The organism is Streptacidiphilus sp. PAMC 29251 (genome assembly GCF_054208735.2).
In genome coordinates, this window is the sequence record NZ_CM135725.2 from 9,112,700 (window position 1) to 9,170,080 (window position 57,381).

Below are 57,381 nucleotides of genomic sequence, written 5' to 3' on the forward strand. Positions count from 1 at the left end.
CGGTGTGGGGCCAGGCGGTTCCGGACAAGAAGGGCGGCTACAGCGGCCCGTCCTCGCTGGGCGTGAAGGTGCTGGCCCACGGCGCGGCCGCTGCTGCCGGTGTCAGCGGGGTCCTTGCCCAGGTGACGCCGGCCGGTACGGGGCGTGGTGCGGTGCGGGTGGGGGTGGACTACTCCTCCTTCGCCCAGGCCTACGGCGGTGACTACGCCTCCCGGCTGCACCTGGTCAGCCTCCCGGCCTGCTCCCTGACGACCCCACAGCTCGCGGCCTGCCGGGTGCAGACACCGCTGGTGACGGCGAACGACGCGTCGGCGAAGTCCCTGTCCGCGACGGTGACCCTCGGCGCGTCCGCCGGGGCAGCCGTGAGGCCGCTGTCCGCGACGCCGAACCTCGCCGCCTCCGCCGCGCAGAGCGGTGCGATGGTGATCGCGGCGACGGCGTCGGTGTCCTCCGGTGACGGAGGTGGCGCCGGCGGCCAGTTCGGTACGACCTCGCTCAAGCCGTCCGGTTCCTGGAGTTCAGGCGGCTCGTCCGGCTCCTTCGACTACTCCTACCCGATCACGGTTCCGCCGGCGGTCTCGGCGCTGGCGCCCAGCCTGGGCCTGTCCTACGACTCGGGCAGTGTGGACGGACAGACCGCCTCCACCCAGTCCCAGTCCTCGTGGATCGGCGACGGCTGGTCGATGGCGGACTCCTTCATCGAAGAGTCCTTCGTGACCTGCGGTGACGATCCGGAGGGCGTGACCCTGCCGGCCGCCGACAAGACCGGCGACATGTGCTACGACGGGCCGCTGCTGACCCTGTCCCTGAACGGGTCCAGCACCCAGCTGATCTGGGACGCGACCAAGGGAACCAGCGGCACATGGAAGCCGGCGAACGACAACGGCGACGTGGTCAAGCACGTGACCAACAGCAGCAACGGCTCGGGGACCTACAACACCGACTACTGGACCGTCACCGACCGCTCAGGCACCGTCTACTCCTTCGGTCGCAACGAACTGCCGGGCTGGACCTCGGGCAAGCCGACGACGAAATCGGTCGACTCCGAACCGGTGTACTCCGCCAAACCCGGTGACCCGTGCAACTCCGCCTCCGGGTTCACCTCCTCGGTGTGCACGATGGCCTACCGGTGGCACCTGGACTACGTCACCGACCTGCGCGGCAGCGCAATGGCGTACTACTACGGGCAGGACACCAACTACTACGCCGAGGACAACGGCGCCCACAACGTCCCCTACGTCCGCGACTCGCACCTGGACCACATCGACTACGGCTTCGCCGCCGGCAACGCCTACGGCACCGTGCCCGAGAAGGTGGTCCTGACCCCGGGTGAGCGGTGTGTGACAGGCACCTGCGACCCGCTGAACGCGACCAACGCCCCGAACTGGCCCGACGTCCCGTTCGACCTGGTCTGCGCGCAGGGCGCGACCTGCAAAAGCTACGGGCCCGCCTTCTTCTCCACGCTGCGGCTGACGAAGATCGAGACGGAGCAGTGGAACGGCACCAAGTACAACACGGTCGACTCGTGGGCCCTGGGCCAGTTGATCCCGACGACGGGGACGTTCAACACCTCGACGCTGTGGCTGAACACGATCACCCACACCGGTGCGGACACCACCGCGGGCGGGCCGGCGGTGACGCTGCCGCAGGTCAGTTTCACACCGACGATGCTGGCCAACCGGGTCAACTACACCACCGGTGTCGGGGCCGGGCTCGGGCCGCTGAACCGCAACCGGATCGGGGCCATCACCACCGAGACCGGCAGCGTGATCAGCGTCAAGTACGAGCTGAACAACCCCTGCACCCCGGCCGGCCTTGCGTCGCTGACCCCGTCGACGAATACGCTGTCGTGCTTCCCCGTGGTGTGGGCGACCAACGGGGCCCCGTACACGGACTGGTTCAACAAGTACGTGGTGCAGTCCGTGGCGCAGTCCGACCCCTCGGGCGGGTCGGCGGGCCTGTTCACCGGGTACAAGTACATCGGTGCGGGGGCGTGGCACTACGACGACAACGAGTTGGTGCAGGCGAAGTACCGCACCTACGGGCAGTGGCGCGGCTTCGGGGACGTGCAGACCCGTACCGGTCAGGGCACCGACCCGCTGACGGAGTCGGAGAGCTGGTACTACCGGGGCATGGACGGGGACTGGCTCTCATCCTCCTCCACCCGTGCGGTCACCCTGACCGACTCGCAGGGCGGCAAGCACACCGACAGCGACCAACTCGCCGGAAACCCGCTGGAGTCCGCGACCTACACCTACGACGGTGGGCCGGTCGACCATTCGAGTATCAACTCGTACTGGGTCTCCCCGGCCACGCTGAGCCGGACCCGGAGCGGACTGCCACCCCTGACCGCCAACGCGATCGGCCAGGTCGAGAGCTGGAACCGCCAGGCGCTGACCGACACCTCACCCACGACGTGGCGTACCACCGAGTCCGACAGCAGCTTCGACACCGACCCCGCTTCGCTCACCTTCGGAATGGAGCTCTACTCCTACTCCCACGGCGACCTGGCTCTAGCTGGCACCGCATCCTCGCAGGCGACCTGCACCCGGACGGTGTACGCCCCGGCGAACACCGCGTTGAACCTGGTCGGGCTGGTCGCCGAGACCGAGACCGACGACAAGCCCTGCGGCGGTAGTTCGGCCGCCGGCGCCAGCGTCCCCACCGCTGCGCAGACCAACGCCCTGACCGCGCCGACAGGTCTGAACAAGGCCACCGACGTGGTCTCGGACACCCGCACGTTCTACGACAACCCGACCCTGGCCGCCACCTGGCCCCAGCCCACCTCCTTCACCTGGCCGCAGGCCGCACCGACGCTGGGCGACGACTCGGTCGAGCAGGACGCGACCGGTTACAGCGGCGGCGCGTTCACGTACAAGACCAAGACCGCCACCGTCTACGACGCCTACGGCCGCCCCACCGCGGCGTTCGACGCCAACGGGAACGAGACCGACACCTCGTACACCACCACCACCTGGCTGACCACGACCGGGATCCAGGCCACCAACGCCCTGCACCAGAGCAGCAGCACCGTCCTTGACCCCGAACGCTCCCTGACCCTGTCCGCGCTCGATGTCAACGGCGTCACCAGCACGGTCCACTCCGACGGGTTGGGCCGCACCCTGGCGGTGTGGAAGAACTCGCGCGCCACCAGCCTGCCCGCCAACCAGACCTACAGCTACTCCTACCCGGCCTCCGGCGTGACCGCCCCGGTCGTGGTGACCACCCAGACGATGAACGAGGAGTCGGGCTACTCCACCACGACCACCTTGTACGACGCGCTGCTGCGGGTGCGCCAGACCCAGAACCAGGCGGTCACTGCAAGCGCTACCGGGCGCATCATCAGCGACACCTTCTACGACACCCACGGCTGGACCTACAAGACCAACACCAACTACTGGGACCCCACCGCCAATCCGGGATCCACGCTGGTGACGGTGGCGGACAACAAGGCCGACCAGCAGACCCTGACCTCCTACGACGGCCAGGGCCGGCCCACCGTGGTCGCCGGCCTGGACGACTCCCAGGTCAAAGAACAGGCCTACACCCAGTACCTGGGCGACCGCACCGTCTCCGTGCCCCCGACCGGTGCCCCGGCGGGAGCCACTGTCGTGGACGCCCTGGGCCGCACCACCGAGCAGGACCAGTACGCCACCGCACCCACCGTCAGCACCGCAGTGGCCGGCGGGTTCACCACGGCGAGCATCACCGGCGGGACCACCCAGGCCACCAAGTACACCTTCAACGCCCAGGGCCTGGCCTATCAGACCATCGACGCCAACAACGACACCTGGAGCACCGGGTACGACTTCGAGGGCGACCCGGTCAGCAAGTCCGACCCCGACGCCGGCTCCACCCCGGCCAACTCGCCCACGCTCTACGACCCGGTCGGCAACGTCCTGCAGTCCACCGACTCGGCCGGACACACCCTGTCGTTCACCTACGACGCGTTGAACCGGAAGACCGCCGAGTACGACGCCAGCGTCGCGAACCAGTCCACCGGCAACCAGGTCGCCTCCTGGACCTACGACAACAGCAACAACGCGGTCGCAGGGATGACATACCCGATCGGGCACCTCACCACCCAGACCTCCACCACCCCCGACGGCACGTTCACCACCCAGGCCCAGGGCTTCAACATCTTCGGCGAGTCCCTCGGCGAGGCCTACACCGTCCCCGGCAGCACCGCGCTGGCCGGCACCTACACCTACAAGCACTCCTACACCCCCACCACCGGCCTGCCCAAGGCCACCCTGGTCCCGGCCGCCGGCGGCATGCCCCAGGAGATCCTGACCACCGGGTACTCCACGGCCCGCGGCCTGGATGTACCCTCCACCCTGGGCGGGACCAACGGCTACGTCCAGAACATCTCCTACACCGCCCTCGGGCAGGTCGCCCAGGAGGTCGTCGGATCAGCCACCAACAAGGCCTCCGTCTCCAACACCTACGACCCGCACACCGGGCGGCTGACCGACCAGAACGTGGTCAACACCGCGGTCTCCAGCACCCCGCTGGACGACACCAGCGACACCTACGACCCCTCCGGCAACGTCACCTCGCAGACCGACGTCCGCAACGGCACCACCACCGAAACCCAGTGCTACGGCTACGACGGCCTCGACCGCCTGGCCCAGGCCTGGACCACCTCCAGCACCGCCACCAGCTGCAGCACCCAGCCCACCAGCGCGAACGTCACCACCACCGTCACCGACGGGATCACCGGCAGCGCCTACTGGACCAGCTGGAACTACGACAAGCTGGGCCAGACCAAAACCCAGACCCAGCACTCCCTGACCGGTGGCACCGACACCACCACCACCGACACCTACGGCGGCAGCGCCACCGGATGCCCCACCAGCACCGCCGCACACACCCTGACCACCTCCACCGTCACCGGCGCCAGCACCACCAGCAACACCTACTGCTACGACGGACTCGGCAACACCACCTCCCGCACCACCCCCTCCGGCCAGCAGACCCTGACCTGGAACGACGAAGGCAAACTGCAGAGCGCCACCACCGGAACCAACACCACCACCTACGACTACGACGCCGACGGCAACGTCATCGAACGCGTCGACCCCACCACCACCACACTCTTCCTACCCGCACAACAAATCACCTTCATCCCCGGCAACAACGCCCTCAACGCCGTCCGCAGCTACGCCCTGCCAGGCGGCGGACAGGCACTCCTGAACAACAGCAGCTACGGCTTCACCCTCTCCGACCAGCACGGCACCGCCACCGTCAGCCTCGACAGCACCGCGAAGAACCCGACCTGGCAGCAGTACACCCCCTACGGCGCCCCCCGCGGCAGCGCCCCCGGCGGCAGCTGGCTCGACCCCAACGGCTTCCTCGACAAACCCCAGGACACCAGCGACGACCTCACCACCGTCGGCGCCCGCCAGTACGACACCACCCAGGGCCGCTTCATCAGCCTGGACCCGGTCCTGGAAGCCGACCCCCAGGAACTCAACGGCTACACCTACGCCGGCAGCAACCCCGTCACCGGATCCGACCCCAGCGGACTCTTCTGCGACGGCTGCGGCCCAGCTACTACAGCGGCGCCGGATGCAGCATCGACGCGGGCGGCATGTCCAACGGAAGCTGCGACGGGCAGGGCACCGACTCCGCCGGATGCCAGCAGAGCGCCAGCTGCAAAAAGACCCTCGACCAGCAGGTCGCCGCAAAGAAGAAGTCGGACGACGCCGAACGCGCCGCCCAGGCCGCCGAGGAAAAAGCCAGAGCCGAAGCCGCAGCCAAAGCCAAAGCAGAAGCAGCCGCAGCCCACCGCCACTGCTCCTGGTACGACGTCGTCTGCCAAGCCGAAGTCCACACGGCAGCAGCCCTGGAGATAGCACTCGCCGTCGTTGTCGTCGCCGCCGTCATCGCTGTCTGCGTCGCCGCGACCGCGGTCTGCATCGCAGGAGCTGTGGCATTCGGTGAAGCCACGGCGACCACTGGTTCACTCGCGCTGGGTGCCGTAGCCGGCGTCTCAGCCGGTGTCAGTACTGCAGCCACAGCTGCCGGCCTGACAGGACTCGCCGTGGTCTCGGGGGTAGTTGCCAACGTCGCCGGTGCAAGTAGCTTCGGCGTAGGCGGAGGTGGCGGAGACGGAGTCAGTCTGGCCCGCGCTCAGCGTGGTGGCACTGGGCCAAGGGTTCCAATGACCCATGAGAACGTGAATTCCGTTGCAGACAAATATGGTCTCGACTACAGCGACATCAATGTAGAGTTGCGGAAGAGTACGGCTGGTCTTGGCGGGATCACGAAGCCTGACAAGACCGTACAGCTGGCTCGCGGTGCCTTCCAGAATGAAGAGACCCTCGCCAAGACCTTGGCCCACGAGCAATTCCACGTGAATGAGTTGAACGCGGGCATGCCTTACCCCACGAGTGCGGAGGAAGCGATACCGTTCGAGGATCGCGCATACGCATTTGAAGATACCTGGTGGGCGGCGCACCCGTTGAATCCGTTGAACCAGCAGTGATATGGCATTTCGAGGAGTTGCATGAGTGGCACCTGGGAGGACTGGCTTGATGCCTATGAAATTCGATATGAATCTCTCGGTGAGATTTCCTGCCCGCCCTGCCCGAATTGCGGCAGTCCTACCCTGATCTTGACCTACGTGGCCGATCGGGGTCGTGACTCGGGAACGGCCTGTTTTTGGTGCTCACATTGCCTCAACGGGATCGTTTTGTCTCGCTGCCCGATTCCCGACGGTGCCGATGTCCTATGGAGGACCGCCGGGGACCAGGGCCTACCGGATTCCATTCCGAATTTCAAACTTATTGTGCCTTGAGTAGCATATGAGGAATCTTGGCCGTGACGGCCTCGTGGTGGTCTTGTGTGGCTGCCTCGGCCCGGCGGAGACGGCGGAGCGGGCAGGTGCTTGATCGTGCTCGACTTCCCGCTCTTGTCGGCATGTTACTCGAGGTCGAAGGTCACGGTGACGGGTGCGTGGTCGGACCAGCGTTCCGGGTGGCTGGCGGCCCGCTCCACCACCGCTGAGGTGGCCTTTTCGGCGAGGCCTGGGGTGGCCATCTGGTAGTCGATCCGCCAGCCCGAGTCGTTGTCGAAGGCCTGACCACGGTAGGACCACCAGGAGTAGGGGCCGGTCACGTCTGGGTGCAGGCGGCGGACGACGTCGACGTAGCCGGCTTCGTCCAGGACGCGGGTGAGCCAGGCGCGTTCCTCGGGGAGGAAGCCGGCGTTCTTCTGGTTGGTCTTCCAGTTCTTCAGGTCGGCCTCGTGGTGCGCGATGTTCCAGTCGCCGCAGACCAGGACCTCGCGGCCGTCGCCTGCGGCGCGCTCGCGGAGGACTTTGAGGTGGTCCAGGAACTCGGTCAGGAAGCGCTCCTTCTCGTCCTGGCGCGGAGTGCCCACCTCGCCGGAGGGGAGGTAGAGGCTGGCGACGGTCAGGCCGGGCAGGTCGATCTCGGCGTAGCGGCCGGTGGCGTCGAACTCCTTGGAGCCGAAGCCGATCCGCTCCGCCTGGGGTTCGGCGCGGGAGAGGACGGCCACGCCCGCGCGGCCCTTGGCGACGGAGGGGGCCCACAGGGTGTGCCAGCCCTCGGGGTCGCGGACGTGGGCGGCGAGTTGGGCGGGTTCGGCCCGTACCTCCTGCAGGCAGACCACGTCGGCCAAAGTCGAGTTCAGCCACTCGACGTAGCCCTTGCCGGTGGCTGCGCGGAGACCGTTGACATTGGCGGTGGAGACGGTGAGCGTGCTCATGGATCTCTGTGGTTCCCTGCTGGGTCGGAGGCGTAGGTGCCCGGCCATTCTCCCCGATCGGTCGGCCATTCGGGCGCCGCACGCGCCCGGCGACCGTCCGAGGACGTCCGCGTCACTGGCGGACTTCCGTCCGGGGCGGCCCTTCGGCCATGCTGTGCACTGCAAGTACCTCAGTAGTTCGAGTACATGGAGGGAGTGGGCGGCATTGCTGACACGTACCCGTCTGTTCGGTGGACGGACCAGGGTGACGTTCCGGCTGGCTGACGAGCAGCTGGACGGGACGGTGAGTGTGGTGGGCGACTTCAACGGATGGCAGCCGGGCGCAGCCGAGTTGGTGCGCAGGCGCAACGGGACCAGGACGGTCACGCTGAGCTTCCCGCCGGGGGAGCACCGGTTCCGGTACCTCGCCACCGGCGGGCTGTGGTTCGACGACGACAGCGCCGACCGGATAGACCCGCAGGGGAGCCTCATCCGGGTGGGATGAGGCTCCGCTTCGGACATGGGATCCGGACATGGGATCCGGGTCCGCGCCTGGCCCGACCGGCACGGTCGGTCTCAGTCGCTGGCCTCGCCACCGGTCGCGGGACGCCGGCCGTGGCGCATCAGTACGGCCACCACCAGGCCGATGAACCCGGCGGCCGCCGCGAACAGCAGGCCGTTGCGGTAGCCGTCGTCGGTGTAGAGGCCGGGAAGGTTGTAGTAGCCGCCGGTCAGGGAGGCGGACACACCCGGGATGGTGACCTTGAACCGGGCCGGGTTGGCGGCGAGGAAGGCGGTCAGCGCGGCGGTGCCGACGGAGGTCGCGAGGCTGTTGACCACGCCCAGCATGCCGGAGCTGATGCCCTGTTGGCGGGCGGGCACCGCCTCGACGATGAGGTTGGGCGCGGCCGCGTAGAAGGAGCCGAAGCCGAGGCCGAAGACCACCGCGATCACCGCGTACTGCCAGGACGAGTGGGCGTAGAAGGCGTAGAGCAGGGTCGAGACGGTGAAGGTGGCCATCGCCAGGATCAGCGGGTAGCGCGGCCCCACCTTGCGCGCCCACTCGCCGGCCGCGCCGCCGGCCAGCATCCCGGTGCCGCCGGTGTAGACGGCGGAGTGCAGCCCGTACCCGAGCAGGCTGGCCCCGAGGCCGTACGCCATCAGGCCGTTGAAGTTGATGTGCAGCATCGGGATCAGGGCGGGAGTGAGCTGGCCCTTCGAGCCGGCCACGACCTGGGTGGTGACCAGGTGGGTCAGCTCGGCGTGGCTGGGTGTCTGCAGCATGTACGGGATGGAGTAGCCCTGGACGCCGATCACGATGCTGCCCAGCATCGCGGCCAGCAGCACCATGGTGACCTTGGGCGAGAACAGCAGCTGCAGGTCCATGATCGGCTGGCTGGTGCGGCGTTCGACCGCGACGAAGGCCAGCAGCAGCACGACGCCGCCCGCCATCCAGCCCCAGGCGGTCGGACGGCCCCAGCCCCAGGTCGCGCCGTTGGAGAGGTAGACCAGGGCGAAGCCGACCCCGGTGGCCAGCAGCAGCGCACCGGAGATGTCCAGCTTCTGGTGGGTGCGCAGCGGCGTCTCCGGTACCAGCAGCACCAGCAGCGGGACCACCACGGCGACGAAGATCAGCAGGAACCAGAACAGCGAGCGCCAGGAGTAGTGGTCCAGCAGCCAGCCGCCGAGCAGTGGCGCGACCAGCGCCGACATGCCGAGCCCGGTGGCGATCACGCCGATCGAGGCCGGGATGTAGCGCCGCGGCAGGATGTCGCGGAACAGCCCGTACGCGACGGTGGGCGCGCTGATGGCGACCGCCTCCAGGGCCCGGCCGACCAGGAACAGGGCCCAGGAGGAGGTGAGTGCGCAGATCAGGGTGCCGACCGCGAAGGAAGCGCCGGCGATCAGCATCATCAGCCGCTTGCCCCAGAGATCGGACATCTTGCCGAAGATCGGGGTGGTCGCCGCCCCGACCAGGCCGAAGATGATCACCATCCAGCTGATGTTCGCGCCCACGCCGGGGAAGGACGGCGCGATGTCGCGGGCGGCCGAGGCGACCATGGTGTACTGCAGCGCGGCGATCTCGGCGAAGAGCACGACGATGCCGATGACGGTGAAGATACGCAGGCGGGAAGCGCCTTCGAGGCGTGGCAGCGGCGGCTCGGGGTCGGGGGACGCAAGGTCGGGGACCTGGGCTTGGGTCACGGGGCGGCTCCTCGCAGAGTGTTGCGGAGGGCACCTGGTCGGTCGTCCGCACCAAGTATCTAACAGACCGTCAGAAAGAAGGGAAGGCAAAGGGCAGGGGCGGTGGCGACAAGGCGACAGCGGTGCCGCGGCGAGGGCGAGGCGGTGCGGCGGCGAGGGTGCGGCGAGGCGGCGGCAGGGTTACGGCGGAGGGCCGTCCGCAGCGATTGCGGGGTGGTGGTGTCCTGGCGCGACCAGGTCTGATTGAATAGGGGGTATGGAGACCTATGCCGCTGACGCGGTCCTGAGCGTGAGGACGAGGCGTCGAGCCCTCGACCTCGAACCGTTCTGGCCGTCACGGCAGCCGTTCCACTTCGACGAGACCTGTTGTTGCGCACTTCGCGCGCAGGTCCGCAGGGTCCGCACCGGCGGCTGAACAGGGTTTCGGCCCCGCTCGCCGCAGTACAGGCCCTTTCTCCCACTGCAGACCTCTTTCCTTTTGCGCGCAGACGACCGCCCATGTCGCTGTCCCTTCCTGCCTGCGCGAAAGCGAGTCCTGCCATGTCGAACGTCTCCCAGTTGGCCACCCCGCACCTCCGTACCGTCACCGCCGTCCTGCCGAGCCCGGTCCGCGCCGTGCCCACCGTTGCCGAGGGGGTGCTGCGGCTGCCGGCGGGGGCGATCGTGGCCCCGTGGCCACAGGCCGGGCTGCCCTCGGGGCTGCCCGCCGGACTGCCGCTGGAGCTGACCGGGGGCGATGTGCCGATGGTCGGCTACCTGGTCCTGGTCCCCGCCGAACGGCCGCCCGCAGAGCAGCTGCCGGGCGAACGGGCGGCAGCTGAGCGGGTGGCCGCCGAGCGGGCGACCGTCGAGCGCGGGGGCGTCGAGCGCGGGGCCGGTTCCGCGCCGATCGCCGCAGTCCCGCCGCTGCGGTCGGTCGGCGGGATCCAGCTGGACCTGGAGCGGCGCACCGTCCGGATCGACGGCGAGCTGCTCGAACTCACCTACCTGGAATTCGAGTTGCTGGCCCACCTGACCGCCAACCCGCACCGGGTGCACACCCGGGACCACCTGGTCACCGCGGTGTGGGGCTACGGCCACGTCGGCGACGGACGCACCGTGGACGTCCATGTCGCCCGGCTGCGCCGCAAGTTGGGCCCCCGCTACCGGGCCGGGATCGTGACGGTCCGTCGGGTCGGCTACAAGTACGCGCCGCCGAAGCAGGCCTGACGGAGCGTCACTTCAACTGCGGGGTCGGGCGGGTCAGCTCTCGCTGGCCTGCCCGGCGTCCACGGCGATCCGGCGGGTGGTCTCGACCGCGTCCAGCATCCGCCGGTCGTGGGTGACCAGCAGCAGCGTGCCGGTGTAGGAGGCGAGCGCGGACTCCAACTGCTCGATCGCGGCCAGGTCCAGGTGGTTCGTCGGCTCGTCCAGCACCAGCAGGTTGACGCCGCGGCCCTGCAGCAGCGCCAGCGCGGCCCGGGTGCGCTCGCCGGGGGAGAGGGTCGCCGCCGGGCGCAGCACATGCGCGGCGCGCAGCCCGAACTTGGCCAGCAGGGTGCGGACCTCGGCCGGGGGCAGGTCGGGGACGGCCTCGGCGAAGGCCTCCAGCAGCGGCTGACCGCCGAGGAACAACCCACGCGCCTGGTCGACCTCGCCGACCACCACACCCGGGCCGAGCGAGGCCTGGCCCGAGTCCAGCGGCAGCCGTCCGAGCAGGGCGGCCAGCAGGGTGGACTTGCCGGAGCCGTTGGCGCCGGTGATCGCGACCCGGTCGGCCCAGTCGATCTGCAGGTTCACCGGGCCGAAGGCGAAGTCGCCGAGCCGCACCCTGGCGTTGTTCAGGGTCGCCACCACCGCGCCGGAGCGGGGCGCGGCGGCGATCTCCATCCGCAGCTCCCACTCCTTGCGGGGCTCGTCCACGACGTCGAGGCGCTCGATCATGCGCTGGGTCTGCCGGGCCTTGGCGGCCTGCTTCTCCGAGGACTCGGTACGGAACGCCTTGCCGTGCTTGTCGTTGTCGGGGGACTTGCGGCGGGCGTTCTTGACGCCCTTCTCCATCCAGGCGCGCTGGGTGCGGGCCCGGGACTCCAGCGAGGACACCGTGTCGGCGTACTCGTCGAACTCGGCGCGGGCGTGCCGCCGGGCGGTCTCGCGCTCCTCCAGGTAGGCCGCGTAGCCGCCGCCGAAGTGGTTCACCTGCTGCTGGGTCAGGTCCAGTTCCAGCACCCTGGTCACCGTGCGGGTCAGGAACTCGCGGTCGTGGCTGATCAGCACGGTGCCGGCGCGGAGGCTGCCGACGAAGGCCTCCAGCCGGTCCAGGCCGTCCAGGTCCAGGTCGTTGGTGGGCTCGTCCAGCAGGAAGATGTCGTAGCGGCTGAGCAGCAGCGAGGCGAGGCCGGCCCGGGCGGCCTGGCCGCCGGAGAGGGCGGTCATCGGCAGGTCGAGACTGATCGTCAGACCGAGGTCGGCGGCGACCTCCTCGGCGCGCTCGTCCAGGTCGGCCCCGCCGAGGTCGAGCCAGCGGTCCAGCGCCACGGAGTACTCGTCGTCGGCCCCGGGGGTGCCATCGACCAGGCCCTGGGTGGCGGCGTCCAGCACGGCCTGGGCCTCGCTGACGCCGGTGCGGCGGCCCAGGAAGGCGCGGACCGACTCACCGGGGCGGCGCTCGGGCTCCTGCGGCAGGTGGCCGACGGTCGCGGTGGGCGGGCTGAGCCGGAGCGTCCCCGACTCGGCGGTGTCCAGGCCGGCCAGCAGGCGCAGCAGGGTGGACTTCCCGGCGCCGTTGACGCCGACCAGACCGATCACGTCGCCGGGGGCGACGACCAGGTCCAGGTCGGTGAACAGGGCGCGTTCGCCGTGGCCGGCGGCGAGGTCTTTGGCGACGAGAGTGGCAGTCATGAGGGGACTGATCCTATCGGGTGGGGGTTGACCGCCGCGTCGGACCGGTGCGGGATGATCGGAGGGGCAGGCTGGGCGCAGGCCGGTCGGCGGCGCGGGCCGGTCGGACGTGGATCGAGAGAGACGAGGGAAGCGTGGGCACGATGGCGGACGAGAGGGCCGAGAGGGCCGAGACCGAGGGTGGCTCGCTGCGGGGCGACGAGGCAGTGCGCTTCACCTCCGAGCTGATCCGGATCGACACCAGTAACCGGGGCGGCGGCGACTGCAAGGAGCGCCCCGCGGCCGAGTACGCCGCCGAGCGGCTCGCCGAGGGCGGCCTGTCGCCGCTGGTGCTGGAGTCCGCACCGGGACGCGCCAACGTCGTCGCCCGGATCCGCGGCAGCGAGCCCGACCTGCCGGCCCTGCTGGTCCACGGCCACCTGGACGTCGTCCCGGCCGAGGCCTCCGACTGGAGCGTCCACCCCTTCAGCGGCGAGATCCGCGACGGCGTGGTCTGGGGGCGCGGCGCGGTCGACATGAAGGGCATGGACGCGATGATGCTCGCGGTCGCCCGGGCCTGGGGGCGCGAGGGGCGCGGCCCGCGCCGGGACGTGGTGCTGTGCTTCACCGCCGACGAGGAGGACAGCGCGGAGGCGGGCTCCGACTGGCTGATCCGGAACCACGCCGACCTGTTCGAGGGCTGCACCGAGGCGATCGGCGAATCCGGCGCGTACACCGTGCACACCGCCGCCGGACAGCGGCTCTACCCGGTCGGCGCGGGCGAGCGCGGCACCGCCTGGCTCGGGCTGACCGCCAGGGGAACGGCAGGACACGGCTCCAAGCCCAACCGCGCCAACGCGGTGACCAGGCTCTCCGCGGCGATGGCCCGGATCGGCGAGCACGAGTGGCCGGTGCGGATCACGCCGACCGTACGGGCCGCGCTGCTCGCCCTCGGCGCGGCGACCGGCGTACCGCTGAGCGTGCGCGAGGTCGACGACCCGGCGTTCGACGTGGACGCGTATGTCGCGCGGCTCGACCCGGCGGCGGCCAGGCTGGTCGCCGCGACCCTCCGCAACAGCGCCAATCCGACGGTGCTGCAGGCCGGCTACAAGACCAATGTGATCCCGGGCCTGGCCACCGGACATGTCGACGGACGCACCCTGCCCGGGGAGGGCCCGGCCGCCGAGTTCGAGGCCACGCTCGACAAGCTGACCGGCGCCGACGTCGACTGGGACTATCTGCACCGCTCCGGGGCGCTCACCGCGCCGGTCGACGCGCCGATCTTCGCGGCGATGCGGGACGCCGTCCTGGCGCACGACCCGGGGGCGGCGGTGGTGCCCTTCTCGATGACCGGCGGGACGGACGCCAAGCAGTTCTCGCAGCTGGGCATCCACGGCTACGGCTTCTCGCCGCTGCGGCTGCCGCCCGGCTTCGACTTCCAGGGCCTGTTCCACGGCGTGGACGAGCGGGTGCCGGCCGACGCGCTGCGGTTCGGCGCGGCGGTGCTGGACGATTTCCTCAGTACCTTGGGATAGGGCCGGGGCGGGACGGTATGCGAGGTCGGCATGGGACAGGGCCGGGGCCTGAAGCCGTAGCCGGAACCATCGCTACCGCACGACCGTTTGCCGAGCAGCGGGGCCGTGATGACGCACGGCCCGTACGAGAGGTGGCAGGGCATGGGGCGGACTCGGGTGGGTACGACCGGGGCGATCGGGGTCGCGCTGGGCGCGGTCGCGGTCGGGGCGGTCGGAGCGCTGGCCTGGGCGGCGCGGGACATGCCGGCCGCGTTCGGCGGCGACCCCAAGCGGGGCGCGCGGGGGGACCGGCTGCGGATCTCGCCGCAGTTCCGGGACGGGGTGTTCCACAACGTCGCCGGCCCGGTGGCGGAACCGTCGCCGTTGGATCCGGAGGACGGTGCTGCGGTCGGAGCCCAGGTCGGAGCCGGCGGCGGCGAGGAGGGCGCCGAGGAGGGCGCCGAGCACGGGCCGCAGGTGACCGACGGGCGGCAGATCCTCAAGGAGATGCTGTTCGGCAAGCAGTTGCGCCGCCCGCTGCTGCCGGTCCCGCTGGTCCGCGACAGCCTGGTCGGGGACGACGCCACCGGGGCCTCGCTCGGGAACGAGCTGGCCGTCAGCTGGTTCGGGCACTCGACCGCGCTGATCGAGATCGAGGGCAGGCGGATCCTGGTCGACCCGGTGTGGAGCGACCGCTGCTCCCCGTCCCAGTCGGTGGGCCCGCGCCGGATCCACGAGCCGCCGGTCCCGCTGGAGGAACTGCCGAGGATCGACGCCGTGGTGATCTCGCACGACCACTACGACCACCTGGACATGCGCAGCGTCCGCACCCTGGCCCGGACCCGTCCCGAGCTGCGGTTCGTGGTGCCGCTGGGGGTCGGCGCGCATCTGGAGCGCTGGGGCATCGGTCCGGAGCGGTTCGACGAGCTGGACTGGGAGGAGGAGGTGGAGATCGACGGGCTGCGGCTGGTGTCGACCTCCGCGCAGCACTTCTCCGGCCGGGGCTTCACCAACGACGGCACGCTGTGGAGCTCCTGGGTGATCATCGGCGCGGAGCAGCGGGTCTTCTACAGCGGCGACACCGGCTACTTCGAGGGCTTCGCCGAGACCGGGGAGCGCTACGGCCCCTTCGACCTCTCGCTGATCCAGGTCGGCGCGTACAGCACCCACTGGCGCTCGGTGCACATGACCCCGGAGGAGGGCGTCAGCACCCATCTGGACGTCAACCGGGGCGACAGCGGCGCGGGGCTGCTGGTGCCCGTGCACTGGGGGACCTTCGTGCTGGGGCTGCACGACTGGTCCGAGCCCGTGGAGCGGCTGTGCGCGGACGCGGACCTGCGGGGCGTCCGGGTCGCGGTGCCGAGACCGGGGGAGCGGGTCGAGGTCGCGAACCCGCCGAAGATCGACCACTGGTGGCGCGAGATCGTGTGACTCGGAGGTGGGGTGGCTGTCGGTGCGGCGGTTCGGGTGACTGCTCAGTGCGGCGGTTCAGTGCGGCGGGGGCGGGGGATCGGGAGTGACGCCCAGACGACCTTGCCGCCGCCCGCGGTGCGCTCGACGTCGCACACCCCGCCGGCCTCGGTGGTGACGGCCTTGACCAGCAGCAGCCCGCGTCCGCCGGTACGGCCGAACGCGACCTCGTCGCTGTGCAGCGCCCGGGGCCGGTAGGGGTGGCTGTCCTCCACGGACAGTCGCACCCAGCCGGAGCCGATCACCACCTCGACCACGATCTGCGGCGACAGCAGCGCGGCGTGCCGCACGGCATTGGTGACCAGTTCGGAGACGATCAGCAGGATCCCCTGCAGCAGTTCGTCGTACGCGCCCCCGCTCATGCCCTGCGCCCGCAGCAGGTCCCGCACGGCATGCCGGGCCTGCGGCACGGAGACGTCCACGGCGGCCGCGGCGAAGCGCCAGACTCCCTCGACGCCGAGGATCCCGGACCCGGGGTGCGGCGTCGAGATCGGCGTTCCGGAGGCGGGGTCGGGAGGGACTTCTCCGCGGACATGCATGTCGGTGCCGCCATCCTCTGCGCGTACGAGCCCCCGACGGGTCTTCAGCTGCCGCGCCGGTCGGCTCATCCGATATGAGACATCGTGACCACCGGGTGTACTCGGCTTGATGCACAAAGTGTCCGTTTCTTGACCGTTTTCGACCGATAGTTGAATGGAATCGATCGACTTATGTCGCATTCCGACACCGCAGCAGTGGTCCCCTGCCCGCCCCGCAGTGCCGCGGCCACCCCCGCGGACACCCCCGCGACCCCTTCCGGCCGACGGTCGGAGGCACTCCGTTTTCTTGGTATTGTTTCCCCTGTCAGCGCGACGGAGACGCCGCGTCGATCACCCGGTCCGGGTGGCGGAATGGCAGACGCGCTAGCTTGAGGTGCTAGTGCCCTTCGGGGCGTGGGGGTTCAAGTCCCCCCTCGGACACAGACAGAGCTCGAACGGAACGAACCGCGGTCGCGGTCCAACGGTCATCGACTTCGAGGACCCGTCAACGCCGTCCCCAACAGTTCGATGCGATGCGAAGTCGTTTGGGCACTCACACCGAGTATGCCGAAGATGAGATCACGGCCCATTGTCGCGCCCACCAGCGTATTGACCGGGCCGAACGATGCCGCCATCGGTGTGACCGCAGCTCCGGTCGTGGCCTGCGCCTCCTGGCGTGAGGCGATGAAGGCCGGGACATCGGCGGGCCGGATCAGCGGGCCGCTCGATCCGACTCGGAGGCCGCAGCCTCCCAGGATCATCGACGCTCCGCGCTCGACACAGGCTTGAGCGCACAGTTCCGGCAGCGACACAGGACGGTCGGCCGCGACAACGAGGAACCCGCCTTCGCGCAGGTGCGGTACCAGCGCCTCGCTGGTCGTGATGGTTTCCATCACAGCGGTCGGCTCCGCTTCAGGGAGGCGCTCACGCACCCACTCGCGGGCCACCTCGACCTTTGCTCGTCCGACGTCACAACGCCGGTAGAGATATTGGCGGTTCAAGTTCTCCAACGCGACTCGGTCGCCGTCCACGAGCGTGAGCCCGCCCACGCCCGCACCCGCGATTTCAGCCAGCACCGCGCCGCCGACGCCGCCGACGCCGAGAACGGTCACGTGCGCCGCGCGCAGCCGATCCTGTGCCGCGCCAGCATCCAGACCCAAGGCCGCGAAGTACTCAACCTGGTTTCTCCAAGCGGACGAGTGCCACGAACGGTCGAACGGTGCGACGATGAGGCCAAGCCGAAGAAGAGTACGCACGATGGCGTCCACTTGGCGTCCGCTCGGCACTGGGAGGCCGGCCAACTCATCGGAGACCGCCTTGAGCCATTCGAACAGCGATTCAGGGCAGCGTCGGACCAGCAGCACCTCGTCGGAAAAAACGCGTAGCTCGTTGCCGTCGCGGGACCAGGTCGCCGCGGGCGAGAGCACGTAGCGGTCGATTCCGTGAGCCATCCCTGACCTTCCTTCGGAGCGAGATCACCGTTTGACGAAGATCATGGAGAATCGGCGCTCCAGCTGAACCGGGGGAAGCGCACAGCGCCCATCGGTGGCCAGGGCCGACCAGCCAGTCCCTCGCGCTGCAGCCAGTGGTCTCGGAGACGCAGGAGGGGCAGGACCGGGCACTGCTCCCGGACCGCTCGTCGCAGCTCGTCGCACGCCGCATCGTCGTCCGGGACCTCAGACAGCCGACGCAGCAGCGGCGCGAGGACGGGGTCTCGGCGCGCCGGGTCGAGCAGGTCCAGAGCACAGATCGGATCCTCGAAGAGCGGGCCTCGCAACGCGAGGAGCAAGTCGCAGGACTGCGTCGAGCCCGAGACGAAGTCGGCGGGTGCCAGCTCGACCTCGACACCGAGGTTCTCGGTCAGCTGAGCTGCGACTTCTTCGGCCACGTCCAGGTTGGGGTAGTAGTCCCAGTACCCCAAGCGCAGTCTTTCACCGGAGCAGACGGTGCTGGGCGGTGCCTCGACGTGGTGGTCGGGCGCTGCCGCCTCCACACCGTTCCAGCACCGTGCGACCAGGCGGTCATAGCGAATCGCGCCGAGGAGCCTCCGACGGAACTCCGCGTCGCCCACGGCCGACGGGCTGCCGGGGGTGATCTCCAGACGCATCTCGATCGCGGTCGGTGCCGTGTGGAACACCTGGCTGTCCGCGAAGTCCGGGACGCGGTCGAGCGGAAACGCCGTCGCGCACGTCACATCGACCTCGCCTCGCCGGAACCTCGCCGGGGCGTCGTGCGGATCGCGGCGGACGAGCACCCGCACAGGTGGCCTGCCGACCTTGACGGGTTCGAGCCAGTACTCGTCATCGGCAGTGCGCACGGCACGCTCGTACGTACCGGAGGACAGTTGCCCGCACGACGAGATCGGAGCGAGATCGACGCTCCGGAGCAGGCTCGGGAGGTGCGGCGCCCGGCGGCGGAGCTCGATGACGAGCGCATCATTCGATGTGCGGACCGCGCGGATGTCGAGGAGGAATCGCTGGAGCGACGGAACCGTGAGCGCGGTCCGGATTGCCCGGGCGTGATCGCGTGCACGCACCGGGCTCCCATCGGAGAAGGACGCGCCCTGCCGGACGCGGTAGTGCTGGCTCAGCCCGTCCTCTGCGACCCGAGCGAGATCGAGCCGACTGCGTTGGCTCGCCGCGGCGAACCAACGGCTCAGGTAGTCGCCTCCTGTGGGCCCGTGCCATCGAATCGGGTCGTCGTCCACCTCGACGACGACGGGGCGCGTCACGTTCACGTGGTCAGCAGGGGGCCGGCGGCCACCAGAGGAGTCCGTTCGGGGGCGTCCGGCGAGGCGTCGATCTGGGCACACAACCCTGCCACCGCTGTCGCGACCTCGTGCGGCCGACCGGGGGCGAAATTCGCGAGGAGAGCTTCGCGTTCTTCCTGCTGGCGCGGCATAAGTGCCTTGAACACCTTGGCCTGCGCCGGTGTCAGGCGGAGAGTCGACACCTCTGCCTCACTTGCGCGATACACGACCACGACGGTCGGACGGCTCAGCTCCGGCTTCCAAGTGATTTCGCGTGGGTCGGAAATCATCTTGACGACGTCGACATCCAGGTCCGCGATCAGGAAATGCGGCTTGTCCCCTACGACGGCGGGCTTCCGGTACACGTTGACGAGTTCTTCCTCGACCTCGTCTCCCTGGAACTCCGCAACCATCGAGTCGTAAGCGAATAGTGCGCCGGCGGCCTGCGCATGCACGCCCTCCATGTGCGCCAAGATCTCAGCGAGCGCTTCCTGAATCGGCATTTCAGCCCGTTCGAGCAGTGCGTCTATGAGTTCAACGTACGTGAGTCCCGCGCCCTGCTTGAGGAATCGCAGCAGGTGGTAGTAGCGGCGGGTGAAATACCGCGAGAGGCGCAGCACATCCTGATAGTATTCGTGGCCCCGATTCCCGCTGCGAATGAAGCTGAATCCGGTGAAGGTCGCCGCATCGTCCCTGATGAGCGCGCGGACATCCGACGGGAGAAAGGTGCCCATGGCGTCGAGGCCGCTCTCCAGCGGTTCGAGTTCAGCTCGGTAATCATCTGTGATCTCAGCGCCGGGAAGCGGCTGAAGCACACTGAGGTCACTGTTGACGGCACCGTAGGCGATCGCGTCGAAGACGACCTCCAGTGACTTCTCGAGGTCTTCGGCGCTCTCGTCCGGGTATCCCACGATCGTGTTCGTCTCGAACTGGATGCCGACTTCCTGGGCGGACCGGAAGAACTCGTAGGTCCGCTTCGTCGAGGGCATCTTCAGCATGGCCTTGAGGATCTTCTCCGACCCCGCGTCGGTGCCGCAGAAGATGTTGAAGCAGCCCGCATCGGCCATGCGCCGCAGAAGGGACGGGTTGACATTGTCCGGTCGGACCGCGCAGCCCCATTCGAACATGTCATTGTGCTCGGAGAAGTAGGACACGAACTCGTCGAGATACGTGCGCTTGTTGGCGAAGTTGTCGTGCAGGAAGTTGAACTGCGTCACTCCGTAGGTCCGGTGCAGGAAGCGGAGCTCGTCGAGGATGACCGCGGGATCCTTGATCCGGAAGTCGCGATCCCAGAACGTCGACGTCATGCAGAACTTGCACGTATAGGTACAGCCGGAGCCGATGTGCACGTCGAAGATGTGCGGTGTCGACAGCCGGATGTAGTCGCCCATCGGGACGGCGTCGTATGCGGGCATCGGCACGAGGTTCAGGTTCGTGGTCGGCTGAGGCCCGCTGGACACGGACTGGCCGTTCTCACACGACCAGAAACCGCGTACTCCGGCGGGATCGGTCCCGTCGGCCACGGCATCCGCGAGAGCGGTGATCGCGAGCTCTCCCTCGCCGCGGCACACGAAGTCGACGCAGTCGACGAAGCGTGGGAGGGCATCGGGGAAGACGCCGAACGTCCCGGGTCCGCCGAGGACCACCGTGACATCGGGCCGGAGCCGCTTCACCTGACGCCCGATGAGAAGGCACGCCGGGAGGGTGTCCGCGAGACAGGTGAGGCCGAGAATGTCGGGATCAGCGGCGAGCAGGCGAGCGCAGGTCTGGTCGAGCCAGTCGGCATCACTGGGGTCGAAGGCGCCGATCCGGTGCTCGTACTCCAAGTCGACGACGACGGTGGGATGGCCGTGCGCCATCAGTGGTGAGGCAATGCAGAGCAGCCCGAGAGGAACGAAGAACGGAGAATTGACGTCGGCATTGATCAAAGGCCGGCCGAGTGTCACGCGAGCATGCTGTGTGGACGATCGAACTGACACCTGGCCCTCTCCCGCAAACGAGAGGGCCAGTCGCTTCGGAGTCGGCATCAGATGCGATCAGCAGCGCCGCGCAACGGTGGCGCCCAAAGTAGCCGATGACAGGATGATCAGCTCGACGTCATCGGCGAGGTCAAGCCCCTCCTCGTCGGAGAAGAGCACCATGCCCGGCTCCGACTCGTCCGTCTCGATTGCCGTACGCTCCAGAACTTCCTTCGCCATTGTCGTCTCCTCTTCGTCTTGACCGCTACCAACAGTCTTATCTAATCCAGTCTTTGACGTCTCGTCAATAGGTGGTGCACACATCTTCGGCCTCCCTGTCGCTTCTCTGGGTCGCTGACCTGGCCTCGTGCATAGAACACTTCGTAGCCCAGGTGTGTTTCGATTTACGACCGTGCGAAACGGACAGAACGGAATACAGCGTGCAATCCGCAAGGATATGGACTCGGTTGCTCGATAAGACCGCAGTCGGGCAAGGAGCATCGGGAGTTCTGTTTCAGGAGACCTTTTGGCCGGCGGGCTTCTCGATCTCGCTGGTCACCCGTGACCTTCGGAAGAGCACCGGGAGCCACAGGAGACATGCCAGCAGGGGGACCGCGGCGTAGGCGGCCATGCCCGCACTGGAGCCCAACCCGTCCATGAGCGCGCCGAGGACGAGATAGCCGACGCCGATGAGCACCGACTCCACGAATGAGATCATCGACAGCAGGCTCGCCCGGTGGCGCGAGGGCACGGCCTCGTTGAACACGTTGTCCACGATCACGGCGGTGATCTCGGGAATTCCGACCAGGACCAGGAACGCGGCGATGGTGACCCAGACAAGGCCGAGGCCGCTCAGGCCGAGCGCCACCGCGAGCGTCAGGAGGGACACCGGGATGATGACCCGGTACCCGATGCGCCGGTCCACGCGGTCCGACAGCAAGGCGACGAGCCCGCCGGCGAAGAATCCCGCCGCTATGACCACGCTGACCAAGGCGGTGCCCGCTCCCTGGTCGGAGAGGGTCTTCTGGGTGAAAATGATGTACGGCGTCAATGTCGCGTGCATCAGTCCGGACACCACGACAAGCGTGACGAGCGCCGGCGTGGCGACCCGAAGCATCGCCCGCCACGCTGTGGCGTCGACGTGCTCCTCCTCGGCTCCCTCCTGCTCGTCCACCGCGTCCGCGCCGCGGATCTCGGGCACCCGTGACATCAGCACCACTACGGCCAGGACGAGGCATGCCGCCGAACCGACGTAGACGACTCCCCAGGAAATGTGCTGCAGTTGGCCGCCGAGGACGATGGCGACGCCCGAGGTGACCGTCCCCAGCATGATGTACCGGGACTTGATCTTGACGTAGCCGGCCGTCGCACCACGACGCACGAGCAGGTCGTACAGCAGGGCGGTGTCCGAGCCGGACACGCATGCCATGCCCACGCCCTGACCCATGAACAGCGCCAGGAACACCCAGTAGTTGGAGAACGTCCCCTGGCCGAGCAGGCATGCGGCCACCAGCAGCTGGCCGATCACGATGCTTGCACGCCTGCCGATTCGGTCGGCGATGATTCCCGTCGGCAACTCCGCAAGTCCGCTGACCAGGAAGAGCAGTGTCTGCAGGAGGGCCACCTGCTCGGCTGAGAAGCCTCGCTGGTAGAGAAAGAGGACGAACACTCCACGCTGGAACAGTGCGTTGGAGAGCACGGCATACATGTAGAACGGGCGCGTGACACCTCGTACTGCATGGTCGACTGAAGCCGACCCGCCAACGGCCTCGGTGGTACTGGTCATACTGCGGGCTCCCTGGTGACTCCGGTGATCATTGGTGCTGGACCTCCGCCGCCGACCGGAGCCTTCAGTCCATACGTTGCGGAGGACAGGCTCTCAGACACACCAGATCCCCTGGCGTACGGGAAGGCCCACACAGTAGTTGCCAGAAGAGAAAGCCAAGCCGTCCGGTGTGAGGCGGTCAATGCCGGCCCGCTCCAGTGCCGTGACCTCGCGTCCCCAGTCGACGGCATCGAGGACGTTCCCCTCAGGTGTGCAGCGGTCGATGACGATGCGTCGGCGGGGACCGAGACGCGTGTCGTCGACGGAGATGAACGTGGGACCGCGCCGTGCGAGGAGCTGCGCATCAGCTCGCGGCGTCCACACGAAAGTACCGTCAGGCTGACGCGGCGGATCGAGGTGCTGGAGGCATCGGACGTCGAGGTCGCCGCATTCGCCACTCCATGCGACTCGCAGGCCGACGCCGCGCGCGTCGCGCAGCAGCGCGACCAGGGCGACGAGATCGCGATCGGGCATCGACGGCATGACGTGGTGTCCGGACAGCCGCACTCCGGCGTAACCCGTTCGCACCAGGGAGACGAGGTCTGCCCGATTGTCGACGGAACGGAATTCCACCGTCGCGAACAGGTGCCGACGGCTCGTCCGCGGGCGTGCTGTCGGCGGGGTCACCAACGCAGTCCCGTCGCGAGTGCCAGGTACGTCGAACCCTCGCGGAACGTGAGCCCGAGCATGGTCCATTCCTCGACGAGTGCTTCGAGTCGGCCGTCGATCACTGGTATCCCGAGATCGTCCAATTGGCGAGCGAGTGCGGGGAGGGTCCGTCCTTTGGCGAGCGCACGGTATGCCTCAGTCTCCAGACCAGGCGAGAGCACCCGTTCGCATGAGGGCCAGCCGTACCGGTCGTCGACGACAACGAGGGAGTTCTCCGTCGCCGACAGGGCGACCAGCCGCGATGTCGGTGAGTTCACCATCCATACGCCAACCGCCTCGGACAAGGTCTCGTACATGCCCGCTGATATGCCGGCGGGCGCGGAGTCGAATACGTAGACGAGGTCATCGAGAGCGTCGGCCACCCCTTCGTAGGCACATATGAGCTCGCCTGACGGCCCCAGACTCCGCAGACCGAGCTGGGGGTCATCGAAGTAGGGGCTGAAACGCGTCAACTGGATGCGGTGAACACCGTCGGGTGCGGAGAGGTGGTGAAGGGCCGGAAGCAGCTCGATCAATGCCGAGTAATCGCCGTTGTCCTCTCCCGGGAATCCAACGAGGACGTTCCACGACGGATAGATCCTGCAGGTCGCACAATCCCGCAGGAATCGCACGTTCTGCCACCCGGTGACTCCTTTGCGCATGATGCGCAGGACGGGTGTGCACAGGCTCTCCACGCCCGGCTGGAGTTGCGTGAAGCCGGCACGGGCGAGTGCCTCGAGATGATGGAACCCGAGGTTGGACTTCACCTCGGCGAACAGTCGAACATCCCAGTCGGCCGGCAGCGCCATGTCAGTGGTGAGCCGACGGACGTGTTCAGGGCCCAGGATGTTGTCCGTGAACACCAGGTCGAGGACGTTGTGCCGCTGAATGGCACGGGAAGCCTCGGCCTGGACCCGCTCCGTCGACTTGGCGCGGTGAGCCATGGCTGATCCGTTCAAGCCGCAGAACGTGCAGTGGTGCTTGGCCCCCCACCAGCACCCTCTGCTGGCCTCGATCGGGATCTTGACATCGACGAGCTCGGTGAGCGCGGATCCGTTCAGTTCGCGGAAATAGTGGTCGTAGACAGGCTCTGGGACGGCGTCCATGAGGATGGGCCTGGTCCCAAGAGGATTGCTGACCGAGGTGCCGTCCGGGCCGGATCGCCAGCAGAGGCCTGGAATCGTGCGTGCTGCTTGGTCCTGTGGATCGCTCCGACTGGTCCGACAAGTCGCGATGTGCGCGATGAGCGGTGCGATCGAGTGCTCCGCCTCGCCCCGGACGACATAGTCGATCTCCGTGCGGGCCTGGTGGATCGCCGTGCCCTGAACGCCGTCGCAATTGGCCCCGCCGAGGACTGTGACGGTACTCGGGGACAGCTCTTTCACCCGCCGCGCAAGCGCGAATGAGGCGATGTTCTGATCGAAGGTCGTCGTCAAGCCGACCACGTCCGCACGGGACTCGACGATCTCCTCGCCCAGTTCGTCGACGAAGCGGGGGCGGCGCGGAACATCTCACAATAGGCGTCGACCTGCTCGTGCCCGCGCAGCAGTTCGAAGAAACTCGTCTTGCGAGGATCCATATCAGGGCGGAAACAGCTGGAGAAAATCCATTCGCCGACACCGAGAACCTCGGCGTCGACGACCAGCTCGTAGTGCTCTCGGGCGAGACCCACCCTGTGGGTGAGATAGTCGAGCCAGCGGATGTTGGCGTAGACGGCGTCCAGCCGTCCGACTTCGCCACGCCCTGCAAAGAGCGGGGCGATAGTGCTGATGGCCAGGGACGGCATGTCGATCAGAGCCCAGGGCATGCACACCAGCGTGACCGAGAGCACGCCCTCCTCCACCACCGGCGGACTCGGCTCCGGCTGGCTTTTCCCGATCTGCAGCAACTCCACTCTGCCTCCCGTCACCGGCTCAACCTCATTCATTTACCAGCTCACGGGCATTTCCTTGACGCCGTACCCGAGCCCGTCATCCATGAACGGGAGGTCGCCGAGGTCAACGGCCAAGGCCAGTGTCGGAATGCGCCGGAACAGAGCGGCGAAAACGACCTGGAGCTCCAAACGGGCCAGCGGTTGGCCGGTGCACTTGTGCACACCGAAGCCGAAGGCGAGATGCTGGCTGGCATCGCGGCGCAAGTCCAGCACCCCAGCACCGGGGAACGCGCTTTCGTCGCGGTTGCCGATCTCCTCCGGGAGGATCAGACCCTCGCCGGCGCGGATCACCTGCCCGGCGATCTCAATGTCCTCCACGGCCACGCGCCGACGGCCGGGCTGGACGGTGGTCAGGTACCGCAGCAGCTCGTCGACGGCCGCAGCGACCTCGGGGCCGTCGGCGTCCTTCAGCACAGCGATTTGGTCGGGATGGAGCAGCAAGGTCAGCGTGCCCAGTGCGATCATGCTGGCCGTGGTCTCGTGCCCCGAGATCAGCAGGAACAGGACCAACATCACCAGCTCGTGCCGGTTCAACTGGCCGGTGGCCAGCCGTTCGGTGGCGAGCTGGGACAGCAGGTCGTCACCGGGTTCATCGAGCTTCCGGCCGATCAGCCGGGCCAGGTAGCGATACAGCTCGCCCTCGGACTTGCTCACGACCTCGTCCGGGACGTCGCTGCTGGTCACTGTCCTGACGGCGCGCTGGAAGAAGTCGTGGTCCTCGTAAGGGACGCCGAGCACGTGGCAGATGACGATGCACGGAATCGGCAGGGCGAACTCCGCCACGAAATCCACCGGCATCGGGCGGGCCAGCAGAGCATCGATGTGGTCGTCGACGACCTGCTGGATTATGGGCCGCAGTTGCTCGACCTTGCGGGGGTGAACGGTCGGGCGATCATCCGACGCAGCCGGAGGTGCTCGGGACCTTCCATGGCGGTCAGGAACTGGCCTTCTTCATGGTGGTCCTGCAGAAACTGACTGTCGAACGGGTAGCCCGGCTGCATCCAGTCCGCGCTGACCCGGCGGTCCCCCAGCAGTGCGCACTGCTCCGCGTGTCTCGTCACCAGCCACGGAGTGCTGTCGTCCCACAGCCGAACTCGGACCAGCGGCGCCTGTTCCTGCAGCTCGGCCAGCTCAGGGGCCGGATCCAGCGGACAGCCAGGCGCCCTGGGAATCGGAAAGAACGGGACCGCCGTAGATTCCAGATCAGGAACGTTGGCCTGCGAAGACATCACAATCCTAGCTCCGTTCCGAATAACCATGGGCCGAAGGTTCGTCAGGAGACAGTCCCTCGGTGCCAAGAAGCCTCTTGACCACCGTCAGGAGGACCCTGCCGAATGCCCTGAATGACTGGCCCGCTGAATGGAGTGATCGATTCTTGAAGGTGAGCAGCATCAAGGCGACCGCTCCGCTTGGCACCGTTCCAGACCGCAGCAGCGTACCCAGAATCGATCAAGCCTTACAAGGGGGTCAACGAAGTTGATGAGTCTTCAGCTTGTCGCGGGCTTTGCGGGCTTCGAGCTTGATCGCGCGGTTGTCGCCTTCGGAGGCGGCGTTCGTTATGCCGGTTTTGATGTAGTTATCGATGCCGTCCTATCACTTGGTTCGTTTCATCCTGAAGTTGCTGGTCGGTTTGTTGGCGCTCTGCGAAAACGGCTATGGCTGGAAATCCGTGAAAGGCCAGGTCAGCGGTCGGCACCGGCGCGAGAAGCGTCTGGCGCTGCAGGCCGCCCGCGCGCAGTTCGAGGCCGAAGCAGTCGGCGAAGCCCGCCGCCGCACCGGCCGCACCGGGCGAACGCTCAGTCCGGGTACTCGGGTCCGATCGCGGTACGGGCGCCGAGCGGCCTGCCGCCGCCCCAGCCCAGCTCGCGCCGGTAGCCGCCGAGCAGGCCGGAGGCCTCCAGCTCCACGACGTCGTGGAAGCGCGATCCGGCGGCAACCGGGACCACCAGCGGCGCGACGAACAGCGCGTCGGTGGGGCAGTAGGCCTCGCACTGGAAGCAGGTCTGGCAGCTGTCCTGACGGACGATCAGTGGAATGCCGTCGGCGCCGCGGTCGAAGACCCGGGTCGGGCACACCTCGATGCAGCGGTCGCAGCCGATGCAGCGGTCCGCGTCCACGATCTCGATCATGCGGCTCGCCCCGCAACCGTGGTGAGGGCCCGCGGCGCCGACTCCGGACGGCTCCACAGCTGGTCGAGACCGCCGGTGAGCAGCCGGTAGTGCTGGGCCGGGTCCTGCGCCGGATGGTCAAGCCGCTTGTGCATTCCGCGCGACTCGGTCCGCCGCAGCGCCGCGTGGTACATCCAGCGGGCGTGGGTCACCATCGCGGCCGCCTCCCTGACCCGGAACAGCTCCTCGCCGTCCGCGCCGAGGCCCCGCGTACAGGCCGGGCACATCGGTCGCGCAGTCCTCGTCGGCGATCCGCACGCCGCCGGTGCCCCGGACCGTCCTCTCGGCCAGCAGGGTGATCTCGAACAGGTCGGTGAAGGGGTCGATGCCCAGCCGGTCGAAGACCAGGAAGAAGTTCGGCTGGCCCCTGCGCATCGCCCGCTGCTGCTCCGGGTCGGCCCGGTCGATCCGGGCGTACACCGGCTCCTCCAGCAGGGCCCGCGCGATCACCGACCGGCCGCGGACGCTGCCGGCGCCGTCGAGCACCGTACCGTCGGCGTGGTAGAAGGTGGCCCAGGAGTAGTAGGCGGTCTTGGTCACCGAGGTCCCGCGCGGGGCGATGGCGTAGGCGTTGGAGAACTCCATCCCGGACAACTGCGCTCCCGCCTCGGCCGCCAGCAGCGCGCCGTCCCCGGTGTTGACGTCGCAGCCGAGGGTCTTGGACTGGAACGCGCAGCCGCCGGCCGCGAGCACCACCGCGCCCGCCTCGATCCGGACGGTCGTACCGCTCGCCCGCTCCAGCGCCCGTGCGCCCGACACCACGCCGTCGGCGTCGACCAGCAGCTCCAACGCCGGGGTGTGGTCCAGGATCCGGACGCCGAGGCGCTGCACCCGGGTCCGCTGCCGGCGCATGTACTCAGGCCCCTGCAGGTCGTTGCGGATCTGCCGGCCCTGGGCGTCGACCGGGAACGGATACCTCTGCACTCGGGCGAGTTCGTCCATCCGGGCGTGGGTCTCGTCCAGGACCCGGGTCATCCAGCCCCGGTCGGCGAGATGGCCGCCCAGCGCCTCCCGGCTGGCCATCGCGGCCTCGCGCAACTCGGGGACGTCCTCGACATACCAGATGCCGGTGCCGACCGAGGCGGTCGCGCCGCTGGCGCCGGTGTGACCCTTGTCGACCAGGACCACCTCGGCGCCCGCCTGGGCGGCCTTGATCGCGGCCCAGGTGCCGGCCGGACCGCCGCCGACCACCAGCACATCGGTGCGCAGCGTCTGCTCGGACTCGATGCTCGTCATGGCACTTCGTTCCTCCGGGTCAGTGGAACTGGTTGGCCGGTACCGGGAGCCCGTAGTGCTCGCGGAGCGTGCTGCCCTCGTACTCCTCGCGGAACAGGCCCTTGCCGCGCAGGATCGGCAGCACCTGTTCGATGAAGGTCTCCAGGCCCGAGGGCAGCGCCGGCGCCATGATGTTGAAGCCGTCCGCCGCGCCGCCCTCGAACCAGGCGATGATGGTGTCCGCCACCTGCTCCGGTGTGCCGATGAACTCGACGTGGCCCCGGCCGCCTCCGGGCCAGGTTGTACGGCTCGTTGTAGGTGGAGGACACGGTGGCGATCAGCCCGATCCTGCTGGTCGCCTGGGACAGCGCGGTCAGCAGGGTCAGCGGCTCCAGCTGGCCCGGCGGCCGGGCCCGCCTCCATCAGGAAGGCGTTGAGGTGGAGCCGGCGTGGCGCGCCCATCAGTCGACCTTGGAGCTGTCGTAGCCGGCCGGGAGCAGGTTGTCGGTGATCGTGGTGACATCGACCTTCTTGCTGATCTGACCGGCCTCCAGGAAGGCGTCGCCGAGCTGCTGCTCGGCCGTGATGTCGGCCGGCTCCACCGGCGTCACCCGGGTCTCCAGCGAGGTCAGCACCGCCTTGGCGTCGGCCAGCGGGATGCCCTCCTCCTGCGAGATCGCCTGGGCGTACTGGTCCGGGTGCTGTACGCCCCAGTGGAACTCGCCGCCGAGCCGCTGCAGCAGGTCGGTGAGGGCCGCGCGCTTGGTCGGGTCGCTCAGCGACTTGTCACTGGCGACGTAGTAGTTGCTGGTCTGGTCGATCGGCGGCAGGCCCTTCGCCAGGATCCGCGCGCCCTGGTTCACCGCGAGCGCCGACTGCGGGTTCCAGATCGCCCAGGCGTCGACCTTGCCGGTGGCGAACGCGGTGGCGCCGGCCGCCGGGTCGAGGAATACCAGTTGCACGTCCTTGGGGGTGAGGCCCACGCTCCTGAGCGCGTTCAGGGCCAGGCCGTGGGCCGAACTGCCTTGCGGCACAGCCAGTTTCTTGCCCCTGAGGTCGGTGAGCGACTGGATCGGGGAGCCCTTGGGCATAATGATGTTCTCGGCCGGCTGGGTGGGCGTGAGCGAGCGGGTGACCGCGACGATCTTGAAGCCGTACTCCTTGGCGGCGCCGGTGATCGGCGGCACGTCGCCGACGCTGCCCAGGTCGATGTCGCCCGAGGCGGCCGCCTGCACCAGCGGGGGGCCGTAGGTGAACCGGGCGAACTTCACCTTGTAGGGGGCAGTTGCGAAGGCGCCGGTGATCTTCGCCAGGGCCTCGCTGCCGTCACCGCCGTTGTCGCCGATGGTGAAGGTGTACTGGCTCCACTCGGGATGGGCGGCCGCGCTCGAACCGCCGGCGCCGCTCAGGGGCGCGGTCTTGGTCGCCGAGGCGCATCCGGACAGGGAACCGACCACAGTGAGCAGACTGACGGCGCCGACGACAAGTCGGGAGGTGGTTCTGGACATGGGTGCACACATGCTTTCTGGGGCTGGAACCGGGCAGGTCAGTGGTGGTCGGCGAGGCCGAGGTCGGCAAGCAGGACGGAACGCAACTCCTCTCTGGCGAAGCCGGTTTGCACCAGGTGTGAGCTGCCGATGCGGCCGTCGGCCATCACCACGACGCGGTCCGCCAGCGCGATCGCCTCGTCCACGTCATGGGTGACCAGCAGCATGGCCGCGCGGTGCTTGCTGCGCAGAGCGCGCACCAGGCCGTGCATCCGCAGCCGGGTGATGGCGTCGAGCGCCGCGAACGGCTCGTCGAGCAGCACGAGTTCGGGTTCGGAGACCAACGCCCGGGCCAGGGAGACCCGTTGCGCCTCGCCGCCGGAGAGCTCCTTGGGCCAGGCCCGCTCCCGGCCCGCGAGGCCGACCTCGGCCAGCACGTCCAGGGCCCGCTGCTCCGCGTCCGGCCCGCGCAGGCCGAGGGTGACATTGCGCAGCACCCGCTGCCACGGCAGCAGCCGGTCGGCCTGGAACACGATCGCGCGCTTCGCCGGGACCTCCACCAGGCCGCCGTCCGGCCGGTCGAGACCGGCCAGCAGCCGCAGCAGGGTGCTCTTGCCGCAGCCGGAGGGCCCCAACAGGACCACCAGTTCGTTCTCGGCGATGGTGAGGTCCAGGTGGTCGAGCACCACCCGGTCACCGAACCGGCGGACGACCTTCTCGACCAGGACCCCGGCCTGCTGCCGGGTGCGGGTCGCAACCGTGGCGCTCATGCCGCCTCGTATCCGGGGCGCCACCGCAGCAGCACCCGCTCGAGAACCCGGACGAACTGGTCGGCGACCAGCCCGAGGAGGGAGTAGACGGCCAGCCCCACAAAGACCTGGCCGGTCTGCAGATAGGTCTGGCCCTGGGTGATCAGGAAGCCGAGGCCCTCGTTGGCGTTGACGGTCTCGGCGGCGACCAGGCCGAGGATGCTGTAGGCGAGCGAGAACCGCAGGCCGACCAGGAACCCCGGCAGGGCGCCGGGCACCAGCACCCGGGTCACCAGCCGCCAGGGGCCCGCGCCGGTGGTCCTCGCCATCTCGATCAGGCGCTGGTCCACTCCCCGGATCGCGGCGAACAGATTGAGGTACATCGGGACGCCGGCGCCGAAGGAGATCAGCAGCACCTTGGTCAGCTCGTCGATGCCGAACCACACGATCATCAGCGGCAGCACCGCCAGCAGCGGGATGGTGTTGAGCACCTGGACCACGCCGTTGAACAGGTACTCGCCGCTGCGCAGCAGGCCCCCGAGCACCCCGGCCAGGATGCCCGCGGTCAGGCCGATGGCGAGACCGATCCCGGCCCGGCGCAGCGAGACCGCCAGGTCGGGCCCGAGCACACCCTGCTGCCACAGTTCGGCGGCGGAGTGCACGATGGAGGTCGGCGCCGGGGCGTAGGTCGCGGTCAGCACCCCGGCCTTGGCGAGGATCTCCCAGGCGATGAGGATGACCACCGGGGTGGTGTAGATGCCGAGCGGCCAGCGCAACCGCTCGCGAAGGGTGCCGAACAGCATCCGGCGGGTTGCGTCGCGCGGCAGGAACACCTCGCGTTCCGGCGCGCCGGTCGCCACGGCGTCGGAATCGACGGCCGATGGCGAGAGTTGGGTGGACGGAGGCATGGGGAGGTCCCCTCGACTGAGGTGGGCGCACTGCTGGGCGCCGAGTGTGGACGCACATGGGCAGGCGGCACGGCCGGACCGCCGCGGAGTCAGCGGCGGGTCCGGTCATGGCCTGGTGACGACAGGTCAACTGTCGTTGGGGGTAAAGGAGTCAGCGAGCAGCGCACCACAGGGGCAGGAGCCGGGGAAGGGGCTCGGCCAGGCAGCTGGGGTCAGCGACAACAGAACGTGCTGGAGACGTGCGCCAGGTCGATGTGGCGCCGCCGGGTGAGTTCCAGCTGCGGCTTCATGAGCGCGAGTTCAGCAGACGTTCAGCGGATCGGTCAATACTTCTCGGACAGCTCTCGCATGATGGACGCCGCATTGTCCAAAGCCCGTCGAGCGGTTAGCGTGTGTCCTGGTTATGAGCGTCAGCGACAAGCCCTGGCTTGCTGACCGGCAACCCTCCGCCGCGGTGGGGTGCTCCAGGTGACGACCCGACAGAACGGTGCCGTTCTGTAAGCGCGAGGCCCGGTTGGGCCCGATCGGTGTGAGGTGATCCAGATGGCTGAGCGTCGTTCCAGTGGCACGCCCCGCCCGAGCGGATCCTTCCAGCTGCGGGTCGCCCGGCGCCATGTCGATCTGCTCCGGGTGAGCAGCGCACTGTGTCCGGGGTCCTGTCCGGTCCGCTGAGACCGCAGCCCTGCTCCCGCCGCACCCACGCACCCACGCACCCCTTGGACTGCCGCGTCCCTGGTCGACGCCGTCCGCTGCTGTGTGCCGGCTCCCGTACCGCAGCATCCCCACCGGAGGTATGTCCCCATGAGCGATCCCGGCACCCGGAATCCCTTTCTGCACCTGGCACTTGAGGCCGACGGCACCGGCGCGCACCCGGCCTCCCACCGGCACGCTGCCGCAGCGCGGCCCGGCTCCGTGTCACCGGCCCGGGCGCTGCGCGAGGTGGTCACCGCGGCCGAGGCCGCCGGGTTCGCCCTGGTCACCCTGGCCGACTCGCCGCTGCCGCCGAGCGCCGACCCGGACGCGCCCGGCCGGATCGAGGCCGGGGCCCGGGCCGCCTATGTCTCGCTGCTGACCGACCGGATCGGCCTGGCGCCGACCCTGCAGGTCACCACCACCGAACCGTTCCACCTGGCCACCCAGCTGGCGAGCCTGGACCACGCGGCCAGGGGCCGGGCCGGCTGGGTGGTCGGCGCCGTCAACGGTGTGGACGAGCTGGCCACGATCGGGGCGGTGCCGCTCGGCCCGGACGAACTGCGCCGGGAGACCACCGATGTCATCGACACCGCCCGTGCGCTCTGGGACTCCTGGGAGGACGACGCGGTCATCAAGGATGTCGCGACCGGCCGCTACCTCGACCGCGAGCGCGTGCACCCGGTCGACTTCGAGGGGGCCAGGTTCACCGTCAAGGGCCCGCTGATCACCCCGCGCCCGCCGCAGGGGCAGTTGGTGGTGCTGGCGCCGGACGCCCTGGACGTGGACGACCGCGCCGATGTGGTGCTGGTCGAGCGTCCCGACCTGGCCGGGCTCGCCGAGCGGGCCGCGCAGGCCCGCGCGGCCGGGGCCCCGCTGGTGTTCGCCGAGCTGGAACTGCTGCTGGACGCGGACGTCCCGGCCGCCGAACGGCTGGCCGACCTCGACCGCCACGCAAACTGGCCGCAGTCCGGCCGGTTGCGCCATGTCGGTTCACCCGCCGCGCTGGTGGAGTTGCTGATGCAACTGGCCCAGCTGGTCGACGGAGTACGGCTGCACCCCGCCGTGCTCGCCGTCGACCTGCCAGTGCTGACCACCGAGGTGCTGCCCGCGTTGGCCGCCGCAGGACTGCACCGCGCCCCCAGCGCCGGCGCCACCCTGCGCGGCACGCTCGGCCTGCCCCGCCCTGCCAACCGGTTCGCCGCCGCGGCGACCACGAGCGCCTGAGGGACCTGCGATGACCGAGACCGACACGAGCGCGTCCACGCCGACCGGCGCCCCGTACGACCCGCAGGCCCAGGTGCATCTCGGGGTCTTCTTCACCGGGGTCGGCTCCCAGCTGATCTGGACCGACCCGTCCGCGGCCCCGCACACCGCCATCGAGTCCTTCGTCGAGGCCGCGCAACTGCTGGAGCGCGGTCTGTTCGATGCCTTCTTCCTGGGCGAGGGCCTGCGGGTGCGCGAGAACCAGGGCCGGGCCTACGACCTGGACGTGGCCGGACGCCCCGACGCGATCACCCAGCTGTCCGCGCTGGCCGCGGTCACCGAGCGGATCGGCCTGGTGGCCACCCAGAACACCACCTACAACTACCCCGCCGACCTGGCCCGCCGGCTGGCGAGCCTGGACCTGCTCTCGGACGGGCGGGCCGGCTGGAACATCGTCACCACCGACAACGCCTGGACCGGGGAGAACTTCCGGCACGGCGGCTGGCTGGACCATGAGCGCCGCTACGAGCGGGCCGAGCAGTTCGTCGAAGCGGCCAAGGAGCTGTGGTCCTCGGCCGAGCCGGTCCAGCGGGACACCGACCTGGTCCGGCTGCGTGCCACCGCCACCCAGCCGGCCAGCCGGCAGGGCCGTCCGGTGCTGTTCCAGGCCGGGGACTCGGACGGCGGACGCGAACTGGCGGCCCGTCAGGCCGATGTGGTCTTCTCCTCCAACACCGAGTACAACAAGGCCGTGGTCTACGCCGCCGACCTACGGGCCCGGCTGGCCCGGTACGGCCGGACGGCCGACTCGCTGCGGATCCTCCCCGGCGCGGGGATCGTGCTCGGCGACACCGTCGCCGAGGCCGAGGAGAAGGCCCGCTGGGTGCGGCGGGAACAGGTCTCGGCACCGCGCGCGATCGCCTTCCTGGAGCAGTACTGGGGCACCGACCTGTCCGGCTACGACCCGGACGGACTGCTGCCCGACATCGAGCCCACCGAGGACGAGCTCGACCCCTCCCGGGGCACCATCATGATCGAGCACCGCACCGGCAAGCTGGAGCGGATCCGCAAGTGGCGCGAGCTGGCCGAGGAGCGGGGCCTGTCGATCCGTCAGCTGGTGCTGGAGGTGCAGCCGACGCACCCGCTGTTCGTCGGCACCCCCTCGGGCATCGCCGACGAGTGGACCCACTACGTCCGGACCAGGGCGGTGGACGGCTTCAACCTCACTCCGCACCTGATCCCCTCCTCGCTGGCCGAGGTCGTCGACAAGCTGGTGCCCGAGCTCCAGGAGCGCGGCGCCTACCGCACCGAGTACCAGGGCAGCACCCTGCGCGAGCACCTGGGCCTGCCGCCCGTCACGTCCGGGCCCGCGGCGTGACCGTGCTGTTCCGCCGCCTCCACATCGATCTGCTGCTGGTCTGCGGCGCGCTCTGTCCGAGCTGAGCACCGCCCCCACCGAGTTGCCCTCGCACCCGTCGTCACCAGCGCAGAAGCGGACACACCCATGCCACGCACCACCAGACCCCTTCGTCACGGCCTCGCCGTCATCTCGGTTAGCACCGCGGCCCTGATCGTCCTGTCCGCGTGCACCAGCGCGAAGACCACGGCCGGCGCGGGCGGCACCGCCAGCGGCTCGACCAAGGCCCTCACCATCGGTACCACCGACCAGGTGGTCAGCCTGGACCCGGCCGGCTCCTGGGACGCCGGATCGGGGACCATCGAGGACGAGGTCTACGCCACCCTGCTGAGCCCCAAGAACGGCTCCTCGGACGTGGTGCCCAACCTCGCCGCGGGCATCCGGCTGAGCGGGCCCAAGGAGTACACGGTCACCCTGAAGCCGGGCCTGAAGTTCGCCAACGGGCATGATCTGACCTCCTCCGACGTCAAGTTCAGCTTCGACCGGCAGCTCAAGATCGCGGACCAGAACGGCCCCTCCTCGCTGCTCTACGACCTCGCCTCGGTGGCCGCCCCTGACCCGACCACGGTGGTCTTCACCCTCAAGTCGGCCAATGACAGCCTGTTCCCGCAGGTCCTCTCCACCGGGGCCGGCTACATCGTGGACGAGCAGGTGTTCCCCGCCGACAAGATCCTTGACGACACCGCCGTGGTGGCCGGCAAGCCGTGGGACGGCCCCTACACGATCGGCAGCTACCAGAAGAACTCGCTGGTCTCCTTCACCGCCAACAGCGCCTACCAGGGCCTGCTCGGCACCCCCAAGACCGCCCAGGTGCAGCTGAAGTACTACACCGACGCCAGCAATCTGAAGCTCGACGTGCAGCAGGGCACCCTGGACGCGGTCTACCGCACCCTGTCGACCGCTGACCTGCAGGACCTGTCCACCAAGAAGGACATCACCGTCCACACCGGCTCCGGCAACGGCATCCGCTACATCGTCTTCAACTTCAAGACCCAGCCCTTCGGCTCCGCCACCAAGGACGCCGACCCGGCCAAGGCGCTGGCGGTGCGGCAGGCCGTGGCCGACTCGGTGGACCGGGCGCAACTCGCCTCGCAGGTCTACAAGAACACCTTCCAGCCGCTCTACAGCTCCGTTCCCGACGGCATCACCGGGGCCACCCCGTCCCTGCAGGGGCTGTACGGCGACAAGCAGGGCGGCCCGGACAAGGCCGCCGCGGCCCAGGCGCTCTCCGCGGCCGGGGTGAGGACCCCGGTCACCCTCAACCTGCAGTACAACACCGACCACTACGGTGCCTCCTCCACCGACGAGTACGCGCTGATCAAGACCCAGCTGGAGGCCACCGGGCTGTTCAAGGTGAATCTGCAGTCCACCGAGTGGGCCCAGTACGGCAAGGACCGGGTGGCCGACCTCTACCCGCTCTACCAGCTCGGCTGGTACGCCGACTACCTGGACGCGGACGACTACCTCGCCTCCTTCTACAGCCACAACAGCTGGGTCGACAACGGCTACAACGACCCCGCGGTGCAGGCGCTGATCCAGCAGGAGGAGACCGAGACCGACCCGGCCAAGCGCACCGCGCTGATCGAGCAGGTCCAGGACAAGGTCGCCGCGGCCGTGCCGCTGGTGCCGCTGCTCCAGGGCTCCACCGCGATCGTCACCCGCAGTGACGTCAGCGGGGTCCCGGACAAGCTCACCAGCGCGTACACGTTCCGCTGGGCGGAGCTCTCGAAGAAGTGAGCGTCCTCACCCAGGAAGCCACCACCGGCGCCGTCGGCTCGGCCGACGGCGCCGGCGGGTACGGGCTGGTCCGGTACCTGGTGGTCCGCTTCCTCCTCATCATCCCCACCGTCCTCGTCCTGGTCAGCGTCGTCTTCTTCCTGATGCGGGTCAGCGGCGACCCGATCACCACCGCTTTCGGCGACCGGCTCACCCCGGCCCAGCTGCACGCCAAGCTGCACCAGGCCGGCTACGACCGGCCGCTGCTCACCCAGTACCTGGACTATCTGCGCGCGTTGGCGACCGGGAACTTCGGCCGGACCGCCACCGACAACCAGGCGGTGTCCAGGTGCTGCGGACCTACGGCGCGGCGACCGTCGAGCTGGCCGGCTACGCGATGCTGGTGGCCCTGGCCGTCGGCGTCCCGCTGGGCATGGTCGCCGCGTCCTACCGGGACCGCGCGCCGGACGCCGCGCTGCGGCTGTTCGCCATCATCAACTACGCCACGCCGGTGTTCTTCCTCGGGCTGCTGCTGAAGCTGGTCTTCGCGGTCTGGCTCGGCTGGCTGCCGGCCTCCGGCCGGGCGGGCATCGATGTGCAACTGGAGCTGCAGAACCAGACCAGCACCACCGGTTTCTATCTGCTGGACGCGGTCCGCAGCGGCGACGGCTCGGCGGTCGCCGATGTGCTGCGGCACGCGGTGCTGCCCAGCCTGGCGCTGGGGCTGCTGGTCGCCGGGGTGCTGCTGCGGCTGGTCCGGACGAACCTGATCGGCACCCTGTCCGCCGACTACATCGAGGCCGCCCGCTCGCGCGGGGTGAGCCGGTTCCGGCTGGTCACCCGGCACGCCACCCGTCCGGCGCTGATCCCGGTGGTCACCGTGCTGGGGCTGCAGATCGCCGGGCTGCTCGGTGGGGCGGTGCTGACCGAGACCACCTTCGAGTGGAAGGGCCTCGGCTATGAGCTGGCCCACTACCTGACGGTGCGTGACTATCCGGCGGAGCAGGGCATCGTGGCCCTGTTCGCGGTCGTGGTGGCGCTGACCAACTTCCTGGTCGACGTGGTCGCGGCGCTGATCGACCCCCGAGTGAGGTACTGAGTGGCGCACGAGACCCTCGCCCCACCGGCCCCTGCCGAACCCCGGCCGGGCCCGCGTTGGCGCGTCCCGCTGCCGGCCCGGGTGCGCGGCAGCAGCGGGCTGCAACGCGGCATGCTGCTCGGCGGGACCGCGCTGACCGGGCTGTTCCTGCTGGCCGCGGTCTTCGCGCCGCTGCTGGCACCCCATGGCTACGCCACCATGGAGAGCGGCGGCCGGCTCTTCGGCTCGCAGCAGCACCCGAGCGGAGCACATCCGCTGGGCACCACCATCGGCGGCTACGACGTCCTGTCCCGCACGCTCTGGGGCGCCAGGACCGCGCTGGAGATCATCGTCGCGGCGCTGCTGCTCTCAGCGGTCGCCGGGGTGCTGCTCGGCCTGGTCTCCGGCTATCTCGGCGGCTGGCTGGACCGGCTGCTGGTCGGCGTCGCCGACGCGATGTACGCGTTCCCCTCGCTGCTGCTGGCGATCATCATGTCCATCGTGATCAGCGGCGGGCAGTCCAGCCTGTTCGGCGGTCTCGGCGCGGCGGCCTGCTCGGTGGCGGTGGCCTTTGTGCCGCAGTACTTCCGGGTGGTGCGGGCCGAGGTCACCCGGGTGAAGTCGGAGGCCTTCGTCGAGGCGGCGCGGGTGATCGGCACCGGCAGCTGGCGGATCATGTTCCGGCATGTGCTGCGGAACTCGGTGCGGACCCTGCCGCTGATCCTCACCCTCAATGCCTCTGAGGCCATTCTCACCCTGGCCGGGCTTGGCTTCCTGGGCTTCGGCATCGAGCCCAACTCCGCCGCGGAGTGGGGCTACGACCTCAACCGCTCGGTGGCTGACGTGACGTCAGGGATCTGGTGGACCGCGCTGCCGCCCGGCCTGGCGATCGTGCTCACCGTGCTGGGCACCACCCTGCTCGGCGAGAGCCTCACCGACCTGGCCGACCCCCGGCTGCGGCGCCGTCGAGGTTCTTCGGCGAACGCGACGGATGCGCCGCTCGCGTCGCTTGCGCCGCCTGCAAACGAACGGAGCTGCCGGCGATGAGTGATCTGCTGCGGATCGAGGATCTGCATGTCTCCTTCGACACCGACGGCGGGGTGGCGCCCGCCGTCGGCGGGGTCAGCCTCACGGTCGCGCCGGGCGAGGTGCTCGCCCTGGTCGGCGAGAGCGGCAGCGGCAAGACGGTGACCGCGAAGTCGGTCCTCGGGCTGCTGCCCGCCACCGCGTCCACCCGTGGCCGGGTGCTGCTGGGGGACGGCACGGCGGAACCGGCCGAGGACATCCTCACCGCCTCCCCGGCCCGGCTGCGCGCCCTGCGCGGCACCCACGCGGCGATGGTCTTCCAGGAGCCGTCCACCGCCCTCAACCCGGTGTTCACCATCGGCTGGCAGCTCGCCGAGGGCCTGCGGGCGCACGGCAGCGGCAGCCGCGCCACCCGCCGGGCGCTGGCGATCGAGATGCTGGACCGGGTCGGCATCCCCGACCCGGCCACCCGGGTGGACCACTACCCGCACCAGCTCTCCGGCGGGCAGAAGCAACGCGCCGTGATCGCGATGGCGCTGGCCCTGGGCACCAGGCTGATCGTCGCCGACGAGCCGACCACCGCGCTGGACGTCACCGTGCAGGCGGAGATCCTGGAGTTGCTGCACCGGGTCCGCACCGACTTCGGCGCGGCCGTGCTGCTGATCACCCACAACATGGGGGTGGTCGCCGACCTGGCCGACCGGGTGGCGGTGATGCGCGAGGGACGCATCGTGGAACAGGCCCCGGTGCGGACCCTGTTCGCCGCGCCGAGCCATGAGTACACCCGCGAACTGCTGGCCGCGGTACCGGACTTCCGCGGGGCGCTGGCACCTGCCGCCGCTGCCGCGCCATCGGTGGGGCCCGCGGGTGATCCGGTGGTCAGGGCCGCCGGGCTGGTGGTGGAGTTCCCCGGACGGCTCGGCTCCAAGACCTTCCGGGCCGTGGACCGGGTGGACTTCGAGATCCGCCCCGGCGAGGTGCTCGGGCTGGTCGGCGAGAGCGGCTCCGGCAAGACCACCATCGGCCGGGCGGTGGCCGGCCTCACCGGCGTCCACGCGGGGGAGTTGGACGTACTCGGCGAACCGCTCGCCGCCCGGGGCCGGCTGCGACGGGCCCGACGGGCCACCGCCGCCAGCCGGGCCGGGCAGATCGGCTTTGTCTTCCAGGACCCGGCGACCAGCTTCAACCCGCAACTGACCATCGCCGACTGCGTCGGGGAACCGCTCGCGGTGCACCGGCGCGAGTGGGGGCCCGCGGCGCGCCGGGCGGAGGTGGACGCGCTGCTGGAGTCGGTGCAACTGCCGCGCGGCTACGGCGCGCGCTACCCGCACGAAACTCAGCGGCGGGGAGCGACAACGTGCCGCGCTGGCAAGGGCGTTGGCGCTGCAACCCCGGCTGGTGATCGCGGACGAGCCCACCTCGGCCTTGGACGTGTCGGTCCAGGCCAAGGTGTTGGAACTCTTCGCCCGGCTGCAACGGGAGTTGGGCTTCGCCGCGCTGTTCATCAGCCATGACCTGGCGGTGGTCGAGCAGGTGGCCGACCGGGTGGCGGTGCTGCACCGGGGGCGGATCGTGGAGTCGGGCAGCACCGCCCAGGTCCTCGGCGCGCCCCAGGACGACTACACCCGGCGGCTGATCGCCTCGCTGCCCGTCCCCGACCCGGTGCGCCAGGCCCGGCGCCGCGAGGAACCCGTCCCGATCGACGAGACAGCTCTGCTGATCGACGAAACAACCCGACAAGGAGTGGCAGGCCCATGACGCAACTCAGCCCCGATCCCGCCGAGCTGGTGGAACAGGCCCTGAGCGGCACGCCGGTGTTCGACGGCCACAACGACCTGCCGACCGCGCTGCGGGCCCGTTCCGGCTACCGCGTGGAGGGCCTGGACCAGCTCAGGCCCGAGCTGCACACCGACCTGCCGCGGCTGCGGACCGGCAGGGTCGGCGCCCAGTTCTGGTCGGTCTACGTGCCCTCGAACCTGCCCGAGCCGGAGGCGGTGGTGGCCACCCTGGAGCAGATCGACGCGGTGTACCGGCTCGCCGCCCGCTACCCGGAGGACCTGCGGATCGCCTACACCGCGGCCGAGGTGGAGCGTTCCTTCGGCGACGGCCGGATCGCCTCGCTGCTCGGGGTCGAGGGCGGCCACAGCCTGGCCGGGTCGTCGGGGGTGCTGCGTGCCTTCGCCCGGCTCGGCGTCCGCTATCTGACGCTCACTCACAATGACAACACCGCCTGGGCCGACTCGGCCACCGACGAGCCGGGCGTCGGCGGCCTGGACGACACCGGGCGGGCGATCGTCGCCGAACTGAACCGGATCGGCGTGCTGGTGGACCTCTCGCACGTGGCCGAGAGCACCCAGCGGGCCGCACTGGCGGTGTCCACCGCCCCGGTGCTGTTCAGCCACTCCTCCGCGCGGGCGGTGAACGACCACCCGCGCAATGTCAGCGACCCGGTGCTGGAACTGCTGCGCGGCAACGGCGGCGTCATCCAGCTCACCTTCGTCCCGGCGTTCATCTCGGCCGCCGTCGGCGAGTGGTCGCGGGAACTGGGCGCCGAACGGGAGCGGTTGGAACTGCCCGCGGTGTCCTGGACCTGGCCCCGCGCACCGCGACCCGGCGAGGACCCGGCACTGGTCGCCAAGGAGTACGCGGCGGCCTTCGCCGGGCCCACCGACGACCGGCTGCTGCGCTGGCTGGAGGCGCACCCCCGACCGGAGGTGACGGCGGCTCAGGTCGCCGACCATGTCGACCACGCCCGTGAGGTGGCCGGGGTGGAGCACGTCGGCCTGGGCGGCGACTACGACGGCGTGGACCACCAGCCGGTCGACCTCGCCGACGTCTCCGGCTACCCGGTGCTGCTGCGCGAACTGGCCACCCGGGGCTGGTCCCGGGCCGATCTGGAGGCGCTGACCGGCCGCAATGTGCTGCGGGTGCTGCGCGACGCCGAGGAGCAGGCCGCCGAACCGCTCTGGCCGACCGCCCCACTGCGGTGAGCGGCGTTGTCGTCGTCCTGTCCTGGCCCCGGCGGGCGGCGCGGAGGTGGGCGGCTCTGCTGAGCCGCTGGGCGCCTGAGCTGGTCGCCTTCGGCTGCTCGCTCGGGGGTGTGTCCGCGCCCCTGCCCTGGCCCGACCCCTGGTGGCAGGGGCCGACCCTGGCCGACCACCCGCCCCCGGGCCACCCGGAGCGGCTCTGCGCCCACGTCCCCCCGACCGAGGCGGAGCGGGAGCTCTGGTCCCGACTTGGCCTGTCGGCCTAGGCAACTCCTCCCTGCTGCTTCCCACCTGCTTCCGACACCGAAGGAGTGCTCCGATGACGACCACCGCCCCGCGGTACGAGGTACGGCCTGCGGTCCTGGCGGACCCGCTGGTCCAACCGCTGCTCCGAGAACTGGAGTACGAGTACAGCACCCGCTACCCCTCGCGGGCCGGTGCCGGCAAGGAGTTGGCCCGCTATCCGGCCGAGGAGTTCGAACCGGAGCACGGCGGCCTGCTGCTCCTGCTGCTGCAGGACGGCGAGACGGTCGCCGGAGGCGCGTACCGCCGTTATGACGAGCGGACCGCCGAGCTCAAGCGGATCTGGACCCACAGCGCCCACCGCCGCCGGGGCCTGGCCCGGCGCGTGGTCCAGGAGTTGGAGCGGGCTGCCGAGGCGGCCGGGTACCAGCGGGTCTACCTCACCACCGGACCGCGCCAGCCGGAGGCCAAGGGCCTCTACCTGGTCACCGGCTACACCGCGCTGTTCGACCTGGCCGCCGACCCGGAGACCCTCGGCGGCCCGCTGCCCTTCGCCAAGTCCCTGACCGGCACCCGGCCCGTTCGGCCCGAGGACTTCCGCCCCACCCGCCGCGTCGACTTCGGCCCGGCCCCCGAGCCGGGGGAGTGACCGTGGCGACCGGTCGCGGATATACGTGTGATCGTCTTCGCCGGACGGGTATTCCGATACGGTCGGGGGACGCGGCCGAGCATGCCGAGGCGCTGGCCCACGGCCGTTCGGTGGGAGTGCCCGAGCACCAGCTCGACTGGCAGGACCAGCCGGCCGGACCAGAGGGGAACGTTCGATGACGACCTTGCAGGATGCGCACGCGCTGGGCCAGGAGGAGCACGGGCTCGCGGTGGTGTCGACGCTGCGGGCGGACGCCACCGTGCAGGCCTCGGTGGTGAATGCCGGGGTGCTGCCGCACCCGGTGACCGGCGAGCCGGTCCTGGCCTTTGTCACCCAGGGACGGGTGAAGCTGGCCAACCTCCGGGCCCGGCCGCGGCTCACGGCGACCTTCCGGCACGGCTGGCAGTGGGCGACCGTGGAGGGCGAGGCCCAGCTCGCCGGACCCGACGACCCCCAGCCCTGGCTGGACCCGGAGGGTCTGCGACTCCTGCTCCGCGCGGTGTTCACCGCGGCCGGCGGCCAGCACGAGGACTGGGCCGAGTACGACCGGGTGATGGCCGAGCAGCACCGCACCGTGGTCCTGGTCGAACCCGGCCGGGTCTACAGCAACTGACCGCCCCTGCCCATGCACATTGACGTGCCGACTGGCGGAGCCATACATTGGCTGGACCGATTGAGCAGTCGCTCAAATCAGGGAGCCTGGGGTGGTCAGATGACGATCGACTCGGCCGACAGCGGGGTCGACGTGGTGACTGGAGCGTTCAGTTACTCGGGCAGGGCCCTGGCGTCGGCGCTCATCGACGGGGGTCGGCAAGTCCGTACCCTGACCGGGCATCCCGACCGATCCGCTCCAGGATCACCGATCACCACCTACCCCCTCGCGTTCGACGACCCGGCCGCGCTGGTCACGGCGATGTCCGGCGCCACCACGCTCTACAACACCTACTGAGTTCGCTTCGCCCACCGCGGCACGGATCACGCCCTCGCGGTGGTCAACTCTCGGATCCTGTTCGAGGCGGCACGGGAGGCCGGGATCCAGCGCATCGTTCATGTGAGCATCACGAACCCGAGCGCCGACTCACCGTTGCCGTACTTTCGTGGCAAGGCCCAGGTTGAACGGCACCTGGCCGCGACCGGTGTCTCGCACGCCATCCTGCGGCCGGCGATCCTGTTCGGTGGGAACGACGTCCTGGTCAACAACATCGCCTGGCTCCTGCGGCACCTTCCGGTCTTCGGCGTCGGAGGTCGCGGCGACTACCGGATCCGTGGCATCCACGTCGACGACCTCGCTCAGCTGTGCACCAGATACGGCCGTGAGCGAGCGAACATCGTTGTCGACGCGGTCGGTCCTGAGCGGCCGACGTTCCTGGAACTGGTGGAATCCATCCGCGATGCCGTCGGCAGCCGGTCCCGGATCGTGCGCGTACCCGGATCGACCGTGCCGATCCTGGCGCGCGCCCTCGGCCTGGCACTCCATGACGTCCTGCTCACCCGTGACGAGTACCAGGCGATGGCGACAGGGCTCGCCGACTCCGACGCACCCGCAACCGGCTCGACAGCCATCAGCACCTGGCTCACCGACAACGGAGCCGCCTTGGGACGGCACTACGCGAACGAGCTCGGCCGCCACTTCGCCATGGCCGGCGGATCGGCGCAGGCCCCCTGAAACAACCCGGTCAGAGCCATTCCAGCCGGTGGAAGAGCACATACAGCGCCGCGCAGATGGCCACCGTGGCCAGCACCACCATCGGGTAGCCCCAGACCCAGTGCAGCTCCGGCATGTGGTCGAAGTTCATGCCGTAGTTGCCCACGACCAGGGTCGGCACCGCGACCAGGGCGGCGACCGCGCCGATCCTGCGCATGTCGTCGTTCTGGCTGACGCTGACCTCGGCCGACCAGGCGTCCCTGGCGCTGTCGAGCAGTTCGCTGAGCTGCTCGGACTGAGAGACCACGTGCCGCAGCCGGTTGCTGGTCTCGCGCAGCGATCCCCGGCCCTGCCCGGCGTCGTCGGGCAGCTGGGCGGCGACCGCGTCAAAGGCCAGGGCGGCGGGGCCGGCCGCGCGGCGGAGCCGGAAGATCTGCCGGTGCAGGTGGTGGGCCGCGGCCAGACGGCGGTGCCGCAGCCGACGCTGGGCCCTCCGCTGGGCCCCCTGCACCGGGTGGCCGTCCTCCGGCTCGGGATCGGCCTCCTCCACCGCGTTCTCCAGCGCCTCGGCCACCTCCTCGTAGCCGTCGACCACGGCCCGGGCCACCAGTTCGAGCACGGCGGTCGGATCGCTCGCGGTCACCTGGATCCGGTCGAAGTGCTGCTCGAGCGCGGTGCCGAGGTCGGGGCGGCCGTGCTCCACCAGCAGGGCCACACCGGGCGCGGTCACCAGCACCACGCCGCCCGACAGGCGTACCCGCGGCAGCCCGGAGGCCGCGTCGCCGTCGCCGCCGCTGAGGCGGCAGGTGCGGAGGAAGAGCACCGTCGCGTCGCCCACCGGGTGCAGCCGGGGGCGCTGATGGGACGCCAGGGCCGCCTCGACCACCTCCCGGTCCAGGCCGACGGCCTGGCCGGCCGCGTGCACATGCTCCCCCTGCTCGGCGTCCAGAACCAGCCACAGGACCGAGTCCTGCGCCTGCGCCTGCCGCAGCAGCTCCGCGGGATCCCCGCCCTTGGCCGGCCGGCTGCCCCCGGGGCCGAGCAGCAGGGCCCGTCGCTCCGCCGGGGGAGGGGTGGTGCGGGAAGCAGACATGCGGGTTCCTCTCGGATCACTCTGTGCGGGCGTGCCCTGGGAGTATGGCTGATGGACCGAACCGGCGACTTGAGGACAGCCCTGGTACCGGCACCGCCCGACCGGGTACGGCTGACCCCACGACCGATTCGGCACACGAGCAGTCAGGGGTAGTCATGGCCAAGGCATATCTGGTGGGCAGCGGGATCGCCTCGCTCTCGGCGGCGGCGTTCCTGATCCGCGAGGGCGGCTTCCAGGGCAGTGACATCGTCATCCTCGAGGAGCAGGACCGGGAGGGCGGCAGCCTGGACGCGGCCGGTTCGCCGGAGACCGGGTACACCATGCGCGGCGGGATGTTCGAGATCCACTTCGAGTGCACCTACGACCTGCTGTCCTCGATTCCCTCGCTGGACGACCCGGCGAAGTCGGTGACCGAGGACACCTTCGCGTTCCACGAGGACTTCGCCTGGGACGACCACGCCCGGCTGGTCGACGCCGACGGGAAGGTCCTGGACGCGCACGCGATGACCTTCAGCGAACGCGACCGCCTGGAACTGGTCAAGGTCGTCGCCACCCCGGAGAAGCACCTGGACGGCAAGCGCATCCGCGACTGCTTCCACGAGGAGTTCTTCGACACCAACTTCTGGGCGATGTGGTGCACCACCTTCGCGTTCGAGCCCTGGCACAGCGCCATCGAGTTCCGTCGCTACCTCAACCGCTTCGTCCACCTCTTCAAGACCTTCGACACCATGTCGGGGATCTACCGCACCAAGTTCAACCAGTTCGACTCGATCGTGCGGCCGCTGCTGGCCTGGCTCACCGACCAGGGCGTCACCGTGCAGCTGGGCACACCCGGGTCACCGACCTGCGGCTGGCTCCCGGCGACGGACTGACCGTCGAGGCGATCAGCACCGAGCGCGCGGGCCGCGCCGAGGAGACCGAGCTGGCCTTCGGCGACCTGGTGCTGGTGACCAACGGGTCGATGACCGCCAACTCCACCCTGGGCTCCACCGACACCGCCCCGGTCCTGGACACCGGCACCGACGCGGGCGCCTGGCAGCTGTGGCGGACCCTGGCCGCCAAGCGCCCGGACCTGGCGCTGGGCAACCCGGCCGCCTTCGACTCCTCAGTGAAGGACTCCACCTGGGAGTCCTTCACCGTCACCACCAAGGACCCGGTCTTCTTCGACCTGATGCAGGAGTTCAGCGGCAGCGAGGCCGGCAAGGGCGGCCTGATCACCTTCAAGGACTCCAACTGGCTGCTGACCATCGTCCTCAACCACCAGCCGCACTTCCGCGAGCAGCCCGCCGACACCTTCGTGTGGTGGGGCTACGCCCTCTTCCCGGACAAGAAGGGGGACTTCGTCGGCAAGACGATGGCCGAGTGCACCGGCCGGGAGATCCTGGACGAGGTGCTGCAGCACCTGCGGTTCGCCGAGCGCCCCCGGATCCTGGACGGCTCGATCGTGCTCCCCGCGCTGATGCCCTACATCACCAGCCAGTTCCTGGTCCGCAGCGCCGGCGACCGTCCCGAGGTGGTCCCCGCCGGGTCCACCAACCTGGCGTTCATCGGCCAGTACGCCGAGGTCCCGGACGACGTGGTCTTCACCGTCGAGTACTCGGTGCGCACCGCCTGGACCGCGGTCGCCGACCTGCTGAAGCTCGACAAGCAGCCGCCCGGCGTCTACAAGGGCCAGCGCGACCCCAAGGTGCTGGTCGAGGCGCTGCAGACGTTGCACCGACGCTGAGTGGTCTTCCGATCCTGCGGATTTAATGGCATGATCGAATTAAGACAACTGATTTCGTTGAGACCGGTGCACTTTATGGGCGATATAGGAAGCGCGGCGTCGGAACAGCTCACTGTGAGCGACCGTACCCGCCACCGTCGGATGCGCGAGAACGGCAGGACGGCACGCGCCGACCTGGACGCCGTGCTCTCGGCCGGCTTCATCTGCCACCTCGGCGTCGTCGTGGACGGCGTGCCGATGGTGGTGCCGACCGTCTACGGGGCGAGCGCCGACACGCTCTACCTGCACGGGTCGGTCGCCAGCCGCAGCCTGGCGGCCGACCCCGGCGCGACGGTGTGCGTGACCGTCACCCACGTCGACGGCCTGGTCCTGGCCCGCTCGGTGTTCGAACACGGCGTGAACTACCGCTGCGCGATGGTCTACGGGGTGCCCAGGATCGTCACCGACGCGGAGGAGAAGCTGGAGGGCCTGCGGCTGGTCACCGAGCAGGCCGCGCCCGGGCAGTGGGACTACGCCCGCCGGCCCAGCCGCAAGGAGCTCGCGGCGACGACCCTGCTGGCGCTGCCGCTGGACCAGGCCTCCGTGAAGGTCAGCGCGGGGCCGCCGGACGACGGCGACGGCCCCGACGCGGAACTCGGCCTCTGGGCCGGAGAGCTGCCGGTCCAGCTGGCGTGGACCGCCCCGGTCGCCGACCCGGCCCTGGAGCCGGGCATGGCCGTTCCGCCGCACATCGCGGCGCTCGCCGACCGGCGGAGCTGACTGGCCGAGCTGACCGGACGAGCTGACTGATTTTGCCTTTGCTTTACAACCTGCGGTGGTGCTGCGTCGTCTCTCCTGCGAATCCGGAAGAACGCAGGGAGAAATAACACCATGGCTTCGATCTCGCGCAGGGCCCTGCTGGCCGGGACGGCCTCCGCCGCGGTCCTGGGCACCGCCGCCGCGTACGCCAGCAGCGGCAGCCACCACGGCGGCGGCCGAGCGGGCGGAGGCAGCACCTCGGCGACCCCCGGTGACGGCGCCGGCGCCTCCGGCGGGGCCGGTACCCCGGCCTCCGGAATCACCCTGATCGGTGACGGGTCGACTGCCGACACCGGTCCGCAGCCGAGGCAGCCGGTGCTGGAGCGGTTGCGGCCGGGGCAGGTGCCGCCGCAGTTCGTGGTGTTCTCCTGGGACGGCGCGGGGGAGTTGGACGAGAAGCTGTTCTCGCGGTTCCGGGCGGTGGCGGCGCGGCACCGGGCCGGGATGACGTTCTTCCTCAGTGGGATCTATCTGGTGCCGGAGTCCAAGAAGGCCCTGTACCACCCGCCGCAGCACAAGGTCGGGGCCTCGGCGATCGGGTACCTGAAGGACGAGCACATCCACGCCACCCTGCAGCAGGTCCGCGCCGCCTGGTTGGAGGGCCATGAGATCGGCACCCACTTCAACGGCCACTTCTGCGGCGACACCGGAGTGGGCAAGTGGAGCGCGGCGGAGTGGGCCAGCGAGATCCGCCAGGCCAAGGCGTTCGTGACCAACTGGAAGACCAACACCGGGTTCACCGAGCTGGACCCGCTGCCGTTCGACTTCGAGAAGGAGCTGACCGGCAGCCGCACCCCCTGCCTGGAGGGTCAGACCCATCTGCTGCCCACCGCGGCCGCCCTGGGCTGGACCTATGACGCCAGCTCGCCGGGCGGTCTGCAGATGTGGCCGACCAAGGTCCAGGGCGGGAAGCTCTGGAACTTCCCGCTGCAGTCGATCCCCTTCCCCGGCCACTCCTTCCAGGTCCTGTCGATGGACTACAACATCATGGCCAACCAGTCCAACGCCAACCCCAAGGGCGACCCGTCCAAGCACGCCCTGTGGCGCACCCAGGCCCGGGACGCCTACCTGGCCGGCTTCGACCGGGCCTACCACTCCAACCGCGCGCCGTTCTTCATCGGCAACCACTTCGAGAACTGGAACGGCGGCATCTACATGGACGCCGTCGAGCAGGCCATCGACCACATCGCCACCCAGCCCGATGTGCGCCTGGTGTCCTTCCGGCAGTTCGTCCAGTGGCTCGAGGCCCAGGACCCGGCGGTGCTGCGCCAACTGCGGACCCTGAACCCGGGTCAGAAGCCCACCGGCGGCTGGCCGGAATTCCTCGGCCCCAGCACCGGCGCTACCGCCTGATCCAACCCCCCACCCACAGAGGCAGTTTGAAGCAGCATCAGATTATTCCAACTGATGCTGTTCTGAGTCTTGCCCTGCGGCAGGCTGCTGATTAGTTTGTTCGCTGAACTGACGAACAGACTAGGCGGCGACGTGACTCCTCCCCTGCTTCGGATGCGGGGCATCACCAAGCAGTTCGCCGGTGCGCGAGCGCTGGACGGTGTCGACCTCGACGTGCACGCCGGCGAGGTGCACTGTCTGCTCGGCCAGAACGGCGCGGGCAAATCCACTCTGATCAAGGTCCTGGCCGGCGCCCACCAACCCGACGAAGGCGAACTGACCTGGGACGACGCCCCGATGGTGCTGCCCAGCCCGACCTCGGCCATGCGGCACGGGATCGCCACCATCTACCAGGAGCTCGACCTGGTGCCGGGGCTGTCGGTGGCCGACAACATCTTCCTCGGCCATGAACGCTCCCGGTTCGGCCTCACCCGGCGCGGTGAGACCGCGGCCGCGGCCGGGCGCTGCTGCGCCGACTCGGCCACCCCGAGATCGCACCCGGCGCCGAGGTCGGCGGCCTCTCCCCGGCGCAGCAGCAAATCGTCAGCATGGCACGGGCGTTGTCGCACGACACCCGGCTGATGGTGATGGACGAACCCTCCGCCGTGCTCACCGAGGACGAGGTCGGCAACCTCTTCCGGGTGATCCGCGAACTCACCGCCGCCGGAGTGGCGGTCCTCTACATCTCGCACCGGCTGGAGGAGATCCGCGCGATCGGCGACCGGGTGACCGTGCTCAAGGACGGCCGCACCGTCGCCGCGGGCCTGTCCGCGCACACCCCCACCGCGCAACTCGTGGCGCTGATGACCGGCCGCGAGGCGGCGTACGCCTTCCCGCCCAGGACCGACCCGACTTCGACGGAGGACCGCACCGAGCTGCTGCGGGCCGAGGTGCTGCGGGTCGAGCACCTGACGCTTCCCGGCAGTTTCACCGACGTGAGCTTCAGCGTCCACGCCGGGGAGATCGTCGGCCTGGTCGGCCTGGTGGGCTCCGGCCGTTCGGAGGTGCTGCACGCCGTCTACGGTGCGCTGCGTCCCACCGAGGGGGCGGTCAGCGTGGACGGGCGGCTCCTGCCGCCGGGCCGGGTGGGCGCCGCCGTCCGGGCCGGGGTGGGCCTGGCGCCGGAGGAGCGCAAGAGCCAGGCGCTGTTCCTGCACGACAGTGTGGTCCGCAATGTCAGCATCAGTTCGCTGGGGCGGTTCGCCCGCTTCGGCTGGCTGAACCGCCGCCGGGAGGCCGCCGAGGCGGGCGCCCGGGTGGCCGCACTCGACCTGCGCCCGGCCGACCCGCAGCGCGCGGTCAGCACCCTGTCCGGCGGCAACCAGCAGAAGGCGGTGCTGGCGCGCTGGCTGCTGCGGGGCTGCCGACTGCTGCTGCTGGACGAGCCGACCCGGGGCGTGGACGTCGGAGCGCGGGCCGAACTCTACGCCCTGGTAAGGACGTTGGCGGACTCCGGAGTCGGCGTGCTGTTCGTCTCCAGCGAGGTCCCCGAGGTGCTCGGCCTCGCCGACCGGGCGCTGGTGCTGCGCGAGGGACGGATCATCCACGAGGCCGCCGCCGCGACCCTGCAGGAAGCCCATGTGCTCGACCTCGTCATGGAAGGGAGCCACCGGTGAACGACCGGACCGCACCACCGCACCTGTCGAAGACCACCGCACCTGTCGCGGGAGAGCCGGGCCAGGACGTCCGCCCCGGCGCCCTGCGGGCCGGGGCACGGCTGCTCCCGGTCCGCCAGGCGCACAGCCTGGGACTGCTGGTCGTGCTGGGGCTGCTCTGCGCGGTCGGGGCGGCGACCTCGGGGAACTTCCTCACCAGCAGCAATATCGTCAACATCCTCACCAGCGCGGCCGTCATCGGCGTGATCACGGTGGGGCAGACCTTCGTCATCATCGGCGGCGGGATCGACCTGTCGGTCGGCGCGATCGTCGCGCTGGGCTCGGTGTGGTGCACCACGGTCGCCACCCAGTCCTACGGCCTGGGCGGGATGCTCTTCTGCGCGGTGGCGGTCGGGGCCGCGGTCGGTCTGGTCAACGGGGTGCTGATCGCCTACGGCCGGATCGTCGCCTTCATCACCACCCTGGCGATGATGGCCACCACCCGGGGTGTCGCTGAGCGCCTGTCGGACCGTCAGTCCCAGGTGGTGACGGTCGACTCGTTCAACGCCATCGCCACCGACAAGTTCCTCGGGATACCGCTGCTGGTCTATCTGATGGCCGCGATCGTGGTCCTCGGCTGGCTGCTGCTCAACCGGACCACCTTCGGCCGGCGCACCTTCGCCATCGGCGGCAACCCGGAGGCCGCCCGGCTGGCCGGGATCGCGGTGCGGCGGCACACACTGCTGCTCTACCTGCTGTCGGGCGTCTGCTGCGGCATCGCCGCGATCATGCTCACTGCCCGCACCACCAGCGGTGCGAGCAACCTGGGCAACCTCTACGAACTGGACTCCATCGCCGCGGTGATCATCGGCGGGACCCTGCTGGCCGGAGGACGCGGATCGCTGTTCGGCTCGATCCTCGGCGTCCTGGTCTTCACCACCATCACCAACATCTTCGTCCTCAACAACCTGACCACCGACATCCAGGAGATCGCCAAGGGGCTGATCATCCTGGTCGCGGTGCTGCTCCAGCGCACCCGCAGCACCCGCACGGCTTGACGGTCCGTCAATTATTAACCCACCGAACGAAGGACCACCCTCATGAGCGACACCAGACCCATCCTCCCCGGACGCAGGAACCTGATCCTGGGCGCGGGCGCCCTGGGCGGCGGCCTGCTGCTGACCGCCTGCACCGGCAACTCCACCGCGGCCAGTAGCACGGCCAATGTGAAGGCCGCGGCCACGGCTTCCGGGAACACCCCGGGCAAGCACGTCACCATCGGGTTCTCGGCCCCGGCCGCCGACCACGGCTGGATCGCGGCGATCACCAAGAACGCCAAGGCCCAGGCCCAGCAGTACTCCGACGTCAGCATCGACGCCGCGGAGGGCACCAATGACGTCAACGCGCAGATCAGCGCGGTGCAGACGCTGATCAGCAAGAAGGTCGACGTGCTGGTGATCCTGCCGTTCGACGGCAAGGCGCTGACCGCGATCGGCGCCCAGGCCATGGACGCGGGGATCCCGGTGGTCAACCTGGACCGGGTCTTCGACAATTCGCTCGCCTACCGGACCTGGATCGGCGGCGACAACTACGGCATGGGCGTCAACGCCGGCCTCTACATCGTCAGGACCCTCAAGGCCAAGGGCGTCAGCAAGCCGGTGATCGCCGAGATCGCGGGCATCGACAACCTCGACCTCACCAAGCAGCGCAGCCAGGGCTTCAAGGACGCCCTGGCCAAGGCGGGCTTCTCGGTGAGCATCCGTCAGGCTGCCGCCTTCACCGCCGACAGCGGGCAGCAGGTGATGAGCAATGTGCTGCAGGCCCGGCCGAAGCTGGACGCGGTCTGGAACCACGACGACGACCAGGGCATCGGGGTGGAGGCGGCCATCAAGCAGGCCGGGCGCAGCGAGTTCTTCATGGTCGGCGGGGCCGGCTCCAAGCACGCGATGCAGGAGATCAAGGCCGACAACGGGGTGCTGAAGGCCACCGTGGTCTACCCGTCCAGCATGTCCGCCTCGGCGATCACGCTGGCCCGGCTGATCGGCCAGAACAAGGGCATGGGCGACCTGGTGGAGCAGGAGGTGCCGAGCTCGATCACGCTGTTCTCGGCGACGGTCACCAAGGCGAATGTGGACCAGTACCTGCCGACCTCCTTCACCTGACAGACCTGACAGCCCCTCACCTGACAGCCTTTCAGTAGCCTTCTGAAGGAGGAGCATGAGCAGCCCGGACCCGGATCTGCCGCAGTCGACCGAACAGCCCGTGCCCAGGCTGGGGGTGGGGATGGTCGGGTACGCCTTCATGGGCGCGGCCCACTCGCAGGCCTGGCGCACCGTCGCCCGGGTCTTCGACCTGCCGGTGCGGCCCGAGCTGGTCGCGGTCTGCGGCCGGGACCGGGCGGCGGCCGAGCAGGCCGCCGCCCGGCTCGGATGGGCGTCGGTGGAGACCGACTGGAAGGCGTTGATCGCCCGGGACGACATCGACCTGATCGACATCTGCACCCCAGGCGACAGCCACAGCGAGATCGCCATCGCCGCGTTGGCGGCGGGCAAGCATGTGCTGTGCGAGAAGCCGCTCGCCAACTCGGTCGAGGAGGCCGTCGCGATGGCGGCCGCCGCCGCGGAGGCGGGCGGGCGCGGGGTGCGGTCGATGGTCGGTTTCAACTACCGGCGGGTGCCGGCCCTCACCCTGGCCGCGCAGCTGATCGCAACCGGACGGCTGGGCACGGTGCGCCACGTCCGGGCGGTGTATCTGCAGGACTGGATCAGCGACCCGGCCTTCCCGCTGGTGTGGCGGCTGCAGCGGGAACGGGCCGGATCCGGGGCGCTCGGCGACCTGGGCGCGCATCTGGTGGACCTGGCCCAGTACCTCACCGGGGACCGGATCGCCGGGGTGTCGGCGCTGACCGAGACCTTCGTCCGGCGCCGTCCGCTGCCGGACGCCTCCAGCGGGGCCTCCAGCGGGCTGAGCGCGGCCGGCTCGGCCGACGCGACCACCGGCGAGGTGACCGTGGACGACGCCGCGCTGTTCACCGCGCGCTTCGAGGGCGGCGCGGTGGGCTCGTTCGAGGCGACCCGGTTCGCGGCCGGTCGCAAGAACGCGCTGCGGATCGAGGTCAACGGTTCGCGCGGCAGTGTGGCCTTCGACATGGAGGCGCTGAACGAGCTCTCCTTCCACGACCACACCGAGGATCCGGCCACCGCCGGCTTCCGGCGGATCCTGGTGACCGAGCCGGAGCACCCCTATCTGTCCGGCTGGTGGCCGCCCGGGCACCTGCTCGGCTACGAGCACAGTTTCACCCATGAGATCAGGGACCTGCTGCTGGCGATCAGCGCGGGGGCGGATCCCACGCCCTCGTTCGAGGACGGCCTGAACGTCCAGCGGGTGCTGGCGGCGGTCGAGGCCAGCGCGGAGCGGCAGAGCCGCTGGACCCCGGTCGAACGTCCCTGATTTTGCAGGCAGTTGGAGCGTAAGGAGAGCGCGATGTCACGTCCCATCACACTGTTCACCGGGCAGTGGGCCGACCTGCCGTTCGAGGAGGTGTGCCGGCTCGCCTCGGGGTGGGGCTACGAGGGCCTGGAGATCGCCTGCTGGGGCGACCACTTCGAGGTCGACAAGGCACTGTCGGACGACTCCTACATCCCGCGCAAGCGGGAGCTGCTGGAGAAGTACCGGCTGAAGGTGTGGACGATCTCCTGCCATCTGACCGGCCAGGCGGTCTGTGACCACCCCATCGACGAGCGGCACCAGGGCATCCTGCCGGCCAGGATCTGGGGCGACGGCGAGCCGGAGGGCGTGCGGCAGCGGGCGGCGCAGGAGATCAAGGACACCGCCAGGGCCGCCGCCAGGCTGGGCGTGGACACCGTGGTGGGCTTCACGGGGTCGTCGATCTGGCACACCGTGGCGATGTTCCCGCCGGTGCCCCCGGCCATGGTCGAACGCGGCTACCAGGACTTCGCCGACCGCTGGAACCCCATCCTGGACGTGTTCGACGAGGTGGGGGTGCGGTTCGCACACGAGGTGCACCCCTCGGAGATCGCCTATGACTACTGGTCGACGGTGCGTGCGCTGGAGGCGATCGGGCACCGGGAGGCGTTCGGGCTGAACTTCGACCCGAGCCACTTCATCTGGCAGGGCTTCGACCCGGTGGGCTTCCTGTGGGACTTCCAGGACCGGATCTACCACGTGGACTGCAAGGAGTCCAAGCTCCAACTCGGCGGCAGGGGAGGGCGGCTGGGGTCGCACCTGCCCTGGGGCGACCCCCGCCGCGGCTGGGACTTCGTCTCCACCGGACACGGCGACGTCCCCTGGGAGGCCTGCTTCCGGGTGCTGAACGCCATCGGCTACACCGGGCCGATCTCGGTGGAGTGGGAGGACGCCGGGATGGAGCGGACGACCGGGGCCCCGGAGGCGCTGGAGTTCATCCGCCGGTTGAACTTCGACCCCCCGGCCGCCTCCTTCGACGCGGCCTTCAGCTCCGACCGCTGACCGTGCTGTCGCGCCGGCCGGGGCTGGTCAGCCCGGCCAGCCGCAGCAGCAGGTCCTTGACCTCGGTCACCCGGTAGCGCTCCCGGCCCTGTTCGGGATCCGAGCAGACCAGCACCGGGCCGTCGCGGGAGTCGTCGGGCAGCCGCCCGTGGCTCCCGCGCACGCACGCCGGGTCGAGCCCGACCACCTGCAGCGAGGTGCGGATGCCGAGCTTCAGTTTGGCCAGCGAGACCGCTGCCCGCAGCTTGACGGTGGGGTCGGTGGGGTCGAGGAAGAGTTCGGCCGGGTCGTATCCGGCCTTGCGGAAGATGTCGACACCGGACGCGAAGTCGGGCGCCAGGTCGTCGTCCAGCCAGTAGTAGTAGGTGAACCAGGCGTCGGGTTCGGCCACGGCCAGCAGGTCTCCCGAGCGCGGGTGGTCGATGTGCAGGGCCGCCTGCTCCTGCCGGTCCAGCACCTGGTCCACCCCGGGCAGCGCCTTGAGCACGTCCCTGACCCGGGGCAGGTCGGCCGGATCCCGGACGTAGACATGCGCTATTTGGTGGTCGGCGACCGCGAAGGCGGGCGAGGTCCACGGGTCCAGGTTCTCCATGCCCTGCTGGGTGAAGACCTGGAGCAGCCCGGCCCGGCGCAGCGCCCGGTTGATGTCGACCGGGCGGGTGGCCGCGGTGATGCCGTACTCGCCCAGGGCGACCACGGTGCTCCCCTCGGCGCGCAGTCGGCGCAGCAGCGGGGCCAGCGTCGCGTCCACCGTGCGGGCGGCGGCCACGGCCTCCGGTCCGTCCGGGCCGAACCGCTGCAACTCGTAGTCCAGGTGCGGGATGTAGACCAGCAGGGTGTCCGGCTGCCGGGTGTCCAGGATGTGTTCGGCGGCGCGGACGATCCAGCGGGTGGAGCTGATGCCGGCGCGCGGTCCCCAGTAGCTGAACAGCGGGAACGGCCCCAGGGCGGCGGTGAGTTCGTCGTGCACCTGCTGCGGATGGGCGTAGCAGTCCGGCGACTTGCGGCCGTCGTAGTGGTACACCGGGCGCGGGGTGACGGTGACGTCCACGTCCATGCCCATCGCGTACCACCAGCAGATGTTGCCGACCCGGTAGTCGGGGTCCTGGCGGCGGCCGGCCTGCCACAGCTTGTCGCCGTGGACCAGGCTGTTGGACTGCCGCCAGTGGAAGATCTCGCCGGCGTCGCGGAAGTACCACCCGTTGCCGACGATCCCGTGCTCGTTCGGCAGCGAGCCGGTCAGAATGCTCGACTGCACCGGGCAGGTGAGCGCGGGGAACACGGTCTGCAGCTCAGCGCAGAAGCCCTCGGCGGCGATTGCCCGCAGCGCGGGCATGTGCGCCAATGTGCGCGGGGTGAGCCCGACGATGTCGAGGACGACGGTCCGGGTGCGTTGGGTGCGCGTGGGGTTCATGCCGGTTCCTCCTTGAGGCCGAGGCCGACCAGGGCGTTCCTGGCCCAGTCGAGCTCGGCGGCGATGCCCTGGACCAGCTGGTCGGGGCTCTGCGGGCGCTGCCCCGGGGGCAGCACCGACCAGGTGTAGGTCTCGACCTCGACCTGGTCGGTCCGCGCCGAGGGGCCGGCGAACAGCCCGGCCAGGGTCTGCTGCAGCACGGCCGAGGTGTTCGTCAGCGGCGGTGCGGGCGGCGCGTGCAGCGGGACGTGGAAGTGGACCCGCCAGGGCTGGGCGCCCTTGAGTGCGGATGGTCCTGA

Annotated in this window: 49 protein-coding genes, 1 tRNA gene, 4 pseudogenes and 1 riboswitch (2 of these 55 only partly in view); of the genes and pseudogenes, 30 read left to right on the forward strand and 24 right to left on the reverse strand. The window is 69.7% G+C overall.

Translation table 11 applies throughout. The features are described 5' to 3' along the window. Both ACXKR8_RS43525 and ACXKR8_RS43530 read left to right on the forward strand, forming a co-directional pair. Positions 1 to 5,858, forward strand: partial view of an RHS repeat domain-containing protein gene (locus tag ACXKR8_RS43525; RefSeq protein WP_462100090.1) — the 3' portion only. The gene continues 385 nt to the left of window position 1, outside the view; 5,858 of the gene's 6,243 nt are visible here — the last part of the coding sequence; the start codon falls outside the window, past its left edge; its stop codon occupies positions 5,856 to 5,858. Positions 5,859 to 6,166: 308 nt separating this feature from the next. Further along, entirely contained in the window at positions 6,167 to 6,490 is a 324-nt protein-coding gene (locus ACXKR8_RS43530) for a hypothetical protein (RefSeq protein ID WP_462100091.1), read from the forward strand. Positions 6,491 to 6,927: 437 nt separating this feature from the next. Here ACXKR8_RS43530 and ACXKR8_RS43535 read toward each other — a convergent pair whose 3' ends face one another. After that, on the reverse strand, positions 6,928 to 7,734 hold the full coding sequence (locus ACXKR8_RS43535; RefSeq protein WP_458270052.1) for an exodeoxyribonuclease III: 807 nt from the start codon (positions 7,732 to 7,734) through the stop codon (positions 6,928 to 6,930). Positions 7,735 to 7,939: 205 nt separating this feature from the next. Between ACXKR8_RS43535 and ACXKR8_RS43540 the strand changes: the two genes are divergently transcribed. Continuing rightward, positions 7,940 to 8,218 (forward strand): isoamylase early set domain-containing protein, encoded by a 279-nt coding sequence (locus ACXKR8_RS43540; protein WP_458270053.1) that lies wholly within the window; start codon positions 7,940 to 7,942, stop codon positions 8,216 to 8,218. Between the two features lie 71 nt (positions 8,219 to 8,289). Here the strand turns inward: ACXKR8_RS43540 and ACXKR8_RS43545 are convergent, their stop codons facing one another. Next, positions 8,290 to 9,918, reverse strand: a complete 1,629-nt coding sequence (locus ACXKR8_RS43545; RefSeq protein WP_458270054.1) for an MFS transporter — start codon at positions 9,916 to 9,918, stop codon at positions 8,290 to 8,292. Between the two features lie 540 nt (positions 9,919 to 10,458). On the opposite strand from ACXKR8_RS43545, the gene ACXKR8_RS43550 reads away from it, so the two are divergent. Further along, positions 10,459 to 11,127, forward strand: a complete 669-nt coding sequence (locus tag ACXKR8_RS43550; RefSeq protein ID WP_458270055.1) for a winged helix-turn-helix domain-containing protein — start codon at positions 10,459 to 10,461, stop codon at positions 11,125 to 11,127. Between the two features lie 33 nt (positions 11,128 to 11,160). On the opposite strand, the gene ACXKR8_RS43555 is transcribed toward ACXKR8_RS43550, so the two are convergent. Further along, positions 11,161 to 12,798 (reverse strand): ABC-F family ATP-binding cassette domain-containing protein, encoded by a 1,638-nt coding sequence (locus ACXKR8_RS43555; protein WP_458270056.1) that lies wholly within the window; start codon positions 12,796 to 12,798, stop codon positions 11,161 to 11,163. A gap of 143 nt (positions 12,799 to 12,941) precedes the next feature. On the opposite strand from ACXKR8_RS43555, the gene ACXKR8_RS43560 reads away from it, so the two are divergent. Both ACXKR8_RS43560 and ACXKR8_RS43565 read left to right on the forward strand, forming a co-directional pair. Then, positions 12,942 to 14,312, forward strand: coding sequence for a M20/M25/M40 family metallo-hydrolase (locus tag ACXKR8_RS43560; protein WP_458270057.1), 1,371 nt, complete (start codon positions 12,942 to 12,944; stop codon positions 14,310 to 14,312). 141 nt (positions 14,313 to 14,453) lie between these two features. Next, the gene (locus tag ACXKR8_RS43565) at positions 14,454 to 15,722 is read left to right on the forward strand and encodes an MBL fold metallo-hydrolase (protein ID WP_458270058.1); all 1,269 of its coding nucleotides are present in this window, start codon (positions 14,454 to 14,456) and stop codon (positions 15,720 to 15,722) included. 44 nt (positions 15,723 to 15,766) lie between these two features. On the opposite strand, the gene ACXKR8_RS43570 is transcribed toward ACXKR8_RS43565, so the two are convergent. Beyond that, the gene (locus ACXKR8_RS43570; protein ID WP_458270059.1) at positions 15,767 to 16,300 is read right to left on the reverse strand and encodes an ATP-binding protein; all 534 of its coding nucleotides are present in this window, start codon (positions 16,298 to 16,300) and stop codon (positions 15,767 to 15,769) included. 337 nt (positions 16,301 to 16,637) lie between these two features. Here ACXKR8_RS43570 and ACXKR8_RS43575 point away from each other — a divergent pair. After that, positions 16,638 to 16,720 (forward strand) — tRNA-Leu (locus ACXKR8_RS43575). A gap of 44 nt (positions 16,721 to 16,764) precedes the next feature. Here the strand turns inward: ACXKR8_RS43575 and ACXKR8_RS43580 are convergent. From ACXKR8_RS43580 to ACXKR8_RS43645, 14 genes and pseudogenes are all read right to left on the reverse strand, one after another. Further along, a complete protein-coding gene (locus ACXKR8_RS43580) occupies positions 16,765 to 17,730 on the reverse strand; it encodes a ThiF family adenylyltransferase (protein WP_458270060.1) in 966 nt (321 codons plus the stop codon). A gap of 41 nt (positions 17,731 to 17,771) precedes the next feature. Further along, positions 17,772 to 19,016, reverse strand: a complete 1,245-nt coding sequence (locus tag ACXKR8_RS43585; RefSeq protein WP_458270061.1) for a hypothetical protein — start codon at positions 19,014 to 19,016, stop codon at positions 17,772 to 17,774. After that, positions 19,013 to 20,974: a B12-binding domain-containing radical SAM protein gene (locus tag ACXKR8_RS43590; protein WP_458270062.1), complete on the reverse strand. Its 1,962-nt coding sequence runs from the start codon at positions 20,972 to 20,974 to the stop codon at positions 19,013 to 19,015. Before ACXKR8_RS43590 ends, ACXKR8_RS43585 begins: the two co-directional genes overlap by 4 nt. 90 nt (positions 20,975 to 21,064) lie before the next feature. After that, complete coding sequence (locus ACXKR8_RS43595) at positions 21,065 to 21,226, reverse strand: hypothetical protein (RefSeq protein ID WP_458270063.1); 162 nt, start codon at positions 21,224 to 21,226, stop codon at positions 21,065 to 21,067. A gap of 274 nt (positions 21,227 to 21,500) precedes the next feature. After that, positions 21,501 to 22,772: an MFS transporter gene (locus tag ACXKR8_RS43600; protein ID WP_458270064.1), complete on the reverse strand. Its 1,272-nt coding sequence runs from the start codon at positions 22,770 to 22,772 to the stop codon at positions 21,501 to 21,503. A 93-nt stretch (positions 22,773 to 22,865) separates the two neighbouring features. Then, complete coding sequence (locus ACXKR8_RS43605; RefSeq protein WP_458270065.1) at positions 22,866 to 23,438, reverse strand: DUF5825 family protein; 573 nt, start codon at positions 23,436 to 23,438, stop codon at positions 22,866 to 22,868. Beyond that, entirely contained in the window at positions 23,435 to 24,895 is a 1,461-nt protein-coding gene (locus ACXKR8_RS43610) for a RiPP maturation radical SAM C-methyltransferase (RefSeq protein WP_462100092.1), read from the reverse strand. Before ACXKR8_RS43610 ends, ACXKR8_RS43605 begins: the two co-directional genes overlap by 4 nt. Next, positions 24,892 to 25,353, reverse strand: coding sequence for a hypothetical protein (locus ACXKR8_RS43615; RefSeq protein ID WP_462100093.1), 462 nt, complete (start codon positions 25,351 to 25,353; stop codon positions 24,892 to 24,894). Before ACXKR8_RS43615 ends, ACXKR8_RS43610 begins: the two co-directional genes overlap by 4 nt. 33 nt (positions 25,354 to 25,386) lie before the next feature. Continuing rightward, positions 25,387 to 26,175 carry a cytochrome P450 gene (locus ACXKR8_RS43620; RefSeq protein WP_462100094.1) on the reverse strand — a complete coding sequence of 263 codons (789 nt, stop codon included), beginning with the start codon at positions 26,173 to 26,175 and terminating at the stop codon, positions 25,387 to 25,389. A 62-nt stretch (positions 26,176 to 26,237) separates the two neighbouring features. Next, positions 26,238 to 26,621, reverse strand: coding sequence for a hypothetical protein (locus ACXKR8_RS43625; RefSeq protein WP_462100095.1), 384 nt, complete (start codon positions 26,619 to 26,621; stop codon positions 26,238 to 26,240). Between the two features lie 567 nt (positions 26,622 to 27,188). Further along, positions 27,189 to 27,521 (reverse strand): 4Fe-4S dicluster domain-containing protein, encoded by a 333-nt coding sequence (locus ACXKR8_RS43630; RefSeq protein WP_458270069.1) that lies wholly within the window; start codon positions 27,519 to 27,521, stop codon positions 27,189 to 27,191. Next, positions 27,518 to 27,715 (reverse strand): hypothetical protein, encoded by a 198-nt coding sequence (locus ACXKR8_RS43635; RefSeq protein WP_458270070.1) that lies wholly within the window; start codon positions 27,713 to 27,715, stop codon positions 27,518 to 27,520. Before ACXKR8_RS43635 ends, ACXKR8_RS43630 begins: the two co-directional genes overlap by 4 nt. Beyond that, a complete protein-coding gene (locus tag ACXKR8_RS43640; protein ID WP_458270071.1) occupies positions 27,639 to 28,796 on the reverse strand; it encodes an FAD-dependent oxidoreductase in 1,158 nt (385 codons plus the stop codon). The genes ACXKR8_RS43635 and ACXKR8_RS43640 overlap by 77 nt, the downstream gene beginning before the upstream one ends. A gap of 19 nt (positions 28,797 to 28,815) precedes the next feature. Next, a pseudogene (locus ACXKR8_RS43645) lies at positions 28,816 to 29,067 on the reverse strand (LLM class flavin-dependent oxidoreductase); the annotation flags it as partial. Positions 29,068 to 29,105: 38 nt separating this feature from the next. On the opposite strand from ACXKR8_RS43645, the gene ACXKR8_RS43650 reads away from it, so the two are divergent. After that, positions 29,106 to 29,261 carry a hypothetical protein gene (locus ACXKR8_RS43650; RefSeq protein WP_458270072.1) on the forward strand — a complete coding sequence of 52 codons (156 nt, stop codon included), beginning with the start codon at positions 29,106 to 29,108 and terminating at the stop codon, positions 29,259 to 29,261. Here the strand turns inward: ACXKR8_RS43650 and ACXKR8_RS43655 are convergent. Genes ACXKR8_RS43655 through ACXKR8_RS43665 form a run of 3 tightly spaced genes read right to left on the reverse strand, consistent with a single transcriptional unit; the run spans position 29,237 to position 31,919 of the window. Next, entirely contained in the window at positions 29,237 to 30,283 is a 1,047-nt protein-coding gene (locus ACXKR8_RS43655; RefSeq protein ID WP_458270073.1) for an aliphatic sulfonate ABC transporter substrate-binding protein, read from the reverse strand. The genes ACXKR8_RS43650 and ACXKR8_RS43655 overlap by 25 nt on opposite strands. A 38-nt stretch (positions 30,284 to 30,321) precedes the next feature. Beyond that, a complete protein-coding gene (locus ACXKR8_RS43660) occupies positions 30,322 to 31,032 on the reverse strand; it encodes an ABC transporter ATP-binding protein (RefSeq protein ID WP_458270074.1) in 711 nt (236 codons plus the stop codon). Next, positions 31,029 to 31,919 (reverse strand): ABC transporter permease, encoded by an 891-nt coding sequence (locus ACXKR8_RS43665; RefSeq protein ID WP_458270075.1) that lies wholly within the window; start codon positions 31,917 to 31,919, stop codon positions 31,029 to 31,031. The genes ACXKR8_RS43660 and ACXKR8_RS43665 overlap by 4 nt, the downstream gene beginning before the upstream one ends. 399 nt (positions 31,920 to 32,318) lie before the next feature. After that, a riboswitch (SAM riboswitch) is annotated at positions 32,319 to 32,429 on the forward strand. A gap of 33 nt (positions 32,430 to 32,462) precedes the next feature. Between ACXKR8_RS43665 and ACXKR8_RS43670 the strand changes: the two genes are divergently transcribed. The 14 genes and pseudogenes from ACXKR8_RS43670 (at position 32,463) to ACXKR8_RS43735 (ending at position 44,597) form a co-directional block, all read left to right on the forward strand. Next, on the forward strand, positions 32,463 to 32,591 hold the full coding sequence (locus ACXKR8_RS43670) for a putative leader peptide (protein ID WP_458270076.1): 129 nt from the start codon (positions 32,463 to 32,465) through the stop codon (positions 32,589 to 32,591). A gap of 129 nt (positions 32,592 to 32,720) precedes the next feature. Next, entirely contained in the window at positions 32,721 to 33,836 is a 1,116-nt protein-coding gene (locus ACXKR8_RS43675) for an LLM class flavin-dependent oxidoreductase (RefSeq protein ID WP_458270077.1), read from the forward strand. Between the two features lie 10 nt (positions 33,837 to 33,846). Then, positions 33,847 to 35,193 (forward strand): LLM class flavin-dependent oxidoreductase, encoded by a 1,347-nt coding sequence (locus ACXKR8_RS43680; RefSeq protein ID WP_458270078.1) that lies wholly within the window; start codon positions 33,847 to 33,849, stop codon positions 35,191 to 35,193. A gap of 126 nt (positions 35,194 to 35,319) precedes the next feature. After that, positions 35,320 to 36,969, forward strand: coding sequence for an ABC transporter substrate-binding protein (locus ACXKR8_RS43685; RefSeq protein WP_458270079.1), 1,650 nt, complete (start codon positions 35,320 to 35,322; stop codon positions 36,967 to 36,969). Continuing rightward, positions 36,966 to 37,484: a hypothetical protein gene (locus ACXKR8_RS43690; protein WP_462100096.1), complete on the forward strand. Its 519-nt coding sequence runs from the start codon at positions 36,966 to 36,968 to the stop codon at positions 37,482 to 37,484. The genes ACXKR8_RS43685 and ACXKR8_RS43690 overlap by 4 nt, the downstream gene beginning before the upstream one ends. Further along, positions 37,382 to 38,047 (forward strand): ABC transporter permease, encoded by a 666-nt coding sequence (locus ACXKR8_RS43695; protein WP_462100724.1) that lies wholly within the window; start codon positions 37,382 to 37,384, stop codon positions 38,045 to 38,047. The genes ACXKR8_RS43690 and ACXKR8_RS43695 overlap by 103 nt, the downstream gene beginning before the upstream one ends. Beyond that, positions 38,048 to 39,073: an ABC transporter permease gene (locus tag ACXKR8_RS43700; RefSeq protein ID WP_462100097.1), complete on the forward strand. Its 1,026-nt coding sequence runs from the start codon at positions 38,048 to 38,050 to the stop codon at positions 39,071 to 39,073. Then, a pseudogene (locus ACXKR8_RS43705) lies at positions 39,070 to 40,810 on the forward strand (dipeptide ABC transporter ATP-binding protein). The gene ACXKR8_RS43700 and the pseudogene ACXKR8_RS43705 overlap by 4 nt, the downstream one beginning before the upstream one ends. Continuing rightward, positions 40,807 to 42,042 (forward strand): dipeptidase, encoded by a 1,236-nt coding sequence (locus ACXKR8_RS43710; RefSeq protein ID WP_458270083.1) that lies wholly within the window; start codon positions 40,807 to 40,809, stop codon positions 42,040 to 42,042. Before ACXKR8_RS43705 ends, ACXKR8_RS43710 begins: the two are co-directional and overlap by 4 nt. After that, a complete protein-coding gene (locus tag ACXKR8_RS43715) occupies positions 42,039 to 42,305 on the forward strand; it encodes a DUF6059 family protein (RefSeq protein WP_458270084.1) in 267 nt (88 codons plus the stop codon). Before ACXKR8_RS43710 ends, ACXKR8_RS43715 begins: the two co-directional genes overlap by 4 nt. Before the next feature lie 53 nt (positions 42,306 to 42,358). Continuing rightward, positions 42,359 to 42,931: a GNAT family N-acetyltransferase gene (locus ACXKR8_RS43720; protein WP_458270085.1), complete on the forward strand. Its 573-nt coding sequence runs from the start codon at positions 42,359 to 42,361 to the stop codon at positions 42,929 to 42,931. Positions 42,932 to 43,106: 175 nt separating this feature from the next. After that, on the forward strand, positions 43,107 to 43,544 hold the full coding sequence (locus ACXKR8_RS43725; RefSeq protein ID WP_458270086.1) for a TIGR03618 family F420-dependent PPOX class oxidoreductase: 438 nt from the start codon (positions 43,107 to 43,109) through the stop codon (positions 43,542 to 43,544). 99 nt (positions 43,545 to 43,643) lie between these two features. Beyond that, positions 43,644 to 43,880, forward strand: a complete 237-nt coding sequence (locus ACXKR8_RS43730) for a hypothetical protein (RefSeq protein ID WP_458270087.1) — start codon at positions 43,644 to 43,646, stop codon at positions 43,878 to 43,880. Positions 43,881 to 43,982: 102 nt separating this feature from the next. Continuing rightward, positions 43,983 to 44,597, forward strand: a complete 615-nt coding sequence (locus ACXKR8_RS43735; protein ID WP_458270088.1) for a Rossmann-fold NAD(P)-binding domain-containing protein — start codon at positions 43,983 to 43,985, stop codon at positions 44,595 to 44,597. A 10-nt stretch (positions 44,598 to 44,607) separates the two neighbouring features. Here the strand turns inward: ACXKR8_RS43735 and ACXKR8_RS43740 are convergent, their stop codons facing one another. Next, positions 44,608 to 45,669 (reverse strand): CorA family divalent cation transporter, encoded by a 1,062-nt coding sequence (locus tag ACXKR8_RS43740; protein ID WP_458270089.1) that lies wholly within the window; start codon positions 45,667 to 45,669, stop codon positions 44,608 to 44,610. A 155-nt stretch (positions 45,670 to 45,824) separates the two neighbouring features. Here ACXKR8_RS43740 and ACXKR8_RS43745 point away from each other — a divergent pair. The 8 genes and pseudogenes from ACXKR8_RS43745 to ACXKR8_RS43780 all read left to right on the forward strand — a co-directional run bounded on the left by ACXKR8_RS43745 (position 45,825) and on the right by ACXKR8_RS43780 (position 55,668). Further along, positions 45,825 to 47,395 (forward strand): annotated as a pseudogene (locus ACXKR8_RS43745) (oleate hydratase). A 75-nt stretch (positions 47,396 to 47,470) separates the two neighbouring features. Continuing rightward, the gene (locus ACXKR8_RS43750) at positions 47,471 to 48,154 is read left to right on the forward strand and encodes a pyridoxamine 5'-phosphate oxidase family protein (protein ID WP_458270091.1); all 684 of its coding nucleotides are present in this window, start codon (positions 47,471 to 47,473) and stop codon (positions 48,152 to 48,154) included. Between the two features lie 111 nt (positions 48,155 to 48,265). Further along, on the forward strand, positions 48,266 to 49,546 hold the full coding sequence (locus ACXKR8_RS43755) for a polysaccharide deacetylase family protein (RefSeq protein WP_458270092.1): 1,281 nt from the start codon (positions 48,266 to 48,268) through the stop codon (positions 49,544 to 49,546). Between the two features lie 153 nt (positions 49,547 to 49,699). Continuing rightward, positions 49,700 to 51,201, forward strand: a pseudogene (locus tag ACXKR8_RS43760) (sugar ABC transporter ATP-binding protein). Further along, entirely contained in the window at positions 51,198 to 52,238 is a 1,041-nt protein-coding gene (locus tag ACXKR8_RS43765; protein ID WP_458270094.1) for an ABC transporter permease, read from the forward strand. The pseudogene ACXKR8_RS43760 and the gene ACXKR8_RS43765 overlap by 4 nt, the downstream one beginning before the upstream one ends. 42 nt (positions 52,239 to 52,280) lie before the next feature. Further along, on the forward strand, positions 52,281 to 53,342 hold the full coding sequence (locus ACXKR8_RS43770) for a substrate-binding domain-containing protein (RefSeq protein ID WP_458270095.1): 1,062 nt from the start codon (positions 52,281 to 52,283) through the stop codon (positions 53,340 to 53,342). Between the two features lie 55 nt (positions 53,343 to 53,397). After that, entirely contained in the window at positions 53,398 to 54,630 is a 1,233-nt protein-coding gene (locus ACXKR8_RS43775; RefSeq protein WP_458270096.1) for a Gfo/Idh/MocA family protein, read from the forward strand. A 33-nt stretch (positions 54,631 to 54,663) separates the two neighbouring features. Beyond that, entirely contained in the window at positions 54,664 to 55,668 is a 1,005-nt protein-coding gene (locus ACXKR8_RS43780) for a sugar phosphate isomerase/epimerase family protein (RefSeq protein ID WP_458270097.1), read from the forward strand. On the opposite strand, the gene ACXKR8_RS43785 is transcribed toward ACXKR8_RS43780, so the two are convergent. Both ACXKR8_RS43785 and eboE read right to left on the reverse strand, forming a co-directional pair. Next, positions 55,652 to 57,082, reverse strand: coding sequence for an alkaline phosphatase family protein (locus ACXKR8_RS43785; protein ID WP_458270098.1), 1,431 nt, complete (start codon positions 57,080 to 57,082; stop codon positions 55,652 to 55,654). The two genes, ACXKR8_RS43780 and ACXKR8_RS43785, sit on opposite strands and share 17 nt — an antisense overlap. Beyond that, positions 57,079 to 57,381: the final stretch of a metabolite traffic protein EboE gene (gene eboE, locus ACXKR8_RS43790; protein WP_458270099.1), read on the reverse strand. The gene runs 882 nt beyond the window's last position; 303 of the gene's 1,185 nt are visible here — the last part of the coding sequence; its start codon lies beyond the right edge, outside the window; it ends in the stop codon at positions 57,079 to 57,081. Before eboE ends, ACXKR8_RS43785 begins: the two co-directional genes overlap by 4 nt.

Coding starts and splice junctions, on each gene's coding strand:
- ACXKR8_RS43530 (WP_462100091.1), top strand. CDS start 6,167: ATGACCCATGAGAACGTGAATTCCGTTGCAGACAAATATGGTCTCGAC.
- ACXKR8_RS43535 (WP_458270052.1), bottom strand. CDS start 7,734: ATGAGCACGCTCACCGTCTCCACCGCCAATGTCAACGGTCTCCGCGCA.
- ACXKR8_RS43550 (WP_458270055.1), top strand. CDS start 10,459: ATGTCGAACGTCTCCCAGTTGGCCACCCCGCACCTCCGTACCGTCACC.
- ACXKR8_RS43555 (WP_458270056.1), bottom strand. CDS start 12,798: ATGACTGCCACTCTCGTCGCCAAAGACCTCGCCGCCGGCCACGGCGAA.
- ACXKR8_RS43560 (WP_458270057.1), top strand. CDS start 12,942: ATGGCGGACGAGAGGGCCGAGAGGGCCGAGACCGAGGGTGGCTCGCTG.
- ACXKR8_RS43565 (WP_458270058.1), top strand. CDS start 14,454: ATGGGGCGGACTCGGGTGGGTACGACCGGGGCGATCGGGGTCGCGCTG.
- ACXKR8_RS43570 (WP_458270059.1), bottom strand. CDS start 16,300: ATGCATGTCCGCGGAGAAGTCCCTCCCGACCCCGCCTCCGGAACGCCG.
- ACXKR8_RS43580 (WP_458270060.1), bottom strand. CDS start 17,730: ATGGCTCACGGAATCGACCGCTACGTGCTCTCGCCCGCGGCGACCTGG.
- ACXKR8_RS43595 (WP_458270063.1), bottom strand. CDS start 21,226: ATGGCGAAGGAAGTTCTGGAGCGTACGGCAATCGAGACGGACGAGTCG.
- ACXKR8_RS43600 (WP_458270064.1), bottom strand. CDS start 22,772: ATGACCAGTACCACCGAGGCCGTTGGCGGGTCGGCTTCAGTCGACCAT.
- ACXKR8_RS43625 (WP_462100095.1), bottom strand. CDS start 26,621: ATGTCTTCGCAGGCCAACGTTCCTGATCTGGAATCTACGGCGGTCCCG.
- ACXKR8_RS43630 (WP_458270069.1), bottom strand. CDS start 27,521: ATGATCGAGATCGTGGACGCGGACCGCTGCATCGGCTGCGACCGCTGC.
- ACXKR8_RS43635 (WP_458270070.1), bottom strand. CDS start 27,715: ATGGTGACCCACGCCCGCTGGATGTACCACGCGGCGCTGCGGCGGACC.
- ACXKR8_RS43640 (WP_458270071.1), bottom strand. CDS start 28,796: ATGACGAGCATCGAGTCCGAGCAGACGCTGCGCACCGATGTGCTGGTG.
- ACXKR8_RS43655 (WP_458270073.1), bottom strand. CDS start 30,283: ATGTCCAGAACCACCTCCCGACTTGTCGTCGGCGCCGTCAGTCTGCTC.
- ACXKR8_RS43660 (WP_458270074.1), bottom strand. CDS start 31,032: ATGAGCGCCACGGTTGCGACCCGCACCCGGCAGCAGGCCGGGGTCCTG.
- ACXKR8_RS43665 (WP_458270075.1), bottom strand. CDS start 31,919: ATGCCTCCGTCCACCCAACTCTCGCCATCGGCCGTCGATTCCGACGCC.
- ACXKR8_RS43670 (WP_458270076.1), top strand. CDS start 32,463: ATGGCTGAGCGTCGTTCCAGTGGCACGCCCCGCCCGAGCGGATCCTTC.
- ACXKR8_RS43675 (WP_458270077.1), top strand. CDS start 32,721: ATGAGCGATCCCGGCACCCGGAATCCCTTTCTGCACCTGGCACTTGAG.
- ACXKR8_RS43680 (WP_458270078.1), top strand. CDS start 33,847: ATGACCGAGACCGACACGAGCGCGTCCACGCCGACCGGCGCCCCGTAC.
- ACXKR8_RS43685 (WP_458270079.1), top strand. CDS start 35,320: ATGCCACGCACCACCAGACCCCTTCGTCACGGCCTCGCCGTCATCTCG.
- ACXKR8_RS43695 (WP_462100724.1), top strand. CDS start 37,382: ATGGTCGCCGCGTCCTACCGGGACCGCGCGCCGGACGCCGCGCTGCGG.
- ACXKR8_RS43710 (WP_458270083.1), top strand. CDS start 40,807: ATGACGCAACTCAGCCCCGATCCCGCCGAGCTGGTGGAACAGGCCCTG.
- ACXKR8_RS43720 (WP_458270085.1), top strand. CDS start 42,359: ATGACGACCACCGCCCCGCGGTACGAGGTACGGCCTGCGGTCCTGGCG.
- ACXKR8_RS43725 (WP_458270086.1), top strand. CDS start 43,107: ATGACGACCTTGCAGGATGCGCACGCGCTGGGCCAGGAGGAGCACGGG.
- ACXKR8_RS43730 (WP_458270087.1), top strand. CDS start 43,644: ATGACGATCGACTCGGCCGACAGCGGGGTCGACGTGGTGACTGGAGCG.
- ACXKR8_RS43740 (WP_458270089.1), bottom strand. CDS start 45,669: ATGTCTGCTTCCCGCACCACCCCTCCCCCGGCGGAGCGACGGGCCCTG.
- ACXKR8_RS43750 (WP_458270091.1), top strand. CDS start 47,471: ATGGGCGATATAGGAAGCGCGGCGTCGGAACAGCTCACTGTGAGCGAC.
- ACXKR8_RS43755 (WP_458270092.1), top strand. CDS start 48,266: ATGGCTTCGATCTCGCGCAGGGCCCTGCTGGCCGGGACGGCCTCCGCC.
- ACXKR8_RS43770 (WP_458270095.1), top strand. CDS start 52,281: ATGAGCGACACCAGACCCATCCTCCCCGGACGCAGGAACCTGATCCTG.
- ACXKR8_RS43775 (WP_458270096.1), top strand. CDS start 53,398: ATGAGCAGCCCGGACCCGGATCTGCCGCAGTCGACCGAACAGCCCGTG.
- ACXKR8_RS43780 (WP_458270097.1), top strand. CDS start 54,664: ATGTCACGTCCCATCACACTGTTCACCGGGCAGTGGGCCGACCTGCCG.
- ACXKR8_RS43785 (WP_458270098.1), bottom strand. CDS start 57,082: ATGAACCCCACGCGCACCCAACGCACCCGGACCGTCGTCCTCGACATC.